The sequence below is a fragment of the Arthrobacter sp. TJ-178 genome (assembly GCF_058269275.1).
The window spans coordinates 227,620-284,599 of the sequence record NZ_JBZCNK010000001.1; the positions used below are offsets into that span (position 1 = coordinate 227,620).

The 56,980-nt window shown below is 66.3% G+C and carries 47 protein-coding genes, 1 tRNA gene and 1 pseudogene (2 of these 49 running past the window's edge); 23 read left to right on the forward strand and 26 right to left on the reverse strand.

What is annotated here, in order from left to right; genetic code table 11:
* The 7 genes from secA to mtrA all read right to left on the reverse strand — a co-directional run.
* Positions 1–851, reverse strand: partial view of a preprotein translocase subunit SecA gene (gene secA / locus AC4D2Q_RS01040; RefSeq protein ID WP_490926617.1) — the beginning only. The gene continues 1,906 nt to the left of window position 1, outside the view; the window shows 851 of its 2,757 coding nt (coding positions 1–851); the start codon lies at positions 849–851; the stop codon falls past the left edge of the window.
* Positions 852–942: 91 nt separating this feature from the next.
* Positions 943–2,151: a winged helix-turn-helix domain-containing protein gene (locus AC4D2Q_RS01045; protein WP_490944314.1), complete on the reverse strand. Its 1,209-nt coding sequence runs from the start codon at positions 2,149–2,151 to the stop codon at positions 943–945.
* Positions 2,152–2,256: 105 nt separating this feature from the next.
* Positions 2,257–2,976, reverse strand: a complete 720-nt coding sequence (hpf, locus tag AC4D2Q_RS01050; RefSeq protein ID WP_490944316.1) for a ribosome hibernation-promoting factor, HPF/YfiA family — start codon at positions 2,974–2,976, stop codon at positions 2,257–2,259.
* Between the two features lie 170 nt (positions 2,977–3,146).
* The gene (locus AC4D2Q_RS01055; RefSeq protein WP_490944318.1) at positions 3,147–4,184 is read right to left on the reverse strand and encodes a ComF family protein; all 1,038 of its coding nucleotides are present in this window, start codon (positions 4,182–4,184) and stop codon (positions 3,147–3,149) included.
* Positions 4,185–4,300: 116 nt separating this feature from the next.
* Positions 4,301–6,061 (reverse strand): LpqB family beta-propeller domain-containing protein, encoded by a 1,761-nt coding sequence (locus AC4D2Q_RS01060; RefSeq protein WP_490944320.1) that lies wholly within the window; start codon positions 6,059–6,061, stop codon positions 4,301–4,303.
* Positions 6,051–7,688 (reverse strand): MtrAB system histidine kinase MtrB, encoded by a 1,638-nt coding sequence (gene mtrB / locus AC4D2Q_RS01065; protein WP_490926612.1) that lies wholly within the window; start codon positions 7,686–7,688, stop codon positions 6,051–6,053. Before mtrB ends, AC4D2Q_RS01060 begins: the two co-directional genes overlap by 11 nt.
* A gap of 109 nt (positions 7,689–7,797) precedes the next feature.
* Entirely contained in the window at positions 7,798–8,475 is a 678-nt protein-coding gene (mtrA, locus tag AC4D2Q_RS01070; RefSeq protein WP_490926611.1) for an MtrAB system response regulator MtrA, read from the reverse strand.
* Positions 8,476–8,741: 266 nt separating this feature from the next.
* Between mtrA and AC4D2Q_RS01075 the strand changes: the two genes are divergently transcribed.
* From AC4D2Q_RS01075 to AC4D2Q_RS01100, 6 genes are read left to right on the forward strand one after another with little or no spacing between them, the layout of a single operon-like run.
* On the forward strand, positions 8,742–10,190 hold the full coding sequence (locus AC4D2Q_RS01075) for a DUF7847 domain-containing protein (RefSeq protein ID WP_490944323.1): 1,449 nt from the start codon (positions 8,742–8,744) through the stop codon (positions 10,188–10,190).
* Positions 10,187–10,858 carry a DUF4129 domain-containing protein gene (locus AC4D2Q_RS01080; RefSeq protein WP_490944326.1) on the forward strand — a complete coding sequence of 224 codons (672 nt, stop codon included), beginning with the start codon at positions 10,187–10,189 and terminating at the stop codon, positions 10,856–10,858. The genes AC4D2Q_RS01075 and AC4D2Q_RS01080 overlap by 4 nt, the downstream gene beginning before the upstream one ends.
* Complete coding sequence (locus AC4D2Q_RS01085; protein ID WP_490944328.1) at positions 10,855–12,111, forward strand: DUF4350 domain-containing protein; 1,257 nt, start codon at positions 10,855–10,857, stop codon at positions 12,109–12,111. The genes AC4D2Q_RS01080 and AC4D2Q_RS01085 overlap by 4 nt, the downstream gene beginning before the upstream one ends.
* Complete coding sequence (locus AC4D2Q_RS01090) at positions 12,108–13,130, forward strand: AAA family ATPase (protein WP_490944330.1); 1,023 nt, start codon at positions 12,108–12,110, stop codon at positions 13,128–13,130. Before AC4D2Q_RS01085 ends, AC4D2Q_RS01090 begins: the two co-directional genes overlap by 4 nt.
* A 14-nt stretch (positions 13,131–13,144) precedes the next feature.
* Positions 13,145–14,437 carry a DUF58 domain-containing protein gene (locus AC4D2Q_RS01095; protein WP_490944331.1) on the forward strand — a complete coding sequence of 431 codons (1,293 nt, stop codon included), beginning with the start codon at positions 13,145–13,147 and terminating at the stop codon, positions 14,435–14,437.
* A gap of 3 nt (positions 14,438–14,440) precedes the next feature.
* On the forward strand, positions 14,441–15,157 hold the full coding sequence (locus AC4D2Q_RS01100; protein WP_490944334.1) for a DUF4166 domain-containing protein: 717 nt from the start codon (positions 14,441–14,443) through the stop codon (positions 15,155–15,157).
* 40 nt (positions 15,158–15,197) lie between these two features.
* On the opposite strand, the gene AC4D2Q_RS01105 is transcribed toward AC4D2Q_RS01100, so the two are convergent.
* Genes AC4D2Q_RS01105 through AC4D2Q_RS01120 form a run of 4 tightly spaced genes read right to left on the reverse strand, consistent with a single transcriptional unit; the run spans position 15,198 to position 19,163 of the window.
* Complete coding sequence (locus AC4D2Q_RS01105) at positions 15,198–16,340, reverse strand: uroporphyrinogen decarboxylase/cobalamine-independent methonine synthase family protein (RefSeq protein WP_490944335.1); 1,143 nt, start codon at positions 16,338–16,340, stop codon at positions 15,198–15,200.
* Positions 16,324–16,710 (reverse strand): chorismate mutase, encoded by a 387-nt coding sequence (locus AC4D2Q_RS01110; protein ID WP_490926603.1) that lies wholly within the window; start codon positions 16,708–16,710, stop codon positions 16,324–16,326. The genes AC4D2Q_RS01105 and AC4D2Q_RS01110 overlap by 17 nt, the downstream gene beginning before the upstream one ends.
* Before the next feature lie 60 nt (positions 16,711–16,770).
* A complete protein-coding gene (gene mnmA / locus AC4D2Q_RS01115; RefSeq protein WP_490944337.1) occupies positions 16,771–17,925 on the reverse strand; it encodes a tRNA 2-thiouridine(34) synthase MnmA in 1,155 nt (384 codons plus the stop codon).
* A complete protein-coding gene (locus AC4D2Q_RS01120; protein WP_490944339.1) occupies positions 17,922–19,163 on the reverse strand; it encodes a cysteine desulfurase family protein in 1,242 nt (413 codons plus the stop codon). Before AC4D2Q_RS01120 ends, mnmA begins: the two co-directional genes overlap by 4 nt.
* A 139-nt stretch (positions 19,164–19,302) precedes the next feature.
* Here AC4D2Q_RS01120 and AC4D2Q_RS01125 point away from each other — a divergent pair, with 139 nt between their 5' ends.
* From AC4D2Q_RS01125 to AC4D2Q_RS01155, 7 genes are all read left to right on the forward strand, one after another.
* Positions 19,303–20,052, forward strand: a complete 750-nt coding sequence (locus tag AC4D2Q_RS01125; RefSeq protein ID WP_490944341.1) for a nucleoside/nucleotide kinase family protein — start codon at positions 19,303–19,305, stop codon at positions 20,050–20,052.
* 136 nt (positions 20,053–20,188) lie between these two features.
* Positions 20,189–21,148, forward strand: a complete 960-nt coding sequence (locus tag AC4D2Q_RS01130) for a J domain-containing protein (RefSeq protein ID WP_490944342.1) — start codon at positions 20,189–20,191, stop codon at positions 21,146–21,148.
* Between the two features lie 22 nt (positions 21,149–21,170).
* Positions 21,171–21,638, forward strand: a complete 468-nt coding sequence (locus AC4D2Q_RS01135; RefSeq protein ID WP_490926598.1) for a tRNA (cytidine(34)-2'-O)-methyltransferase — start codon at positions 21,171–21,173, stop codon at positions 21,636–21,638.
* Between the two features lie 8 nt (positions 21,639–21,646).
* Positions 21,647–22,447 carry a class I SAM-dependent methyltransferase gene (locus tag AC4D2Q_RS01140; protein WP_490944344.1) on the forward strand — a complete coding sequence of 267 codons (801 nt, stop codon included), beginning with the start codon at positions 21,647–21,649 and terminating at the stop codon, positions 22,445–22,447.
* 238 nt (positions 22,448–22,685) lie between these two features.
* Positions 22,686–23,336 carry an ECF RNA polymerase sigma factor SigK gene (gene sigK / locus AC4D2Q_RS01145; protein WP_490944346.1) on the forward strand — a complete coding sequence of 217 codons (651 nt, stop codon included), beginning with the start codon at positions 22,686–22,688 and terminating at the stop codon, positions 23,334–23,336.
* Positions 23,329–24,189, forward strand: a complete 861-nt coding sequence (locus AC4D2Q_RS01150; RefSeq protein WP_490944348.1) for an anti-sigma factor — start codon at positions 23,329–23,331, stop codon at positions 24,187–24,189. The genes sigK and AC4D2Q_RS01150 overlap by 8 nt, the downstream gene beginning before the upstream one ends.
* A 108-nt stretch (positions 24,190–24,297) precedes the next feature.
* Positions 24,298–24,546 (forward strand): TipAS antibiotic-recognition domain-containing protein, encoded by a 249-nt coding sequence (locus AC4D2Q_RS01155; protein ID WP_490945687.1) that lies wholly within the window; start codon positions 24,298–24,300, stop codon positions 24,544–24,546.
* 31 nt (positions 24,547–24,577) lie between these two features.
* Here the strand turns inward: AC4D2Q_RS01155 and AC4D2Q_RS01160 are convergent, their stop codons facing one another.
* The 4 genes from AC4D2Q_RS01160 to AC4D2Q_RS01175 form a co-directional block, all read right to left on the reverse strand.
* Entirely contained in the window at positions 24,578–25,324 is a 747-nt protein-coding gene (locus AC4D2Q_RS01160; protein ID WP_490944350.1) for a PIG-L deacetylase family protein, read from the reverse strand.
* 3 nt (positions 25,325–25,327) lie between these two features.
* Complete coding sequence (locus AC4D2Q_RS01165) at positions 25,328–26,272, reverse strand: electron transfer flavoprotein subunit alpha/FixB family protein (RefSeq protein WP_490944352.1); 945 nt, start codon at positions 26,270–26,272, stop codon at positions 25,328–25,330.
* Between the two features lie 55 nt (positions 26,273–26,327).
* On the reverse strand, positions 26,328–27,176 hold the full coding sequence (locus tag AC4D2Q_RS01170) for an electron transfer flavoprotein subunit beta/FixA family protein (RefSeq protein WP_490926592.1): 849 nt from the start codon (positions 27,174–27,176) through the stop codon (positions 26,328–26,330).
* A 251-nt stretch (positions 27,177–27,427) separates the two neighbouring features.
* Complete coding sequence (locus AC4D2Q_RS01175; RefSeq protein ID WP_490944355.1) at positions 27,428–28,849, reverse strand: S1C family serine protease; 1,422 nt, start codon at positions 28,847–28,849, stop codon at positions 27,428–27,430.
* 396 nt (positions 28,850–29,245) lie between these two features.
* Between AC4D2Q_RS01175 and AC4D2Q_RS01180 the strand changes: the two genes are divergently transcribed.
* Both AC4D2Q_RS01180 and AC4D2Q_RS01185 read left to right on the forward strand, forming a co-directional pair.
* Complete coding sequence (locus tag AC4D2Q_RS01180; RefSeq protein WP_490944357.1) at positions 29,246–31,285, forward strand: TPM domain-containing protein; 2,040 nt, start codon at positions 29,246–29,248, stop codon at positions 31,283–31,285.
* 102 nt (positions 31,286–31,387) lie between these two features.
* On the forward strand, positions 31,388–32,128 hold the full coding sequence (locus AC4D2Q_RS01185; RefSeq protein WP_490945688.1) for a PspA/IM30 family protein: 741 nt from the start codon (positions 31,388–31,390) through the stop codon (positions 32,126–32,128).
* Between the two features lie 72 nt (positions 32,129–32,200).
* On the opposite strand, the gene AC4D2Q_RS01190 is transcribed toward AC4D2Q_RS01185, so the two are convergent.
* From AC4D2Q_RS01190 to AC4D2Q_RS01205, 4 genes are all read right to left on the reverse strand, one after another.
* A complete protein-coding gene (locus AC4D2Q_RS01190; RefSeq protein WP_490944360.1) occupies positions 32,201–32,824 on the reverse strand; it encodes a DUF6328 family protein in 624 nt (207 codons plus the stop codon).
* A 157-nt stretch (positions 32,825–32,981) separates the two neighbouring features.
* Positions 32,982–33,058, reverse strand: a tRNA-Met gene (locus AC4D2Q_RS01195).
* A gap of 66 nt (positions 33,059–33,124) precedes the next feature.
* Complete coding sequence (locus AC4D2Q_RS01200) at positions 33,125–36,127, reverse strand: UPF0182 family membrane protein (protein ID WP_490926589.1); 3,003 nt, start codon at positions 36,125–36,127, stop codon at positions 33,125–33,127.
* A gap of 231 nt (positions 36,128–36,358) precedes the next feature.
* On the reverse strand, positions 36,359–37,501 hold the full coding sequence (locus tag AC4D2Q_RS01205) for a YlbL family protein (protein ID WP_490944362.1): 1,143 nt from the start codon (positions 37,499–37,501) through the stop codon (positions 36,359–36,361).
* Positions 37,502–37,797: 296 nt separating this feature from the next.
* Between AC4D2Q_RS01205 and AC4D2Q_RS01210 the strand changes: the two genes are divergently transcribed.
* A complete protein-coding gene (locus tag AC4D2Q_RS01210) occupies positions 37,798–39,246 on the forward strand; it encodes a zinc-dependent metalloprotease (RefSeq protein WP_490944364.1) in 1,449 nt (482 codons plus the stop codon).
* A 49-nt stretch (positions 39,247–39,295) separates the two neighbouring features.
* Here the strand turns inward: AC4D2Q_RS01210 and AC4D2Q_RS01215 are convergent, their stop codons facing one another.
* A complete protein-coding gene (locus AC4D2Q_RS01215; RefSeq protein WP_490944366.1) occupies positions 39,296–39,982 on the reverse strand; it encodes a M48 metallopeptidase family protein in 687 nt (228 codons plus the stop codon).
* A gap of 136 nt (positions 39,983–40,118) precedes the next feature.
* Here AC4D2Q_RS01215 and AC4D2Q_RS01220 point away from each other — a divergent pair, with 136 nt between their 5' ends.
* Complete coding sequence (locus AC4D2Q_RS01220; RefSeq protein WP_490944368.1) at positions 40,119–41,189, forward strand: ThiF family adenylyltransferase; 1,071 nt, start codon at positions 40,119–40,121, stop codon at positions 41,187–41,189.
* A gap of 45 nt (positions 41,190–41,234) precedes the next feature.
* On the opposite strand, the pseudogene AC4D2Q_RS01225 reads toward AC4D2Q_RS01220, so the two are convergent.
* Positions 41,235–41,411, reverse strand: a pseudogene (locus AC4D2Q_RS01225) (manganese catalase family protein); the annotation flags it as partial.
* A 135-nt stretch (positions 41,412–41,546) separates the two neighbouring features.
* Between AC4D2Q_RS01225 and AC4D2Q_RS01230 the strand changes: the two are divergent.
* The 3 genes from AC4D2Q_RS01230 to AC4D2Q_RS01240 all read left to right on the forward strand — a co-directional run bounded on the left by AC4D2Q_RS01230 (position 41,547) and on the right by AC4D2Q_RS01240 (position 43,605).
* Positions 41,547–42,338 carry an ANTAR domain-containing protein gene (locus tag AC4D2Q_RS01230; RefSeq protein ID WP_490944370.1) on the forward strand — a complete coding sequence of 264 codons (792 nt, stop codon included), beginning with the start codon at positions 41,547–41,549 and terminating at the stop codon, positions 42,336–42,338.
* Positions 42,339–42,435: 97 nt separating this feature from the next.
* Positions 42,436–43,008 carry a hypothetical protein gene (locus AC4D2Q_RS01235; protein WP_490944372.1) on the forward strand — a complete coding sequence of 191 codons (573 nt, stop codon included), beginning with the start codon at positions 42,436–42,438 and terminating at the stop codon, positions 43,006–43,008.
* A 222-nt stretch (positions 43,009–43,230) separates the two neighbouring features.
* Positions 43,231–43,605 carry a hypothetical protein gene (locus AC4D2Q_RS01240; RefSeq protein ID WP_490926580.1) on the forward strand — a complete coding sequence of 125 codons (375 nt, stop codon included), beginning with the start codon at positions 43,231–43,233 and terminating at the stop codon, positions 43,603–43,605.
* Here the strand turns inward: AC4D2Q_RS01240 and AC4D2Q_RS01245 are convergent.
* Positions 43,602–45,719 (reverse strand): ATP-dependent DNA helicase UvrD2, encoded by a 2,118-nt coding sequence (locus AC4D2Q_RS01245; protein ID WP_490944374.1) that lies wholly within the window; start codon positions 45,717–45,719, stop codon positions 43,602–43,604. The two genes, AC4D2Q_RS01240 and AC4D2Q_RS01245, sit on opposite strands and share 4 nt — an antisense overlap.
* The gene (gene nudC / locus AC4D2Q_RS01250) at positions 45,716–46,678 is read right to left on the reverse strand and encodes an NAD(+) diphosphatase (protein WP_490944376.1); all 963 of its coding nucleotides are present in this window, start codon (positions 46,676–46,678) and stop codon (positions 45,716–45,718) included. Before nudC ends, AC4D2Q_RS01245 begins: the two co-directional genes overlap by 4 nt.
* A gap of 141 nt (positions 46,679–46,819) precedes the next feature.
* Between nudC and AC4D2Q_RS01255 the strand changes: the two genes are divergently transcribed.
* Positions 46,820–48,226 (forward strand): macrolide 2'-phosphotransferase, encoded by a 1,407-nt coding sequence (locus tag AC4D2Q_RS01255; protein WP_490944378.1) that lies wholly within the window; start codon positions 46,820–46,822, stop codon positions 48,224–48,226.
* Positions 48,227–48,300: 74 nt separating this feature from the next.
* Here the strand turns inward: AC4D2Q_RS01255 and AC4D2Q_RS01260 are convergent, their stop codons facing one another.
* From AC4D2Q_RS01260 to AC4D2Q_RS01270, 3 genes are read right to left on the reverse strand one after another with little or no spacing between them, the layout of a single operon-like run.
* Positions 48,301–51,822, reverse strand: coding sequence for an ATP-dependent helicase (locus tag AC4D2Q_RS01260; protein ID WP_490944379.1), 3,522 nt, complete (start codon positions 51,820–51,822; stop codon positions 48,301–48,303).
* Positions 51,819–55,145, reverse strand: a complete 3,327-nt coding sequence (locus AC4D2Q_RS01265; RefSeq protein WP_490944381.1) for an ATP-dependent helicase — start codon at positions 55,143–55,145, stop codon at positions 51,819–51,821. Before AC4D2Q_RS01265 ends, AC4D2Q_RS01260 begins: the two co-directional genes overlap by 4 nt.
* Positions 55,142–55,546: an MGMT family protein gene (locus tag AC4D2Q_RS01270; protein WP_490944383.1), complete on the reverse strand. Its 405-nt coding sequence runs from the start codon at positions 55,544–55,546 to the stop codon at positions 55,142–55,144. Before AC4D2Q_RS01270 ends, AC4D2Q_RS01265 begins: the two co-directional genes overlap by 4 nt.
* 73 nt (positions 55,547–55,619) lie before the next feature.
* On the opposite strand from AC4D2Q_RS01270, the gene AC4D2Q_RS01275 reads away from it, so the two are divergent.
* Positions 55,620–56,303 carry a 3'-5' exonuclease gene (locus tag AC4D2Q_RS01275; RefSeq protein WP_490944385.1) on the forward strand — a complete coding sequence of 228 codons (684 nt, stop codon included), beginning with the start codon at positions 55,620–55,622 and terminating at the stop codon, positions 56,301–56,303.
* Between the two features lie 334 nt (positions 56,304–56,637).
* Positions 56,638–56,980: the 5' portion of a methionine ABC transporter ATP-binding protein gene (locus AC4D2Q_RS01280; RefSeq protein ID WP_490944387.1), read on the forward strand. Its footprint extends 647 nt past the window's final position; only the first 343 of its 990 coding nucleotides appear in the window; the start codon lies at positions 56,638–56,640; the stop codon falls past the right edge of the window.

The following is a 56,980-nucleotide window of genomic DNA, read 5'->3' on the forward strand; positions in this document are numbered from 1 at the left end:
GCGGATTCGTAGAGGTTGGAAATCCCGAGGTAGTCCTCGACCTTTTCGATTCCGGCTTCCAGCACGCCCACGGTGCGCTTCTTCTCGTCCACCTCGTAGTCGGTGTCCAGCGTCAGCCGCTGCACCACCTTGGAGAATTCGGTGTACCAGCGGTTGACATCACCGCTGGCCGCCCCGGAGATGATCAGCGGCGTGCGGGCCTCATCAATGAGGATGGAGTCCACTTCATCGACGATGGCGTAGTGGTGGCCGCGCTGAACCAGCTCGGCGGCGCTCCAGGCCATGTTGTCGCGCAGGTAGTCGAAACCGAATTCGTTGTTGGTTCCGTATGTGATGTCCGCGCTGTACTGCTCGCGGCGGGTGGCGGGGTCCTGGTTGGACAAGATGCAGCCGCTGGTCATCCCCAGGAAGCGGAAGACTCGGCCCATCAGCTCCGACTGGTATTCGGCGAGGTAGTCGTTGACGGTCACGATGTGGACGCCGCGCCCGGTCAGGGCGTTCAGGTAGGCCGGGGCGGTGGCAACGAGGGTTTTACCTTCACCGGTCTTCATTTCGGCGATGTTGCCCAGGTGAAGCGCTGCTCCACCCATCAGCTGCACATCGAAGTGGCGCATGCCGAGTGTGCGGCCCGCGGCTTCACGGACGGCGGCGAAGGCTTCCGGCAGCAGGTCGTCCAGGCTCTCGCCGCCGGCATACCGCTCCTTGAAGCGTTCCGTTTCCCCCCGGAGTTCGGCGTCCGACATGCCCCTGTACTCGTCCTCGAGCACGTTGATCGCATCGGCGTAATTGCGCAGTGTCTTCAGCGTCTTCTTATCGCCTGTACGAAGAACCCGTTCGAGTAGTGATGCCACTGATTTGCTCCCAATCTAGTGTTGCCTAATTCTGGCGTCCCCAGTCTACGTGAGAGACGTTTGGCAGAGTGCCGGTGTTCCCGCAGCGGGGCTATTCACGGCATACTGCCAGCTTTAGCGCGGAGGCAAGATTCCCCGACGGTTTTACGATAACGTCATGCAGCCCCAGCCAATCTGCCATCATACGTAGTTCTGCGGCAAGCTCAACGGCTGTATGCGTCGGAGCGTTGTCTTCCCGGTGGGCGGCCTGCACCAGCAGAGCACGGTTGGAGCGGTCCGCTTTGAGGTCCACCCGCGCCGCGAACTGCTCCCCCAGCAGGAAAGGCAGCACGTAATAGCCGTAGCAGCGTTTCAGCGGCGGGGTGTAAATCTCAAGGCGGTACCGGAAGCCAAAGAGCGACTCAAGCCGCTTCCGCTCAAAGACCATGGAATCAAAGGGGCTCAGGAGTGCGCGGGCCGAGGACTTGCGCGGGATGACCGCATCCGCGTGCAGATATGCCGGGGATCTGTGACCTGCGATGTCAACACGCCGAAGCCGGCCTTCCCGGACCAGCTGTTCGACCGCGTCCGCCGTTTCCCGCTGCGGCAGCCGAAAGTAGTCCGCCAGACTGCGGATGGTTCCCACCCCGTGTGCCCGGGCAGCCAGTTCCGTGAGGCGCAGGACCGCCTGCCGGGGATCGGCGGGTTCCAGGGCCGCCGCCCCTGCGGGATGCACGGCGGCCGTGGGGGCGTAGATCCGCTCGAACTGCGGGGTGCGTCCGGCCGAGCTGAGCAGACCGGAAGCAAACATGTCCTCAAGCACCCGTTTGGACGCACTCCAGTTCCAGCCCCAGTTGCTGGAGTCCCTGGCCTGGACCCCTCCGAGCCGGACGGCTATCTCCCGGGCTGTCAGCGGCGGGCCGTCAGCGAGGAGCCCAAGGATTTCCGCGCTGAGCCGTTCCTTCAGCTCCGGCTGCAGGGAATGGGCGGTCATCCAGACCCGGCTTTGGACCGTGCGCAGGTCGGCGAAAAGCTCGGGACGGATATAGCTGGCCTCATGCGCCCAGTACTCCACCATCCTGCGCGGGGCTTTGGAGGCCAACCGGTCCGGGACAGCGGTGTCGTAGGGTCCCAGCCGCGAAAACAGGGGCAGATAGTGGCTTCGGGACAGCACGTTGACGGAATCAATCTGCAGCAGCTGCAGCCGCTGCAGGGTCCGTTCCACGGACCTTGTGCTCGGGCTTCCGGGGCGTCCCTTCACAAGTCCCTGGGCACCCAGTGCAGTGAGCCGCGCCTGCCGGGGCGTGAGGGTCAGGGTCATACCGCCATCCTAGGCGCAGCAAGAAGGCCCCCGGGGGATGAACCGTTCAACACGTTCCATCACAGCCGGAGGCCTTCAGCGGGCCGTCACGTCAAGGGCGCTGCATCATGCAGTCTTGGCTTCTTCCCCTTGACGGTATCCGCGCACCTCTTCCTTGATGTCATCGGTACCTTCGGTGTCCCCGGAATCAAGGGTAATCACACCGTAAGTCCAGCCCCGGCGCCGGTACACCACGGAGGGCGCTCCGGTGGCGGAGTCCATGAACAGGTAGAAATCATGGCCAACCAGCTCCATAGCATCCACGGCGTCGTCAAGGCTCATGGGGGCACCCGGGAAGACCTTGCGCCGAATCAGGACTGGGCAGTTCTCAGCCGGTTCCGCAGACTCTTCATCACTCTGAGCGGTGACGGCATCAGCGTTGGCTGCTTCCTTTTCCAGCTGGGTGTGCAGCGGTTCGCTGGTGCTTACCGTCGCAAGATCTGCGGTGGCAAGCCGGACTGCTACCGGGGTGTGGCGGCCATGGTGGACCTTCCTGCGGTCGCTGGCCCTGCGCAGACGTTCGATGAGTTTGGCGTACGCAAGGTCGAAGGCGGCGAACTTGTCGCCTGAGGTGGCCTCTGCGCGTACCACGGGGCCCCGGCCGACAACCGTCAATTCCACGGTCAGAGAGCTGTCGGCTTCACGGACGTTGGGCTGCTTGGTGACTCGTGCGTCTACCCGCTGGACCTTGTTCGCCAGGTTCTCCACCTTGGCGATTCGTTCTTCGGCATACTCCCGGAACCGGTCGGATACTGCAACGTTGCGTCCGCTAATCATGAATTCCATGGTGCCCTCCAATAGATTTCGGTGACACAGCACCGGCCGCTGTCAAAAATCCTGCGACCGCTGCCGCAGGACAACTCCGCTTCTTGAAGCTGTCCATACCAACACGTTAGATCACTGCCCAGCGTTATTCACCTCCGGACATTCCGATTACCTTAGCCGTGTCCCGTGGACTACGATCCGCCCTCAATGTAATTTGCGTCACTTGCCGGACCTGCAGTGGCTGCGATGACTACGGCACCTTCGACACGTGCCCCTGCAGCCCGCAGCGCACGCGTGGCCTCCGCCAGCGTCGCCCCGGTGGTGAGGACATCGTCGACGACGAGACACCGCCTGCCTGCCAGTGTGCCTGCAGGTCCGGCAGTCATAGTTCCGTAAACATTCCGGCGCCGTCCCTTCCGTCCCAGGCTCTTTTGGCTTGCGCCGGAGATCCCGGACGCAGCGGCAACCAGGGCGCCTGGCCGCAGCACGTCCCGCGGACTGCGTCCCGCCAAGCGGAGCACCGGCGCAACTCCTGTCCCGGCCGGCAGCAGCCCGCCGGTCCGCAGTGCGGCCAGCAGCATCGTCAATGGGTTGTAGCCGCGGCGGCGCAGCGCGCGGCCCGTCCCCGGAACGGGCACCAGCAAAAGCCCGGTACTGCTGCCGATGTCCTGCACGGCATGATGAAGTGCTCCGGCGAGGACCGGACGGAGCACACCGGCGAGGTCGGTGTGGCCGTGGTTCTTATAGGCGAGCAGCACCCGTGCCAGGCCGCCTGCGTAGCGGCCGGCGGCAAGCACCGGCAGCGCCGGCAGTTCCACATCGGTAAGATCCGGCTCCGTCAGATCCGGCTCGGTCAGAGTCTTCGGCCCGCAGGCACCGGCCTCCGGTTCCATCTGCCTCCCGGCCTCGGCGCGCGGAAGCAGTTCTGCCGCAGCCTGGGCGTAGTAGGGGCGGGTGCCGCTGCGCCGGACCCTGCCCCGGCAGCCGGGACACAGGGATGAGTCCGGCGCTCCGCAGACCACGCAGGATGTCGGCAGCAGTACGGCAAGCAGATCAGCCCAAGCGGCCCCGACCGCGGCAGCCCACGGCTTCAGCCGCCACCGGTCCGCGGCGCTGCCTAAAAGGGCCGGGGCGCTGCCCAAAAGGGCCCGGAAACCGGCCCGGAGCGGAAGGCGAGCCCGCCGCGGCGAGTCCGCACCGAAGGGTGGTGAAGGATCCGGTATCTCCATGCCGTCATCCTGGGGCAGGGAACGCCGCGAGTCAGTAAGCGCTCATCCTGAGGTGGGAACCCAGGACCCGGCGGCGGTTTCGCTTCGCCTGTGCAGGACGGGTGCGCGGGGAAAGGCTACCCGGGGAAGGCCGGATCCAGCAGTTCCTTGCCCACCTCGTACCAGCTGTTGCCCATCCGCTTGAACATGGCCTCGTCGGTCTGAACGTAGATGTCCTGTTCACCCTTGCCGGCACTGAGGCTGGTAATACCGGTCAGGCCGGCCAGCGGTTCAGGGCTGGAACCCAAACGCAGAATCACGGGCGTGACCTGGTTGTCCGGGGACGTCTGCAACGCGACGATGGAATCCTGCGAGACCCACTTGGCGCGGTTCACGGGAAGCGTCTGAGGAATTCCGGAGCCCGTGTTGGCGGTGACTGCCAGCTCCAGCGGAGTGGTCAGGGTCTTCGGGGTTCCGTCCGTGTCGCGCACGACACCGGCAACGAACACGTGGCTTTTCCCGCCCTGGCTTGTCACCAGCAGAGCACGCGCCCCGTCCCTGGAAATCCGAAGCTCGGAAACTGCAACTTCATTCAGCCAGGCCACCGGCAGTGACAGGACCTGTTCCGGTCCCCCGCCCGGCGGCAATGCAAGGATTTTGGCTCCGCCCGCGGTGTTCGAGGCCGTCCAGGTCCACTTTTCCACATCAATACTCGGGGCAGTCAGCGCCGTGCCGTCAACGACTTTGCGAACGTCCTGGTTGGGTCCGGTAAGGAACAGGGACGTTCGATCCCTGTTGAGGAAGGCAACCGTGGCCAGGTCCAGGGAGAGAGCCGGATCCCGCGGACCATACTCCGCAACACTGGGAATGCCCTCGATTGCCTGCGGCTCCACTCCCTTGAAGTAGGCCAGCTCATTTTGATGCACAGCAATCTGGGTGCTGCCCGCTTCGGGGTCGGCGACGGCGTCGACCAGCGCACTGCTTTCCTTGCCCAGGTCCACGGCCCGCTGGTTGACCGTCATGCTGACCGAGTTCACGTTGTTGAGGTTGGTCAGGTTTTGCTGCAGCTGCAGGGCCATCTGCTGCCGGTTAAGGTCATTGGAGTCCTGCAGGACCTCAGCGGACAGATCCACCGTCGCCACGCCGGAGACCACCGGTACGGCATCCCGGGCAAGGGCCGTACCCGCCGGGAAGGCGCTGCTGACGGCCCCCTGGAGATAGGGTGCCGGCCCCTCCAGCATTGCCTTGACCACGTTGGCCGCAATGCCTGACTTTTGGACGAACCAGCGGGTGTCGGGAACCCAGAACTCAAAGTTGCTCGAATAGAAGTAAAGGTTGTGGGAGAGGAACAGCAGCGAGAAATTGACCTCGGAGATCATGATTCCGTTGGGAATGGCGTTGATCCGCCACTGGCCGTCTTCCTGTTCCACGGAGGCGGAGACCGTTTCCGTGGTACCCAAGGCCTTGTCGGTGCGGATTCCGCGCGTATCCAGAGCTCCCACCACTTCCAGCTGGATGGCGTAGCTCGTCCCGTCAGCCGCCGGCACGATATCCGGATCCGCGCCGTAAATCAGCACCCGGTCATTCGGGGTCCAGGTTTCAGCCAGGGAGTCGGTCAGGAATTCGCGGGCCACGCTGTAATCATCTGCTGCACCAGTTCCCGCGGTGATGAAACCCTGCAGGATTTCCGCCGGAGAGTCTCCTCCGTTTTGGCTGGGTCCGCGCGGAGCCACGTCAAAGGTGTCCACCAGTGAGCTGCCGTCGCTGTCCGCGGAGGCCGTGCCCACGGGACCGGTAGTGGGAATGGAGGAACATCCGGACAAGACCGCCATCAGCAGAGCCGCCATGAGCACCAGCTTCGCGAACGGCCGGGCGGAAGCGGAGTTTTCAGCGTCCATCGGTCGGCTCCTGGGCTGATGCGTCTGCGGGTGAGGTTACCGGTGTGATGACGGGAGCCGGTGCACGGGCCGTCAGCGCACGGGTTCCGGGGGCGCCGTCGTACGGTGACAACGGCACCGGCGATTCGGCAAACGGCACCCCGTGACGGCGGGGCAGGGTAAGCCGGAAGCAGGCTCCGTCTCCGGGGCGCCCCCAGGCCTGGAGCAGTCCCCCGTGCAGCAAAGCGTCTTCGACGGCGATGGACAGTCCAAGTCCGCTGCCGCCCGTGGTCCGCGCCCGGGCCGGATCGGCGCGCCAGAAGCGGTCGAACACCCGTGAAGCTTCGTCGTCGGTCATGCCGATGCCGTGATCCCGCACTGCCACCGCAACGGCGTCAAGGTTGGAGGCAATGGCAATCTCAATGGGCTTTCCTTCGCCGTGTTCCAGGGCGTTGACCACCAGGTTGCGGATAATGCGTTCGATCCGCCGCGGGTCCGCGTCCACCATGCAGCTGGTTTCCTTGGAGACCACAGTGATTTCCGATCCGATGTTCAGGGCCAGCGGTTCCGTCGCGTCGATGACGTCTCGGACCACGGTGAAAATGTCGGTGGGCTCCAGATCAGGCGATGCCGCACCGGCGTCGAAGCGGGAAATTTCCAGCAGGTCAGCGAGCAGGGCCTGGAAACGTTCCACCTGGTGGTAGAGCAGCTCCGTGGAACGGCGGCTGATGGGGTCGAACCCGTCCCGCGCGTCGTAAAGAACCTCGGCGGCCATCCGCACAGTAGTCAGCGGGGTGCGCAGTTCGTGGGACACGTCCGAGACGAAGACCTGCTGCATCCGGGAAAGCTGGGCCAGCTGGGTGATCTGGTCCTGCAGGGTGGCCGCCATGTGGTTGAAGGACGCGGCCAGGCGGGCGACGTCGTCCTCGCCCTTGACGACCATGCGTTCCTGCAGCTCGCCGGCGGCCAGCTTTTCGGAGACCGCCGCCGCATCACTGATGGCTCCGACTCCGGCCTTGGCGACAATCCAGGCGATCGTCCCGATGATCACCAGAAGCAGCCCGCCGGCGATCCACAGGATGCGGTGGATGTCATCGAGGGTCTGCTGCATGGAGGACAGGTCGTAGATCAGGTAGAGGGCGTATTCGGCCCGGTCCGGCGGGAGGGTGACCTTGGTGCCGAAGGCCAGCCCGGGCTCGCCGTGGGACAGGGCCAGGGCGGACCAGTGGATGGTGTCGCGGTCGTCATCAACATCGATGCTTCGAACGGACTCGCTCAGGGTCAGCGGAATGCTGCCGGCAGTAATGCCCTCCCCCAGAGTCTGGGAGACAAAAAGATCCTGCTCCTGGCCCGGCAGGGGGCTAAGCAGGTAAAGGCGGGGCGCGTCGGCCCCCTGCCCCTCCAGCAGTGAGAGCGTGTTGGAAACCAGCCGTTCGGTTCCTTCACGGTCCGTGGCTGCAGTGGTCCGGAAGTTTTCCTTGGCCGAGACGAGCCCTGCCGTGGCCTCTGACTGGAACTGCTTCAGGCGCTCTTCATAGAGCGCGCCGGCAATCTGATGCGAGAGGAAAGCACCCACGCCGCCACATGCGAGGGTGACCAGGAGCAGCGTAGAGACCACGGTCTTGAACAGCAGGGAACGCCGCCACATGCGGGCGATCCGGTGAAATGTTTCCTTGCGCAGCGCGTCGCGGAACTGCCTGAGCGTCCGCAGCAGTGCCGGGAGGACTTCGGTCTTCAGGACCGAAGTCCCCTGCCGCCTAGCTCTGACCGGCTTTGTAACCGACACCGCGCACCGTCAGGACTATTTCGGGTGCTTCGGGGTCGCGCTCGATCTTGGAACGAAGCCGCTGCACATGGACATTAACCAACCGGGTATCGGCCGCGTGGCGGTAACCCCAGACCTGCTCCAGCAGCATTTCACGGGTGAATACCTGCCAGGGCTTCCGTGCCAGGGCCACCAGCAGGTCGAATTCCAGCGGTGTGAGGGAAATGGTGTCAGCGCCGCGGGTGACCACGTGGCCGGCCACGTCGATGGACACCTCTTTGATGCTGAGGGTTTCCGGGGATTTCGTGTCACCCGGACGCAGCCGTGCCCGAACCCGGGCCACGAGCTCGGCAGGCTTGAAGGGTTTCGGAACGTAGTCGTCCGCCCCTGATTCCAGGCCCCGGACGACGTCGGAGGTGTCCGACTTTGCGGTCAGCATGACGATCGGCACGTCGGATTCACCGCGGATCTGCCGGCACACCTCGATCCCGTCGATCCCGGGGAGCATGAGGTCCAGCAGGACAAGGTCGGGCTTGGTATGGCGGAAAATGTCTAGCGCCTTGGAACCGTCCGCGCAGAAGACAGGGTCGAACCCGTCGTTGCGGAGCACAATGCCGATCATCTCGGCCAATGCTTCGTCGTCGTCCACGACCAATATGCGTGCCTTCATAACTCCCTGTCCCCAGTTGACTGCTCAAGCCGGTTCCTCGTTGCGGTGCTTGCCCGGACCATTTTCTCCGGCTGCCCGGCGGCCTGCGCGGGCTGCTGCCTGCTGTCCGGAATGCGGGGCATCCGGCATGTCCGAGGACAGCACGACAGCTGGCAGTATCCCTCTCATCCTAGAGGACGTAGAATCCGGCGGGTTTTCTCCGCGACGCGGGGACCGCTCTGGAACTATAGTCGGAGCACGGAAAACAACGGTTTGGGGGGCAAGCTTTGGGTCAGGACAATCACAGCGGCGAGGAGCCGAAGGAACCCGTTAGGCCGCCTGCGGCCGGCCCGGAGTACAACGACGACGGCGGGACCGGCGCTGGCGGAAGCGGCGGCACCGGGAGCGGCGGTACTGGGAGCGGCGGTACTGGGAGCGCAGCGCAGCCGCCCTCCCTGTGGGCAGCACCGGGAGCGCAGAACTCCCCCGAACCCCCGTCCGCGTGGGGACCTCCCGCGAGCCAGCCACCCACCACTCCCCCGCTGCCCCGGCAACCGGAACCGCCGCAGGGCTGGGGACAACAATGGGGACAACCCGGCCAGCAGAACCCATGGGGCCAGAATAATCAGCAGTGGTCGGGTCCGGGGGCTCCCGGTGCTCCCGGCGCGTTCCCGCCGGGGACTCCCGGCCAGCCCTGGGGTTCTCCCGGTTACCTCCCCCAGGGCGGATGGACACCTCCGCCCAAGCCCGGCGTTATCCCGCTGCGGCCGCTGGGCCTGGGCGAACTGCTGGACGGCGCCTTCCAGGCCTGCCGGAAAAACGCTGCGGCAACCTTTGGAACGGCCCTGCTGATTCAGGGCGTTATTGCAGTGCTGACCTATCTGGTGGCGGGCAGCTTCTTCTCTTCGGACCTGTTCAGCACCGACGTGGACGGCTCCGAATTCACTGTCGAGGAGTTCGAGTCCAGTCAGGGCTCCTTGGGCTGGTCCCTGACAGCTGTCTCCCTTCTGGGGGTGGTGTCCGTGGTGGGCGTCCTGCTGCTTCAGGGCATCCTGGTGGTGCCCGTCGCGCGCTCCATCCTGAACCTGAAAACGGGTTTTGCCCAAACCTGGCGGCTCTCCCGCTCCCGGCTCCTTCCCCTGGCCGGGCTGGGACTGCTTCTGCTCGCGGCGATCGTCGTCGGGATTGTGGTGTTCTCCCTCCTCCTGGCAGTGATCCTGCAGTTCCTGGGCGCCGCTGGCATTGCCGTCCTGGTACTGGGCATCCTGGCGTTGATTGCTGTCTTCGTCTGGCTGGCAGTCAAGTTTGCGCTGGCACCGGCCGCACTGGTCCTGGAACCTGCCGGGGTTTTTGCCTCGCTGCGCCGGTCCTGGGAACTGACCAAACGAAATTTCTGGCGTTCGTTCGGGATCCTGGCACTAACGGCGATCCTGGTGTCCATCGTTTCGTCCGTCATCAGCACGCCCGTGGTCCTGATTCTGAGTTTCGTCACTGCTTTTGGCAGCGGTTCAGAGCCCGATGCCGGCACGGCAATGGCCCTTGTGGCACTGAACGTGGCCATCAGTACTTTTTTCGGTGCCATCGGATACGCGTTCCAGTCAGCCGTCACCTCGCTGTTGTACGTCGATCTCCGCATCCGCCGGGAAGGCTTTGACCTCACCCTCATGAAGGAGCAGGAACTCGCGGGATCCACCCCCGATCTGGTGCCGGGGCGCCGCAGCGGGTCCGGCGGATGACGGTGCTGCCGCTTGCCGGAGTTCGCTTCGACGTGCCGGTGCTCCCCGACGGCGGCCAAGGACGCGGGTGGGCGGAAAAGGAACTCTCCCGGTCCGTGTACAAGGAGGCTGAGCCAAGCCTGCTCGACCGGTTTTGGCAGTGGGTGGGCGATTTTTTCTCCCGGTTGCTGGAGGGCATCACCGGCGTGGATCCCACTCTCGGTGTCCTCTTTCTTGCGGCGGGAGCAGCCGTTGTTCTGGCGGCTGCGGTTTTCCTGGTCCGGCCCCGGCTGAACGCACGGCGCCGCAAGGCGGTTTTCGATTCACCTGAAATCCGGATTGCAGTAGACCACCGCAGATTGGCCGACGAGGCCGCCTCCCGCGAAGAATGGGACACTGCCCTGACGGAGCGGCTGCGCGCCGTGATCCGCTCGGCGGAGGAACGCGTGATCCTTGAACCGCGTGCCGGCCGCACGGCGGCCGAGGCAGGGCAGGAGCTCAGCGAAGCCTTTCCCTCTGCTCGGGAAGAAATCCGTTGGCTGGCGCGGCGCTTTGACGAAGTCCGATACGGGCATCTGTCCGCCGTTTCTGCTGACGTCATCCGTGCCCGGGACCTGGACGGGCTGCTGGAACGCTCCTCCCCGTCCGCCGGATCGGCTCCGCTTTCAGCCTTGGCGGTGCCGCGGTGAGCACAGTGCACAAGGCCGGCGCGCCCGCGGAAACGCCGGCGGATCCTGCGGCTGCTGAGGCAACGGCTCCTTCTGCCGCAGCATCCGGAGGCAGGGCCCTCCGGGCACGCCTGCGGGCCTGGCGGGTGTGGATCATCCTGGCACTGGTGCTCTGCGCCGTAGTTCTGCTGCGCATCCTGACCGGCTCCGGCAGTGACGGTGCCCCGCTCTCGCCCGCCAATCCCGCCCCGGCCGGTGCCATGGCCGCAGCTCAAATCCTGAACGAGCAGGGAGTAGATGTGCGTTCGCCGGGTTCCTTCGAGGAGGCGCTGGCCCTGCTGAAAGACGACGGGGACCAGTCAACGCTTCTGCTGTTCGATCCCGACGGCTTCCTCAGCCAGGAGCAGCTGGCAGAGCTGAACGGGTTGGCCCGCCGGCAGGTCCTGGTGGAGCCCACCTTTTTCCAGCTTTCCGAACTGGCGCCCGGCATCCGTTCGGCGGGCGTCCTGCCTGCAACAGATGCGCCGCTGAACGCTGACTGTGACGCGGCAGATGCCCAAGCGGCCGAGCGGATTACCGCAGGCGGGTATGCCTATCGTGCTCCCGCTGCCTGTTTCCCTCCGCCGGAAGACAGCCCCGGGGCCGGTGCGGACAGCAGTGCCCCCGCCGGCTCCTATGCAACGGACGACGACGCCGGCGTCGTCGTCCTGGGAAACTCGGCAGTCCTGGCCAATGAGACGCTCGCGGACCACGGCAACGCAGCCCTGGCACTGCGCACACTGGGTTCCACCGGGACGCTGGTCTGGTATCTGCCCACTGTCGCCGACACACCGGCTGCGGCGGTGCCCGAAGATCCGCGGGCGCTGCTGCCCGGCTGGGTGGATCCGCTGCTGCTGTGGCTGTTGGTCGTAGCAGTTTTGGCGATGCTGTGGCGCGGACGCCGCCTGGGGCCGCTCGCGGCGGAACCGCTGCCCGTAGTGGTACGGTCCGCAGAGACGGCTGAAGGACGCGCCCGGCTCTATCAGGACGGCCGGGCGTTGGACCGCGCGGCCGCAACACTGCGCGCCGCCGCGCTGACACGGTTGTCCGCCCGGCTCCGGCTGGGCCCTGCCAGCAGCACCGACACCGTGGTGCGGGCAGTCGCGGCAGCCACCGGACGGCCGGTGCACGAGGTGGACCACCTGCTGAACCGTGCCGCCCCCGCCAGCGACGCCGCACTTGTCCAGTGGTCCCAGGAATTGCAAGCCCTAGAGGAAGAGGTCACCGCATCATGAGCCAGCAGGACCAGCAGGACCAGCAGTATCAGCAGGACGGGCAGGCTCCGGGCCCGGCGGCAACCGCTCCGGATCCCGTCCGCCAGGCGCTGCTGGATGTGCGGCGGGAGGTGGCCAAGGCAGTGGTGGGACAGGACGCGGCGGTGACCGGACTGATCATCGCACTGCTGGCCCGCGGCCATGTGCTGCTCGAAGGCGTGCCCGGTGTTGCCAAGACGCTCCTAGTGCGTTCCCTGGCCGCCGCCCTGGATCTGGACACGAAGCGGGTGCAGTTCACTCCCGACCTCATGCCCGGCGATGTCACCGGATCGCTGATCTATGACGGCCGCAGCTCGGAATTCACGTTCCGGGAAGGCCCCGTCTTCACGAATATCCTGCTGGCCGATGAAATCAACCGCACTCCGCCCAAAACCCAGGCCTCGCTGCTGGAAGCCATGGAGGAGCGCCAGGTTTCCGTGGACGGTGTCAGCCGCCGGCTGCCCGATCCCTTCATCGTGGCCGCCACCCAGAACCCCGTGGAGTATGAAGGAACATATTCACTGCCTGAAGCGCAGCTGGACCGGTTCCTGCTCAAGCTCACCCTGGACCTGCCCGGACGCGACGATGAAATTGAGATCATCCGGCGGCACAGCGGCGGTTTCGATCCCCGGGACCTTGCTGCCGCCGGCGTCCGGCCCGTCGCGGGCGCGGCAGATCTCGAGAAAGCGCGGCAGGCGGCGGCAGCCGTGGCGGTGTCTCCCGAAGTCCTCGGCTACATTGTGGACCTGGTCCGGGCCACCCGGGCGGCGCCGTCGTTCCAGCTTGGCGTTTCCCCCCGCGGCGCAACGGCGCTGCTCAATACCTCCCGCGCCTGGGCCTGGCTTTCAGGACGGACCTTTGTCACGCCCGACGACGTCAAGGCCCTGACCCTGCCGGCGCTGCGCCACCGGGTATCCCTCCGCCCCGAAGCGCAGATGGACGGCGTCAGCGTGGATGATGTCCTGGGCAGCATTTTGGCCACCGTTCCGGTTCCCCGGTAGGACGCCGGTTCGCGATGGCAATCTCCGGCCGGTTTGTCCTCCTCGCCGCGGCAGGCGTTGTTGCCGTCCTGCTTTTTCCCGGCAGCACCGCCCTGTGGCTGTGGACGGCATTCCTGTGCGCGGCGGCCGCAGTTGACCTGCTTGCGGCGGCATCACCCCGTGCTCTGACCCTGCAGCGCACCGAACCCGTCAGTGTGCGCCTCACCGAGCCAGCCGCCGTCGTGCTGACCGTGCGCATTGGGAGCCGGCGCACCCTCAACGGGTGGTTCCGGGATGGCTGGCAACCCTCCGCGGGGGCCGCCAACCCGGTCCAGCGGATCCGCGTTCCGGCAGGTGAGGCCAGAAGATTCGAGGTGCAGCTGCTTCCCGAACGCCGGGGCGAGCTGCACAGCGGAACGGTCACCGTCCGCAGCTTCGGTCCGCTGGGACTGGCCGCCCGCCAGCGCACCCTGCGCAGCCCGGCGGTGCTGCGGGTCCTGCCGCCGTTCCATTCCAAGCGCCATCTGCCGTCCAAGCTGCGGCGGCTGCGGGAACTGGACGGCAATGCCTCGGTCCAGCTGCGCGGAGCAGGCACGGAATTTGATTCGCTGCGTGACTATGTGCGCGGCGACGACGTCCGGTCCATTGACTGGCGTGCCACGGCCCGGCGCCGGGACACCGTGGTGCGGACCTGGCGCCCGGAGCGGGACCGGCGGGTAGTTCTCCTCCTGGATACTTCCCGCACCTCCGCGGCGAGGATCGGGGAGGAGCCGCGGCTGGACACCGGGATCGAGGCCGCCCTGCTGCTGGCGATGCTGGCCTCCGGCGGAGCGGACCGCGTGGATTTTCTGGCCTTTGACCGGCGGATCCGGGCGCGGGTGAGCTCCGGCGGAAAGGGCAATCTCCTGAACCGTCTGGTCACCGCGATGGCGCCGCTTGAGGCGGAGCTGATCGAAGCGGACTTTTCCCTGGTGCCCGGAGCGGTCCAGTCGGTCTCCACCCGGCGGTCCCTGGTGGTGCTGATCACGGCACTGGACTCGGGCGCGCTGGAAGAGGGCCTGCTGCCCGTGCTGCCGCAGCTGCTGGAGAAACACCTGGTGGTGATCGCCTCGGTCCGGGATCCTGAATTGGAGGACCTGCGCCGGCAGCGGTCAACGGCAAGCGAGGTCTTCCGTGCCGCTGCCGCGGAGCGTGCCCTGCTCGACCGGGCTGCCGTGACGGCCTATCTGCGGTCCATGGGGGCCGAGGTGGTTGATGAGACTCCGCACGAGCTGCCGCCCAAACTCGCGGACCTGTATATCCGGCTCAAGGCCTCGGGAAGGCTGTAGATCATGGAAGATTCACCGTCACCCCGCGTATCCGGCCCGGGCGGACCGGAATCGGTCTACCGCAGCGTCCTCGGACCGGATTTTGAGCGGCTGCAGCCCGAGCTGCAGGAGTATTTTTCGGCAGCGCCGGGAGGCGGAGTTTATGGGGAGGGCGCCGGGGTCTTCGAATCCGCCGGCTGCCCCCGGCCGTGGCTGCGGCCGCTGCTGAAACTGATGCCGGTCTCCAATGCGTTCTTCCCCGATTTCGGCACCAATGTGCCCTTCACGATCCGCAACTATCCCCATTGGGATCCGGAGAACCGGCCCTCGCTGACCGCGGTGCGGACCTTCCGGTTTCCGGCCGGGAACCGGGTCTTCGAGGACACCACCACACTGACCGGCCCAGGACAGCTCACGGATTACCTGGGCAGGAACCGGAACCTCGCCACCGATCTGGTGCTGACCGTGACCGGGGACGGGCACCTGCGCATGGATTCACCGGGCAGCCGGCTCTTCCTGGGACCGCTGCGGCTGCCGCTGCCGGCCTTCGCCGCAGCGGATGCCCATGTGGAGCAGTGGTACGACGCCGGTGACGGTCTCTTCCGGATCCGCACCCGCGTGGTGCAGCGGCAGGTGGGAACCATCTTTGTGTATGACGGGAGCTTCAGCTACGAACAGCGCCGGTGGAACGGCCAGCTGCCCCAGGACGCAGTGCCGGCCCGTTGGGAACGGCGCGTTTAAGCAGAGCTTCCGCTGTGCCCTGCCTGCCGGAAACGGCCGGCTAGCTTTCAGCGGCCACCTGGGACAGGGCCCCTGCAGCTTGCGTCAGACGGTTCAGGACTTTGCGGGCGGACGACGGCGACGCTTCCGCGAGCTCTCCGGCCGGTGTCAGGCGCAGTGCGGGCAATGCCTGAGGAGGCAGGCCGATTTTGTTCCACGGCCGCAGCACATCCTCCACCAGGGCTTTCACCTGGCGCGGTTCAGCGTTGTCGGCGGGAGCGGAAAGGATACCCAGCCACAGACTCTTTCCACCTTCCACTGCTTCCGCAATGGCTTCCCAGTCCGCTCCGGTGAGGCCCGCGGCGGGCAGCGCCGCTCCGGCCGCACCGGCACCCAGTGCCAGCGAGAACGGCGTTTGCGCGCCGGGGCGCAGTGCCGCCGAGCGCCGGGATTCCGGGAGCCGCAGCACCGTCTGCGCAGCACCGGCGTCGGCAAGGGCCTCGATGATGGAGTTCCAGGCGGAGGACACCTCGGTGGAGGGAACCGAACGCAGCGTGCGGTAGCCGCTGGCCGTGGGGATGGTTCCACCCAGCACATCGGCAATTTCCGGCTCATCCAGCTGGACAATGATTGAGGCGTCCGGGGCAGCCGTACGGGCGCGGGTTACGAAGTCCGCTGCCCCCGCGGCAAGGGACTGCAGCAGTTCGCGGCGTGCGCCGGCGTCGGAAAGGGCCCGTTCCCCGTTGTGCAGGTACAGTCCAGCCGCCAGCGACAGCGGGCCGCGCAGGGAGATCTTCAGCTGGTGGCCGGGGCTTTCCTCCCCGCCCACCACGTCCGCAAGCGCGTTGAGGTCCTGGCCCAGCAGCGAGAGGGCCCGCCGGTGGTCCTTCCCCGGCCGGGGAACCAGGCGCCAGCCGTGCGGCTGCAGGTCCACGGCCAGATCCACCAGCAGGGCGGCGGTGCGGCCCAGCGCGTCGGCACCGGGGCCGCGGTTCGGCAGTTCCACCAGGAACGGCAAATGTGGTTCCCCCAGCTCTCCGCGGATGATCCGCGTGGCTTCCACCGGGTCTGTGCCCGGCCACTGCCCCAGTGCAGTGGCCGTCACCGTGCTGCCGGCCTCAGGCTGCGCCGTACCCTGCCGGTTGCCTTCCTGCTGGCTGTCTTCGTGCTGCCAGTCTTCGTGCTGGTTAGCGTCCCGCTGCATTGCTGTTGCCGCCGTTGTGATTGTCGGAGATCGCCTGGTGATGCCGGATGACCTCGCTGATGATGAAATTCAGGAATTTTTCGGCGAAGGCCGGGTCCAGGTGGGCGTCCTCGGCGAGGCGGCGGAGCCGGGCGATCTGCGCGGCTTCGCGGCCCGGATCTCCGGGCGGCAGGTTGTGCACCGCTTTGAGCATCCCCACCCGCTGGGTGGCCTTGAACCGTTCGGCGAGCAGATAGACCAGGGTTGCGTCGATGTTGTCGATGCTGCTGCGTACGGCCAGCAGCTCCTGCATGACGTCCTCGGACACGGTTCCGGCGAGGGAACTGGCCGAGGGATCGAACTCGAACTCATCTGCGGGCGTATCAGTCATGGATCCAGTCTAGGGTCCGCCCTGCGGCGGACGCCGCACATTACGTCCCGGAGATGCCGCTTAGGACACCGCGGCGGGATCCCATTCCAGGGAACGCGCCGAATCGATCGTGGCCTGGCCCAGCACGCGGGTGCCCTGGTAGACCACCATGGACTGGCCCGGAGCCACGCCGCGCATCGGCTCGTTCAGGCGGACCACCAGCTCCTCGCGGACACCGCCGTCGGTCTCCTCGGAGGCAACGTCTTCCATCCAGCCGCGGGCCGGAACGGGGTCGCCGTGGGCGCGGACCTGCACCATGCAGTCGAACTCGGTGCGGGCAGCGACCTCGGGGATCGGCAGCCCGGCCCAGGAGATCTTGATGCCGCGCATCTGGTCGATGTTGAGCAGCTTTTCCGGACCCACCACCACCTTGTTTTCCTTGGGCCGGATCTCCAGCACGAAGCGGGGCTTGCCGTCGTCGGCGGGGCGGCCCAGCTTCAGGCCCTTGCGCTGGCCCACGGTGAAGGCGTTGGCGCCGGGGTGCGTGCCGATCTTCTCGCCGGAGGAATCCACAATGTCACCCTCCGTCATGTCGATGCGCTCTTCGAGCCAGCCGCGGGTGTCGCCGTCGGGGATGAAGCAGATGTCGTGGCTGTCCGGCTTGTTGGCCACGGACAGGCCGCGGCGTTCCGCTTCGGCCCGGACTTCGGCCTTGGACGGGGTTTCGGCCAGCGGGAACATGGAGTGCTTGAGCTGTTCGTGGGTGAGCACGCCCAGCACGTAGGACTGGTCCTTCGCCCAGTCCGCGGCGCGGTGCAGCTCGGGATTACCGTCGGCGTCGGTGATCACCTTGGCGTAGTGGCCGGTGCAGACGGCGTCGAAGCCCAGGGCCAGCGCCTTCTCCAGCAGGGCGGCGAACTTGATCCGCTCATTGCAGCGCATGCAGGGGTTCGGTGTGCGGCCGGCGGCGTATTCGGCGATGAAGTCATCCACCACGTCTTCCTTGAACCGCTCGGAGAAGTCCCAGACGTAATAGGGGATGCCGAGGATGTCGCACGCCCGCCAGGCGTCCCGCGAGTCCTCGATGGTGCAGCAGCCCCTGCTGCCGGTGCGGAGCGTTCCGGGCATGCGGGACAGCGCCAGGTGGACGCCGACGACGTCATGCCCCGCTTCCACTGCCCGTGCTGCGGCTACTGCGGAGTCCACTCCGCCGCTCATTGCTGCCAAAACCTTCATGAAGAAAAACCTGTTCCTGCTGTTTGGATGCTGCTGACGTGGGAGGCCATTCCGGCTTTCTTGGCCCGTTCGTATGCTTCGGGAAGTGCCATCAACAAGGAGTCAACGTCCGCGGCGGTGGTTGTATGCCCGAGGCTGAAACGCTGGGCGCCGCGGGCTTCCGTTTCACTGAGTCCCATGGCCAGCAGGACGTGCGAGGGGCGGGGTACTCCCGCGGTGCAGGCCGACCCGGTGGAGGATTCCACTCCGGCCAGATCCAGCAGGAACAGCAGTGAATCGCCTTCGCAGCCGGGGAACGTGAAGTGGGCGTTGCCCGGCAGCCGGGCCGGCATTGCGCCGTCGGCCGTTCCGGCACTGTCGCGCGCACCGCGAAGCACTGCGTCGGGGACTGCCCGTTCCACACCGGCGATGAGGACGTCCCGCAACTCCCGCAGGCGGGCGGACTCGGCCGGAAGGTTCTCCGTGGCTTCGCGCGCTGCGGCGGCAAAGGCGGCAATGCCGGGGGTATCCAGGGTGCCCGAGCGGATGTCGCGCTCCTGGCCGCCGCCGTGCATCACCGGCGTAAGCTTCACGGCCCGGCCGACGACGAGCGCACCGATGCCCACGGGCCCGCCGATCTTATGTCCGCTGATGGCCATGGTGTCCACGCCGGAGGCGCGGAAGTCCACCGGCAGCGCACCGAAAGCCTGGACGGCGTCGGTATGCACCGGCACTCCGTACTCATGGGCAAGCGCGGTTAGGGCCGGAATGTCCTGCACGGTGCCCACTTCATTGTTGGCCCACATGACGGTCAGCAGGGCAGTGGTGTCCGCATGGGCAGCAAGTTCGGCGCGGACGGCTTCCTCGGAAACCACCCCGTTGTGATCCACCGGCAGCCATACCGCGGTGGCACCCTCGTGCTTTTCCAGCCACTGCACGGTGTCCAGGACGGCATGGTGCTCAATCGGGGAACACAGGATGCGGGTGCGGCGGGGATCGGCGTCCCGGCGGGACCAGTACAGCCCTTTGACTGCCAAGTTGTCCGCTTCCGTTCCGCCGGACGTGAAGATGATTTCCGACGGGTGGCAGCCGGCGGCAGCGGCGAGCGCTTCGCGGGACTCCTCCACCACCATCCGGGCGCGGCGGCCGGAGCCGTGCAGCGACGAGGGGTTGCCGCTGCGGCTGAGTTCTGACGTGAGTGCGGCGAGGGCCGAGGCCGAAATAGGCGTGGTCGCCGCGTGATCTAGGTACACGGGCACGTCCTTATTCTAACGGCCGCCGCAACCGGCGCGGGTTCCGTGCCGGAGACCGGATCTGCAGTTCAGGCCGATTTCCTCTCTCCCCGGGACTTTTCCCGGGACTTTCCCGGTCCCGGGCGGAAGGTGGCAGACTGCCCCTGTGACTGCGCTGCCCCCGAAAGCCGCGATACCCGGTGAAGAAGTGCCAGTCAGCCGCGCTGCTCTGCTGCAGGCGCTGGCCGGGCAGCTGTGCGATATGTCTCCCCGACGCCGCCTGCTGGCGGCAGTGGACGGCGTGGACGGCTCCGGCAAAACGACTTTTGCCGATGCCCTGGCGCTTGAGCTGGGCAGGACTGCGGTCCGTCCGGTCATCCGGGTGTCCCTTGATGACTTTCATCACCGGCGTCAGGTGCGCTACCGCAGGGGCCGGACTTCGGCCTTGGGGTTCTATTCCGATTCCTACAACCTGGAGCAGTTCCGCAGCTACGCCCTGGATCCGCTGGGACGGGGCGGCAGCGGACGGTACCGGCCGGCCGGGCACAGTCTGGAGACCGACGCCGTGCTGTCCCCGCCGGAGCTGCCCGCCGCTTTCAACGCCGTCGTCCTGGTGGACGGGCTCTTCCTGCACCGGGACGAGCTGGCGGCTTACTGGGATTTTTCGATCTTCCTCGACGTTCCGTTCACCGTGACCGCCGCCCGCATGGCCGTCCGGGACGGAACACCCGCGGATCCGGAACATCCGGACATGCGCCGGTACGTGGGCGGCCAGCGGCTCTATTGTGCCGGCTGTGATCCTGCGGCACGGGCCGCAGTGGTGGTGGAGAATTCCCGTCCGGACCGTCCCCGGCTCATTTCCGCGGCCGAAGCCAGCTACCGTGTGCGGCCCCCGGCGGCGGGGCCGGAAACATAGTTCGCTGCCGCAACGTTGTAGCTGCTGTGATGTTGCCTGCGGCAAACCTGCAAGAATGCAAACCGCTGCCTAATATCTGCTGCGCCAATCCGGTGCTGCGCCTGCCGGGCCTGCCGGCCCAACGAGAGGAACTGCTGTGAGCCCGTCCCCCAAGACGCTTTATGAGGTTTTGGGTCTTGCCCCCTCGGCCACAGCTGACGAAATCAAAGCGGCCTACCGCAGGGCTGCGCGCACCAGCCACCCGGACCGCGGCGGCAGCGCCGAAACCTTCCACGTTATTGCCGAGGCATACGAGGTGCTGTCCAACCCGCAGCAGAAGGCCGCCTATGACCTGTCCCTGGGCAGGGGAGGTGCCCGGTCCGGCGGTCCTGCCGCACCGCCGTCGGCCTCCCGCACCGCGTCCGCCCGCGCAGGTTCGGCATCCGCCGAGGAGAACCTGGGCAGCACCCCCCGCTTTGTTCCCGACTTCTCCCCCGGCTCCCCGCCGGTGCTGCCGCTGGCCCTGGCCGGGCAGCAGATCCACGGCGCTCCCCGCCGTCCCGGCTTTTTCGCCCGGCTGGGCTCCGCGGCCGCCGCCCGGTACGACGGCGAAAACCTCACCATAAACCTGCTGCAGCGAACCCTCCTGCCGGACTATCCCGCAGGCCGGCTGGTCAACGGACTGCATGTGCCGGACCGCTCTCCCCGCGGCGGAAACCTGGAGGTGGGCCATGTCCTGCTGGGCGGGTACCGGATGGCCGTGCTGGAATCGCAGGTGGCCTCGCCGGGCAACTACAACTGGGACGGCCGGCACCTGCGCTACCGCGGCCGGGAAGTGAACATCGGCCGCCTGCCGGATGCGGTGCGCACCCTCCAGGACCGCTTCCCGGAATGCAACGTCAGCGGCTGGGTGGTCCTGCACTCTCCCAACGGCAACCCGTTTGAACCGGTGATCGATTATCCGCCCTCGCTGAGCCGCAGCGCCCCGGCCACGGTGCACGTGGTGAACGCCGGAACGCTGCAGCGCGAACTCCGCCGCTTCTTCAACGACGGCCCGCAGCCCCAGGTGGTCCAGCTGCAGGTTCTTGGCGGCCTGCTCGATGCGCTGGCACAGTAGCCGCCGGGCTTAGGATGGGGTTGTGTTCCGCATTCTCTTCCACACCCCTGAAATCCCCGGCAATACCGGCAACGCCATCCGCCTTGCCGCCATTACGGGAGCCGAGCTCCATCTCGTCGAGCCGCTGGGCTTTGACCTGGAGGATTCCAAGCTGCGCCGAGCAGGCCTGGACTATCATGACCTCGCGGTCCTGCACGTGCACCCCACGCTCGAAGCTGCCTGGAAGGCGCTGGCTCCGGAACGGGTCTACGCCTTCACCTCCGGCGGTGACACGTCCTACACGGATATCGCCTATCAGCCCGGCGACGTGCTGATGTTCGGCCGCGAATCCGTGGGCCTGCCCGAGGACGTCATGCAGGATCCGCACGTCACCGCACGCGTCCGGCTGCCCATGCTGCCCTCACTGCGGTCCCTTAACTTAGCCAATTCCGCCTCAATTGCCGTCTACGAAGCCTGGCGCCAGCACGGCTTCGCAGGTGCCCAGCTCTAAGGATTTCCATGCCCGACACCAACATTGGAACCGCGTTTAACGACGGCGCCGCCGACTTTGAGCGCCTGGCGCCTTCGCTGTGGAATCCGATGGGCAATGCCCTGGTGGCGGCTGCTGAAATCACCATGGGTGAGAGCATCCTCGACGCGGGCTGCGGCACCGGTGCCACCACCATTCCCGCCGCACAGTACGCCGGACCGGAGGGCCGCGTGGACGGCATCGACCTGTCTGCGGAAATGCTGGCGCTGGCCCAGTCAAAGGCCAGCACCCTGTCCCTGGAGAACGTTGCCCTGCACGTGGGAGACATTTCCGACTGGTCCGGCGAGGAACCTTACGACGTCGTTCTCTCCGCCTACTCAATGTTCTTCCTTCCGGACATGGATGCCGGAGCTGCGCACCTGGTGTCCAACCTGCGCCCGGGCGGACGCCTGGCCCTGAGCACCTGGGCCGAGGGTGCTTTGAATCCCTTCACCGATCTGTTCATCGAGGAATGCCGCCGGGAACGTCCTGATGTTGCCGAAGGCCTCGCCGGGTCGCGGAGCAACGCCGAACGCCTCAACACCCCCGAGAAACTGACCTCGTGGCTGGAATCCCTGGGCTTCCAGGACATCAAGGTCCTCTCCACTCCGGGGCAGGTCCAGCTCACACCGCCCCTCGCCTGGGCCTTGGTGATGGGCAGCAGCCTGCGCTTCCTTCTTCCCGAGGACCCGGAAGCGGCGGGACGGGTCAAAACATCCTTCCTGGCCCAGCTGGGCGAAGAACACAACCTCAACGCCGACACCCTGATCGCCTCCGCCCGACGGTCCTGACGGTCCTGACGGTCGGGCGCCCGCTCCTGAGCGGAACCGCCGTTTCAGCCTCCTGAGCCGAACCTGCACCCATCCGGCGCTGTCCCCGCACCGAATAGGGAGTATGGGACTGGTTCGGGAGCAACATGGAGTTACGGCGGTCGCTGACCGCCCGGCGGGCGGTCAGGCACCGGCTGCGGCCGACTTGCGCCGCAGTGCTGCATCCCCGGGAGGAGCTTTCCCCGTATGCTGGACTCCTATGGACACGTCCAACAAAGGACGGCCCTCCGCCGCGCAAGACTCCTCACCGGAGGGCGCCGCCGACGCCGCAAAGACCCAAGCGCAGCAGCCCGGCTCCGCAGCCTCGCTGGAGAAGCTTCTGGCAGGAATTGCCGGCGGCAGCCGTGATGACTTCGCAGAGTTTTACGCCCTGACCTCCCGGCGCGTCTACGGCTTGGCCCGGCGCGTGCTGATCGATGCCGAACTCAGCGAGGACACCACCCAGGAGGTCTACCTCCAGGTGTGGACCAGCGCCTCCCGGTTTGATCCCGCCGTCGGCTCGCCGCTGGCCTGGCTGCTGACGCTGGCTCACCGGCGCGCCGTGGACCGGGTCCGTTCCGAACAAAGCTCCGCGAACCGCGAGGCGCGTTTCGGTGCGGCCATGCAGGAACCGGACCATGACAACGTGGTGGATACCGTGACGCAGCGCCTGGACGCCGAAGCCGTGGTGCAGTGCCTGGACTCACTGACCGACACCCAGCGGGAATCGGTCCGGCTCGCCTACTACGGCGGACTAACGTACCGGGAGGTTGCCGAAAAGCTCGGAGCCGCAGTACCCACCATCAAATCGCGGATCCGTGACGGATTGATTCGACTCAAGAAGTGCCTGGGGGTGAACGCAGATGCCTGAGAACAGCTTTGATGCCTCCTCGGACGCTCTGGAATCGGACCTTGCACAGGGCCGAGTGCTGGAGTGGGCTGAGGTGTATGCCCTGAACGCCCTGCCCGAAAAAGACCGGCAGGCTGTTGATGCGGCCGTGGAACAGGCGGATCCGGATCTCCGCCGGACTTTCCTCCAGCGCGTCTGGGCCACCCGGGAAGCACTGGCCGGAGGATACCGGGCCGAAGCCGCTCCCCCGGCTGATCTGCTGGACCGGATCATGGCCCGGATCCCGCAGGAGGAGAAGGCACCCAAGGATCCCCCTGCCGATCTGCCCAGCTCTGCAGTGCCCAACTCCGATCTGTCCGGCGTCCGGCCGGACGTTCAGCCCGGTGATGAACTTGCGGCCCGCCGCAACCGCCGTTCCCCGCGGTCCGCCGCCGGCCGCTGGATCCTCGCCGGCGCAGCAGCTGCCGCAATCATTGTGGGCGGAGTAACCGTCAGCAACCTCGGGCCCGACAGCGTCAGGGAGGAAGTGTTCTCCGCCTCGGACGTGCAGCAGCGGACCATCGATCTGCCCACAGGCGGTACCGCGGAGGTGGCCACCTCCTCAGCGGAGAATGCCGCCGTCGTGACGCTCAAGGGGGTCCCGGCGCCGCCGGAGGGCTCGGTGTACCAAATGTGGCGGGTTCCGGCCGACGGTTCCGATCCGGTATCCGTGGGCACTATGACGGGCGAAGAAGTTTCCGGGACCAAAGCCACGGAACTGACCGACATTGATCCGTACAAGGCCGTGGCGGTCACGGTGGAGCCCGACGGCGGTTCGGCGACGCCCACGCTGCCCATCGTCCTGGTCATCCCCTTCTCTGCCGAAGCCGCCTGAGCTCTCTCTGTCACTGCGGGTGGGGCCTTGACCTTGACGCTGCGGAAACCCCTACCGTAAGGAGAAGCAGCCGAACACCGGCTGCCTGTCCCGGAGGGAGCCCGCGCCATCAACACCGAGCTCGCTGCCTGCCTGCGGACGCGTTTGGCGCCGTCGGATCCCGGGGTTTCCGCCGCCGTCGCACGCCACTACCGGTGGGTCTGCGCGGGCTGGACTCCGGACCGGGACGCGTACAAGGCCCTGGGGAGCATGTACGTGCAGGACGGGCGCTTCACCGCCTTCTACGACCGCGAGGCTCCGGGGCTGGCGGTCTACCTGTCAACAGCCATCGATGCGTGGGCGGACGCCAACCTGTAACGCTTGCGGCCGGGCGGATCACCGTCCGGGGTCAGAACCCGGCGATGGTCTGCTCCGTGTTGACCCCCACCGCGTGGAAGACTTCGGCACTGGCGCCGTCCGGCAGTCCGAACCGGCGGGCGTTGTCCTGCAGCATGGACTGCACTGCAGCCTCCATGCGGGCGACGTCGGGATGCTGGCTGGCGTGGACCCGGATGGCGGCCAGCTTGGTGTCCACGAAGGCGCTGACATCCACGGCATGGTTTTCGCGTTCCCGCGGCGCTCCGTAGAACCACAGCCACGGAACCTTGTACGCTTCCAGGCCCTGCTCGGCCAGCCGGGGAAAGGCGAACGGGTTTTCAGCCGCCGGGTAGACCGCACGCGTGACGATCTCGCCGCAGGCCAGATGGTCCGGATGGCTGGCCTGGATCCGCTCCCAGTTGCGCTCGGGATGCATTGAAAGCACGACGTCGGGACGCACCTGGCGGATCAGCGCCACCACCTTTTCCGTCACCTCGGGGGTCACGGCCAGGAAGCCGTCCCGTTCGCCCAGGAAGTGGATGTTCCGCACACCGGCCAGTTCCGCGGCGGCCTGCTGTTCGCTGCTGCGCAGTTCGGACACGTTGCTCCGGTCCCCCGGCTCAAAGCCGCCGGCATCACCGGCGGTCATGATGCAGTACGTGACGTCGACGCCGGCGGCGGTCCAGGCGGCCACGGTTCCGGCGGCACCAAAATCAATGTCGTCCGGGTGTGCGGCGAAGGCGAGCACCCGCTTGATGCGCGGGGCGGTGGGTTCCATCGGTCAGGACCTGCGCTTCTTGATTTCCTCGGTGGCCTGCGGCAGCACCGAAAACACGTCCCCCACAATTCCGAAGTCCGCTATCTCAAACACCGGTGCATCGGGGTCCTTGTTCACCGCAACAATCACCTTGGCGGTCTGCATGCCGGCTTTCTGCTGGATGGCGCCGGAAATGCCTGCTGAGATGTACAGCTGGGGGGACACCGTTTTGCCGGTCTGGCCCACCTGCGCGGAGTGCTCAATCCAGCCCGCGTCCGTAGCGGCGCGCGAAGCGCCGACGGCACCTCCCAGGGCGTCCGCCAAATTCTCCACCGGAGTGAAGTCTCCGTCCATGCCTCGTCCGCCGGCCACAATGACCCGGGCGTCGGCGAGCTCGGGACGGCCGCTCACACGCTTTTCGGTGCGGGCGGTGACCCGTGCGGCGGGACCGGCGTCGGTCACCGCAAGCCGGCGGCGCTCGGGTGCTGCGGGCGTTCCGGCAGCAGCGGGCTCAACACTGTTGGCCTTGACGGTAATCACCGGAACTCCGGTCTGCACCCGGCAGGTTGAGGTGTAGGAGCCGGCAAGGACGGACTTGGTGACCGACAGGTCCGGAGCAATAGCCACGGCATCGGTAATCACGCCGGAGCCCAGCTTCACGCCCACGCGCGCCGCCACCTCGCGGTCCTCGAAGGAATTGCCCAGCAGCACGGCGGCCGGCTCCGCTGCCCGCACCGCATCCGCCAGGAAAGCGGCTTTGGCCGCGATCAGGACATCGGGCAGGTCGCTCTCGGGTTCATATACGGCGTTGACACCGTATTCGCCCAGTGCCTGCAGGACATCATCGCCGACGGCGCGGGGGCTGGCCACGGCCGGCTCCCCCAGCCCGCGGGCAATGGTCAGCAGTTCTCGGCTCGCGCGCGGCAGCGGCAGGCCCGGCACATCGATAAAGACCAGGACAGAGGCCATGGCGGCTCTCCTTAATACTTCGGGCGCTGCCGGAGCAGCACCGGTGAAAAGATTCTCAGATCAGTTTGGAGGCGGCCAGGAAGTCCACCAGGGCAATGCCGGCATTGCCGTCATCGGTGATGACGGTTCCCGCGGTCCGCGGCGGACGCGGCGCGGAAGCAGCCACCGTGGTCCAGGAGCCGTCCAGGCCAACCTGCGCGGGCTCCAAGCCCAGGTCCTGCAGGGAAAGGACAGTGACGGTCTTTTTCTTGGCCGCCATGATGCCCTTGAAATTGGGGTACCGAGGCTCATTGGCCTGGTCCGTGACGGACACCAGCGCGGGAAGTTCCGCTTCGAGGGTTTCCGAGAAGGAGTCTCCGTCCCGGCGGGCACGGACGACGGCGGCGTCCCCGGTGCCGGTCACCTCAACCTCGGAGGCGAAGGTTATCTGAGCCAGCCCCAGGCGCTCGGCCAGCTGGGCCGGGACCAGCGATGTTTCGCCGTCTGTGGAGGCCATTCCCGTCAGCACCAGGTCCGGCAGGGCGGGAGCGCCCGGCTCCCCGGCGGCATGCTTCACAGCCTCAGCCAGCACCAGGGACGTTGCCGCGGCATCGGAGCCGGCCAAAGCGGCGTCGTTCACATGGAAGCCCTGATAGGCGCCCATCTGCAGCGCTTTCTTGACAGCGTTGACTGCCGCGTCCGGACCCATGGACAGGGCCGTCACCATATTCCCCGCTGCCTGGCCGCCGCGTTCCTCAGCCAGCTGCAGGGCCGCCTCCAGCGCGTACTCGTCCAGTTCGGAAAGAATGCTGTCGGAGCGGTCCAGAGTGTGGCTGGGGCCGGAAAGATGCCGGTCAAACTGGGCATCGGGGACGTGCTTCACCAAAACAACAATGTTCAGCGGCCTGTCGGCTGAGTCCTGCATGCGGGGCCTTTCTGCGTTGGAGATCCTCCCGGGCACGGATTCACCGACGGCGGGATGAGCCGCCCGGGGCGACAAACTTAAGCTAATCACACTGTGAAGCCGCCTGTGTGTCCTCGCCAAGCTCCATTCCGTCAGCAGCGGACCGCCTCCCCCATGCACAGCAGGGACTGTCCCTCCCGCTGGAGGAACAGTCCCTGCTGCTTTTGCCGGTTACCGCCGCGGCGCCCGCGGCACCGGGTGAACGGCCCCGCCTACTGGTCGGCTGAGTTGCCCAGCGTCACGTCAGCGCTCTTGGTGCTTCCGCCGCTGGTGTAATCGATGGTCACCTTGCTGTTGGCTGCCTGCATCCGGATGGCGGCCGTCAGCGACTGCGCGTCGGTCACCGGGATGTCATTGACCGCAGTAATGACATCGCCCTCCTTCAGGCCTGCCTTGGCGGCCGGGGTTCCGCTGGCCGGGTTTTCAGCAACTTCGGCGCCGACGGTGAAGGTTGAGCTGCCGGAGGCTGCGGCCGGTGTAACTGAAACGCCAAGGAATCCGTGGGTTGCCGAACCGGAGCTGATGATCTCGTTCGCCACCCGCTCGGCGTAGCTCATCGGTACGGCAAAACCGACACCAATGCTTCCGCTGTCCTCGCTCGCCGAGGCAATGGCCACGTTGACGCCCACGATGTCGCCGTCGGTGTTCACCAGGGCACCGCCGGAGTTTCCGTGGTTGATGGCAGCATCGGTCTGGATCACGTCCAGGTAAATGGAGCTTTCAGCCGTGCTCTGGCTCTGGCTGGAACCGTCCGGCGGAGCAAAGCGGAAGCCGTTGCCGTTGTCATCCTGGCCTGTTCCGCCGTCCGAGTTTGACTCGGGTGCTGCGGAGGACTGCACGCTGATCGTGCGGTTCAGGGTGGAAACGATGCCGTCGGTGACTGTTCCCGCCAAGCCCAGCGGAGCTCCGATGGCGATGACAGTGTCCCCAACGTTGAGGTCATCCGAATTCCCCAGCGTGGCCGGCGTCAGGTTGGAGGCATCCACCTTGATGACAGCCAGGTCGGAGACCGGGTCGGTTCCCACCACGGTTGCCGAGAAGACGCGCCCGTCATTGGCCTGCACCTCGATGGACGGATCGGAGACCGTGCCGCCCAGAGTGACCACGTGCGTGTTGGTCAGGATATGTCCGCTGTCATCCAGGACAATTCCGGAGCCCGTGCCGGAGCTGCCGCCGCCCGATACATCAATGGTGACCACGCTCGGCGAAGCCTTTACCGCGGCGGCTGTCACGGCGTTGACGCTGTCTTCTTTATTCACCACCACGGTGTTCGCCTGGCCGGTGCCCTGCGGCGCTGATCCGCTGTCCGTCCAGGAATCGGCGGCGACTGCCACGCCGCCGCCCAGCAATCCTGCCAGCAGCATCCCGGTAATCAGGGTGCCGCTCCCGAACCTGCGTGCCGGAGCGGCCGGGGCCGGACGATGTCCCGAACCGTACGGGTCCTGGCCGTAGCCGGAGTAGCCGCTGCCGGAAGTGGAGGGTGCGTACGCCGGCGGAGCAGAAGCCCCCGCAGGATGGGCGCCGCCGGTCGTGTGGGAGGTTTGTTCTGGGTTCGGTGCGGATTCCGGGGCCTGTGCCGCGGGATACGGCGGCAGCGGCTGGGTCGGCTCCTGCCGGCCCGAACTCTCAGGCATGCGGCTGTCAGGCATGCGCTGCGTCTGGCCCCCGCGTGCCTCGCCCCCAGCTCCGCCGTCGGACGATGCAGGCGGGGCAGGTGGAGTGGGAGGCAGTGGACGCCGTGGTTCCTCGGTGCCTCCGTATTGCTCAGACATGTGCTGTCCTTTCCAAATCTGTGTACCCGCGTATCTGGTGCTTCCTCAACTATGACAGCTCTTTCTGTGACCGGTGCTGGAGGTTCCTGAACGGTTCCTGAGAGTTAGCCGAAAGCTGATCTGCCCCGGACGTGGTGGACTGGCTATGCGGCGAACCATAGAATCGATCCAAGTGCCGGTCCGTCCCGCAAGGGAAAGAACGGACCCGGCGGAACGCAGCGGAACAGCCATAGGCCACTACGAACCTGAGGACAATTTATGCGGTTGAAGACCAAGCGGCTAGCTGCCGTGCTCGGTTTGAGTGTCACGGCGCTGCTGGTTCCGGCCACGGCCGCCTCAGCAGTTCCGCCGGTGACCATTCCGCCCGGGCAGTTCCTGGTGGACCAGGCCGGTGTACTCGGGTCGGATTCCAGCGAGGTCACCCAGGCCATCTCCGAGGTGCGCAGTGAAAGCCGCTACACCCTTTACGTCGTCTACGTGGATGAGTTCACGAATCCCTCGGACCCCACGGCCTGGGGTGACCAGGTTGTGGCCCAGAAGGGAATGGATTCCCAGGAAGTGCTGCTGAGTTTCTCCACGGACGGCCGCAGGCTCAACGTATCGGTCCCCGACAACAGCCCCCTGACCCCGGCACAGGGCGACGCCGTTATCGCGGCAGCCACTGACTCCCTGTTCGGCAAGCAGACCATTACCTCGGCTGACTGGGCTGATGCAGCCGTCAGCGCGGCGGACGCGCTGGTGTCCGGACGCAGCGGAAGTTCAAGCGGTTCCTCGTCCTCCGGTGCAAGCCTCGCTCCGATCGTGCTCATCGGCGGGATCATCCTGCTCGGCGGCGGCGCAATGTTCCTGTTCGTCCGCAGCCGCCGCAAGGGAGCCGTGACCGCAGGACCGGCCCGCAGCGAAGTGAGCGAGCCCGTGGACCCGCTGGATTCAATGAGTGTGGAGGACCTGCGCAAGCGGGCCGGCAGCCTCTTGGTGGCCGCCGACGACGCCATCAAATCCAGCGAGCAGGAGCTCGCGTTCGCCATGGCCTCCTACGGCGACGACGCCGTCAAAACCTTTACCGATGACCTTGCTGCGGCGAAGAACCATATGAGTGAGTCCTTCAAGATGCAGCAGCAGCTGGATGACCACATCCCGGACACCGAGGAACAGCAGCGCACCTGGCTCAAGGACATCATCCGCCGTTGCGAAGCGGTGAATTCCTCGCTCCAGGCACACAAGGAAGACTTCGACTCCCTGCGGGAACTCGAGAAGAACGCACCCGCAGCCCTGGCTGCGGCACGGAGCAACGCCCAGCAGGCAGCCGGCCGGCTGGATGCGGCCGAAGCTTCGCTGGCCGGGCTGCGGCAGCGTTACGCAGATTCCGCCCTGGCCCAGGTTGCCGACAACATCGAGCAGGCACGCCAGCGGCTCGAGTTTGTCGACAACGCCGAAGAAACAGCCCAGGCGAAACTCGACGAGGGCGACACCGCCTCCGCCGTCGTCGCCGTGCGCGCAGCCGAGGAAAGCGTCCACCAGACCAACGTTCTGCTGGACGCCATCGAAAAGACGGGCCGTGAGCTCGACTCAGCCCGCGGTGAACTGCAGCGTGCCGTGGCGGACGCCAGGCAGGACCTCGCGCAGGCCCGTGCCTTTGCCTCCGGCGGCGCCAATTCCGGACTGGCGGGCCCCATGGCCGGTGTGGAAGCCGCGCTTACGGCTGTTGAACGCGAAACATCGGTCAAGAACAACCCGGTGGACCTGCTGCGCCGCCTGGAGACGGCCAACGCGCAGCTCGATACCGCTCTGGAGGGAATCCGTGACCGGCAGGAACAGGAACGCCGCGCGCGGGATTCCCTGCAGCACGCAATGATGTCCGCACAGGCCCAAATCTCCGGAACTTCCGACTACATCCGCGCCAGGCGCGGCGGTGTCGGCGCTGAGGCGCGCACCCGGCTCGCCGAGGCAGAGCGCAACCTCCAGCAGGCTGTTGCCCTGCAGTCCTCGGATCCGGTCAGCGCCCTGGCCTATGCCCAGCAGGCCAACGCACTGGCAGCGCAGGCTGCGGACATGGCCCAGCAGGATGTCGACGGGTTCGGCGGCGGCTTCGGGGGCGGCGGCGGAGGCATGTACGGCGGCAGGGGCGGCGGGTCCGGCCTCGGCGGCGCCATTCTGGGCGGTATCCTCATCGACTCCATCCTTCGCGGCGGCGGTGGAGGCTTTGGCGGAGGAGGCGGCTGGGGCGGCGGCGGCTTCGGCGGCTTTGGCGGCGGAGGTGGAGGCGGCGGCTTCGACGGAGGCGGAAGCAGCTTCTAATCCCTGCCCCGGGGATCTTCAAAATCGCGGAACAATTTCAGTGAAGGAATGACAAAAGTTTTTCTCAGCAGGCTCATCACCAAAAACCGAAAGGCAGACACCGTGGTAAAGCAGTCAATCTTTGGACGTATCACCCAGCTGGCCAAGGCCAACATCAACGCCATCCTGGATCAGGCCGAGGATCCGCAGAAGATGCTGGACCAGATGGTCCGGGACTACAGCAACAACATTGCCGAGGCTGAGAGCGCTGTGGCCCAGACCATCGGCAACCTGCGCATGCTTCAGGATGACTACAACGAAGACATCCAGAATGCCCGCAACTGGGGCAACAAGGCGCTGGCTGCCTCCCGGAAAGCCGATGAGTTCCGTGCAGCCGGCAATGCCGCTGATGCGGAGAAGTTCGACAATCTGGCCAAGGTGGCAATCCAGCGGCAGATGGCCTCCGAGAACGAGGCCAAGGGCGCCGAGCCCACGATCGCTTCCCAGGAAGAGATTGTGGAGCGTCTCAAGACCGGTCTGGATCAGATGAAGGGCAAGCTGAACCAGCTGCAGAGCAAGCGTGACGAGCTGATCGCCCGCGCCCGCAACGCCCACGCCCAGACCCAGATGCACGAGGCCATGAAGAGCATCGACGTCATGGACTCCACTTCCGAGGTGGGACGCTTCGAAGAGAAGATCCGCCGCGAAGAAGCACGGGTCCGCGGTGCCAATGAGTTGGCTGCCTCCAGCCTGGACGCACAGTTCGAAAGCCTGGAGGACCTGGGCGAGCAGACCGAGGTTGAAGCACGCCTGGCCGCACTGAAGGGCTCCGACTCGGGCCAGTCGGCCATCGGACAGAACTAGGATCACCCGCGCCGCTCGCCGGCGCCGGGAATTGCGGGCGGTACTCCCCTGGGAGTACCGCCCTTTTTCTTGTCACGGCAGGATTTGCGCGGATGAGGACGGGCGGCGGCGAAGGGCACGGCGGCGGCGAAGGGCACGGCGGCGGATCCCCAGCGGCAGCACGGTCCACAGAAGAATCAGTACGACGGCCAGCACGACGGCGGCAACGGCTCCGCTCCCCGACCCCAGAACCAGGTCAAAGACGAGGCCGAGGGTACCGATGAGAACCAGGCCCACCAAGACGACGGTGATGCGCAGCAGGATGTCGCTGTAGCGGACCAGTTCCGGCTTGATCCGGCGCTGGAAGAAAGTCCGGTGCATAACCACCGTGGACATCAACAGCGCCGTAATCAGCACCGACAAGACCACCAGGGACAAATACACGCCCACCTGCAGTGGGGATAGATCGGCGAAGCGCTGCTGGAATGGGAGGGTGAGCAGGAAGCCCGTCAGGATCTGAATCCCGGTTTGGAGTACGCGCAGCTCCTGCAGGAGATCCGTCCAGTTCCGATCGATCCGCTCCAGTGCCGTTTCCCGGCGGCCTGTAGCCGCGGCGTGCCGCACGAGGTCATGCGCCTGCTGCCCGGCACGGTCAGGCACCGCAGCGGCGGGCTCCCGATCATCGCCGGGGCCGGGTGGCAGTGGCCGCTTTCCCATTCCGTGAGTCTAGCGACAGGCTTGGCCTCTGGCATGGCTCCGCGCTAACCGGGGGGCCGCAACTGCAGCAGGCAGCGTGCCGGCACACAAAAAGTCCCGGCCGGCATTTCTGCCGACCGGGATTTTTTTCTTATTACTATTTGGTTGATTCAACCTTTGGTTGCGGGGGCAAGATTTGAACTTGCGACCTCTGGGTTATGAGCCCAGCGAGCTACCGAACTGCTCCACCCCGCGGCGTGTTAGTTAACTCTAACCCGCCGCGGGCTCCAGCTGCAAATTCACAGCCGGAGAGCAGTTGTCCTAGCTTCCCTCGGTGGGAGCCGGTGTTGCGCCCTCAGTGGGAGCCGGTGTTGCGCCATCGGTGGCTCCGGTGGCTCCGTCCATGGCTTCCTGAGCCGAGATCGCACGCTGGATGGCGGCGTTGAGCTTGTCCTGCGCGGCACCGTACGCTGCGAAGTCGCCTGCTGCCAGCGCCGTCTGGCCTTCCTGGATGGCTGCTCCGGCGTCTGCCAGTGCGGCTGCCAGATCAGCTTCGGCCGTGGTGTCGCCCGGAGCCGGGGTTTCGGCGTCCGGTGTCTGTCCCACGTTCTGGGAGTCTCCGGTGATGGCACCGGAGTCTCCGCCGAAGACCTGGTTCAGGGCTTCGTCCAGTGTGGGGGCGAAACCGACCTTCTCGCCGAAGTTGACCAGCACACGCTGGAGTGTCGGGTAGGAGGCGTCACCGGAGGACTGCACGTAGACCGGCTGCACGTAGAGCATGCCGCCGCCCACGGGCAGGGAGAGCAGGTTGCCGTTGATGACCTCGGAGGCACCCTGGCGGAGCAGGTTCAACGCATTGGAGACCGTCGGGTCCGAGTTGAACCGGTTCTGGGCCTGGCCGGGGCCGGGAACCACGGTGTCAGTCGGCAGGGAGAGCAGCCGCAGCTTGCCGTAGTCCTCACTCTTGACCCCTGCCTCGCCCGTTCCCGCGTCAGCCTCGGCCGACAGGAAGCCGTACAGCACGTTGCGTGCTTCCCCGTTGGGAGAAACGAAGGGAATGAACGGCGTGGTCAGGGAGAAGGTTGCCTTGTCCTGGCCCGGCATCTGCAGGGACAGGTAATACGGCGGTTGCTTCACCGAGGAGTTCGCGACCGTGGGGTCGTTCGGAACGCTCCAGGCGTCGTCGTTCTTGAAGAATGAGTCAGCGTTGGTGACGTGGTACTTGCCCAAAAGTTCGCGCTGAACCTTGAACTGGTCCTCCGGGTAGCGCACGTGCGCCATCAGGTCCGCGGACATTTCGCTGTACGGCTTCAGCGTGGACGGGAAGATGTCCTGCCAGGACTGCAGCAGCGGGTCCTGATCATCCCAGGCGTACAGGGTGACGGAGCCGTCATAGGCGTCCACCGTGGCCTTCACCGCGTTGCGGATGTAGTTCACCTTGTCCGCCGGCAGCGCTGCTGCTCCCGTGGTCAGGGAGTCCGTGGTGGCGGCCTGCAGTTCCTGCTGGGTGGAGTACGGGAAGTACTTGCTGGTGGTGTAGCCGTCCACGATCCACTTCACCCGGCCGTCAACGATCGCCGGGTAGGCATTGCCGTCCACGGTCAGGTACGGGGCAACCTTTTCCACGCGTTCGCGCGGATCCCGGTCATAGAGGATCTGGGACTCGGGGTTGATGGCGTCCGAAAGCAGAAGCTCGGTGGACTGGAACTTCAGCGCGTAGACCAGCTGGTTGAAGAGATTACCGATGCTGGGTCCGCCGTTACCGCTGAACGTGGTCTGGGACTCGGTATCCGAGTCGCCGGTCTGCGGGCGGTCAATTTCCTGCGGATCGGCCCCTTCGGGTGCTCCGACCACCGAGTAGTCGGGGGACGTTTCGCCAAAGTAGATCCGCGGTTCGTAGTCGCCCAATACACCGGTGGAGGGGATGCCCGATTCGGTGAAGCTGGGCTTGCCGTCGGCCTGGACCGTTGATCCGCGGGCCGCGACAACGCCGTAGCCGTGCGTGTAGAGGATGTGCTCGTTGACCCAGCCGGAGGGGACGCCGTCCGTGTTCAGCTCACGGACTGCAATCACCGTGTCCTGGACTTCGCCGTCAACGTCATAGCGGTCCACGTTCAGCGTTTCGGGGAACTGGTAGTACTGGCGGAACTGCTGCAGCTGGGAGAACGCAGGAGAGACGACGTTCGGATCCAGCAGGCGGATGTTGGAGGTGGTGCCCGAATCGGCGGCGAGCGCGCCGGCATTGGCGTCCACGGTGGCTTTGTAGTCGATGACCTCGGTCTGGTCCAAACCGTATGCCTCGCGCGTGAGCTCAATGTTGCGCTGGATGTACGGGGATTCCTTGCTCAGCTCGGACGGCTTCACCTGGTACTGCTGCACGATCCACGGGTAAATGCCGCCGGCCACGATTGCCGTAATGATGAGCATGGCGGTACCGATGATCGGCAGGCGCCAGCGGCCGATGAAGGCAGAAACGATGAACAGCAGCGCCACGATTGCGGAGGCCACGGTGAGGATGGTCTTGGTGGGAATGACTGCTTCGACATCCGTGTACAGGGCTCCGGTCCAGGTCCCGGAGGTGCTCAGCAGGGTGTCATAGCGGTCCAGCCAGAAGTTCGCTGCCTGCAGCAGCAGGAAGCTGGCCGCGATGACGGCAATATGGATCCGCGCCTGGCGGGAGGTGAAAATGCCCTTTTCCTCCAAGCGGATGCCGCCGTAGAGGTAATGGGTCAGCAGGCCGGCGATGCCGGAAATGACCACAACGCTGATGAGGAAGCCCACGATGAAGCCGAGGAACGGCAGCTGGGTGAGGTAGAAGCTGAAGTCCAGGCCGAATTCGGGATCCTGCTGGCCAAAGTTGCGGCTGTTGAAGAACAGGAGCGCCTGCTGCCACATGGACATGGCAGCGGTGCCGGCGAACCCGCCGACGACGACGGGGATGCCGATCATCAGAAGCTTGCGGACCGGTTCAAGCTGGGCCTGGTAGCGGTTCAGGTTGTCCTGGAGCGCGCTGTCCGGCGCGTAAACCGGACGTGAGACGTAGGCGGCCCTGATGCTCAGGAACACACACCCGGCCATGACCACGAAGGCACTGAGGAACATGACAATGCGGGTCAGGTTCTCCTTGACGAAGACACTGAGGTAGCCCAGCTGGTTGTACCAGAGGACATTTGCATATACCTGCGAAAAGTAGACAAATCCAATCACAAGGACTGCCACCACAATCAGCGTGGCGATCAGCGGACTGGGTCCGCGCCGCCTGCTTGGGCGGGCGCCCGCGCCGGGGCTGGGTCGGGAGAATGGGCCGTTTGGTCCGGAAGTCACTGTATCCTCATCGTTCGGTGCGTCGGTCCACGGCCCCTGCAAGGAATGCCAAGGACATTTTTCCGTCCTCTTTGCAAGTTGCCGTGCTCTCTCATTCTGCCTTGTCTTCCCTGCGCCGGGCACCTCGCCGTGCCCTTGGGGAAGAACCTTTTCACGATCGTGATGGGCGGCGCGGCGCGGCGACAGCCTTTCGGTGCCTCGGCCGCGCGCGCAGCAAGCGGTCTGCTGAGGCTAGCTTGTGCACTGGGCCAGCCCCGCCGGGTCGGATCCCGAAGCCAACGCTTCAACGGCGGTGCGCGCTTCGTCAAGGGTAGCCACCCTGATGACGTCCAGCCCGTCCGGGATATGCCCCACGACTTCACCGCAGTTGTCCGCCGGTGCGAGGAAGAAGTCGGCACCGGCGTCGGACGCGCCCACCATCTTCTGCGCTATGCCGCCGATGGCGCCAACGTTTCCGGCGGAATCGATGGTGCCGGTGCCCGCAAAGTGCTTTCCGCCGGTCAGGTCTCCGGGAGTCATCCGATCAATGATGCCCAGAGCAAACATCATGCCTGCGGACGGACCGCCCACGTTGTCCAGGGCAATGGTGACGTCGAAGGGAAAATCGAAAGTCGTCGCGAGGAAGATTCCGAGCTGGTAGGAACCGGTGTCCCCCAGCACGGGGGTGATCTCCCCCGTTGCTTCCGCGCCGTCCCGGCGGTACGTGACCTGGACCGGTTCGCCGCCGTTGTCCTGCAGTTCCGCGCGGAGGGTGTCAATCCCGTCAATGTCCGTGTTTCCGATTCGCACCAGGGTGTCTCCGGCCTGCAGCACTCCGGCGGCCGGCGAGCCTTCCACCAGGTCCGCCACGGCGAGCTCCTCCGTGAAGGGAACATCCAGTTCACGCAGAGCTGCAGCGACGGCTGCCTCCTGCGATGAAGTCATGGCCGCTGCATTTTGCTGGTCCACATCTTCGCCCGTTGTGCCGCGCGGGTACAGGAATTCCTCGGGAACGACGGCGTCTTCCGGATCCAGCCAGGCGCCGACGGCCTGAAGGAAACTCATGGCACTGCCCGGGCCTCCTGAAACATAGACGGTGGTCAGGTCAAGCTCACCGTCGGTGGGATAGGTGGTGGCCCCTTCAATATTGATAAGGGGGGAGTCTTCACCGTCTCCCGTTTGCACCGTTCCCACCGTGTTGAAGGTGGGTCCGGGTGCCTCCACTACATACGGTGCGGGCAGGAACACGGCGACGGCGCCCAGCGCCAGGGTCAGTGCCCCCGAAACCACCAGCGCACGCGACCGCGGACTGGACCTACGGCGGGCGGGACGGGGCTGCAGCGGAGCAGGGGCGCCCGCGGCAGAGGGATCATGCGGATTATTTGAGGGGCGCAAGCGGCCTACCCTTTTCTGAGGCGGGATCCGCGGCAGCCTGCAGGGGGCCGACACGGCGAACACTGGCACCAGCCTACCGTCCGCGATGCCCGGACGGGCGGGCCAGGGCGCTCCCTGAGCGCTTTGCCAACAGCGAACGTAACCGGGAATGCAGGACAGGCATCCCGGCGGGCCGGTAACGTAAGGAAACCAAGGCCGCCTTCCAGCGGTCCATGATCCGGAGCAGCTGCCCCGCCCGACGGCGGGTTTCTGCACCGCGCAATGCACGTCAATCTTCCACAGGACCGGTGGTATCCATGAGCTCCAACCCTTCCGACTCCGGGGACACACCCCAGGATCCGCTTTCTGAGATGCTTGCCCGGCTCTTCGGCGGAGCGGGTGCCGGCGGCATGGATCCGCAGGACCTGGCCAAGGCCGCTGGCCTGCCCTCCGACCCCAACGCAATGGCGATGATCTTCCAGCAGGTGCAGGCCATGTTCAGCGCACCGTCGGAAGGCCCCGTCAACTGGCAGCTCGCCAAGGACAACGCGCGCCGCGTCGCGGCAAGCGACAGCGACCCCTCGGTGCTGCCGGCGCAGCGCCGCGAAGTGGATGAAGCCCTGCACATCGCGCAGCTCTGGCTGGATCCGGTCACCGACTTCGCGTCGACTTCCGCGCTGGGCCAGGCGTGGAGCCGGGCCGAGTGGGTGGAAGCCACCATGGATTCCTGGAAGAGGCTGACGGAACCGGTTGCGGTGAGCATCTCGCAGGCCCTCTCCAATGCGATCAGCACCCAGATGCCCGAAGAAATGAAGACCATGATGGGCGGAGCATCCTCGATGCTCGCCAACATGGGCGGCGCCATGTTCGGTATCCAGCTGGGCCAGGCCGTGGGCGCCCTCTCCAAAGAGGTTGTCAGCTCAACCGACATCGGCCTTCCGCTGGCGGGCGGAACCATGGCGCTGCTGCCTGCCAACGTCGCCAAGTTCGGCGAAGGCCTGGACATCCCCGAGACTGAAATCCGGCTGTACCTTGCCGTTCGGGAAGCCGCCCATGCCAGGCTCTTCACCCACGCCCCCTGGCTGGCGGCGCATCTTTTCGGTGCCATTGAAAGCTACGCCCGCGGAATCCACATCGACATTTCCAAGATTGAAGAAGTGGCCCGGGATCTCGACCCGTCCAATCCGGAATCCATTCAGGAAGCCCTGTCCGGCGGAGTGTTCCAGCCGGAGCGCACCCCGGCCCAGGATGCGGCGCTGGAGCGCCTTGAAACAGCGCTGGCCCTGGTGGAGGGCTGGGTGGACGAGGTCACCGCCGCCGCCACCGTGAATCTGCCCTCCGCCGGCGCCCTGCGGGAGATGATCCGCCGCCGCCGTGCCAGCGGCGGACCCGCCGAGCACACCTTCTCCTCCCTGGTGGGCCTTGAGCTTCGCCCGCGCCGGCTCCGGGATGCCGCAGCTCTGTGGTCGCAGCTGCGTGAGGAACGGGGCATCGAAGGACGCGACGCCGTCTGGGAGCACCCGGACCTGATGCCCACGTCCAAGGACCTGGATGATCCCCAGGGCTTCAGCAAGCGGCGCGAGCTGTTGGAGGCATCGGATTCCGACGTCGATGCGGCACTGCAGCGCCTGCTTGAGGGCGGTTTCGACACCCCCGCCGAAGATCCGGCCGCTGCCGGGGAAACACCGGAAGAGGGCTCGAACGAGGACCCGGATAACGGCGAAGACGGAAACCCGTCCGGCGAGGGCGAGACACCCAAGCCCTAACCGCTCCCGGACGGGCGCGCTGTGTGAGGAGCCGGGCGGCGAGCGAAAGCTAGTCGCCCGGCTCTTCTGCACCCGGCTCTTCTGCGCCCGCCTCTTCTGCTCCAGCCTCTTCGGCGCCCTGGTCCTCCTGCATGGTGCCTTCCAGCCCGCGTGCGGAGGCAAAGGCCGCCCCCTGGAGATAGGCCTTCGCGGTTTCGGTCTGCGGATAGGCCTCCAGCAACCGCCAAAACGCGGCTGAATGGGACGCTTCGATCAGGTGTGCCAGTTCGTGCAGCAGCACATAGTCCACCACCCAGCCGGGCATTCCCTGCAGCTTGTCCGACAACCGGATGGTGCCGCGGGCCGGTGTGGCGGAACCCCAGCGCGAATTCTGGTTGCTCACCCAACGCACCGATACCGGCCGGGCAGCCCCGCCCAGATACTGCCGGGATAATTCAGCCGCGCGCTCGGCAAGTTCGCCGGCACGGTCCTTCGGATCGGGCAGCCGTGCCGGAGCCGTGCGCTGCTCCAGGCGCATCACCATGCGAGAGACCCATTCCGCTTCCTGGGCCTTCGTGAAGTGGCCCGGAATCGAAATGATTGCCTTCCCATCCCGGAAGGCGGCGTTCACCGTACGCCGGCGCTTGGCCGACCGGCGCACTTCGATGGGGATGCCGGTGCTGGTAACCGACGGCACCGCACTCCCTCCGGGGTGGAGCCTGCGTTGTGCCGAGCGGGGTGCATCTTGCGAAGACATGACTTAACCCTAGGCGAGGCGACGGCGGACCCGGGCACCTGTGGATAACCACACGCCCGCTCCGGAACGCGTGCCAAGATGGCTCAGCAGGCCCCTCCCGCCTGCTGCAGAGCGGATTTCCACTTTGGAGGTTTCCATGCGGATCAATCCCGGACTTCATGTGCTGGAGGTTTCAGACTCAATCCGGCAATACGGACTGGGGCCCAACGCCCTGATCCTGCGCGGACTGCAGGAAACCGATCTTGCGTTCCTTGCCGCCCTGCGCACCGGACTTAACGACGGAACGGAGGCCGCCGAAGCCCGCCGGTGCGCCGTTCCTCCGCAGCGGGCGCACGCCCTGACACAGGCCCTCTCCCCGGTCCTGCTGCCCTTTCCGGACACACCGGAAACGGGCGAAGCACCGGTGCCGGCGCTGCGGGCCGAACGCCTCGCCGCGGACGCTGACCGGCTCTCGGCAGCGTACTCAGTGAACGGTTCCGCGCTGATCCGGCGCCGCGCCCGCGCCGCCGTTGAAGTCAGCGGGCTCGGCCGCACCGGGGCGCTGCTCGCCCGCACCCTTGCCTCAGGAGGGGTGGGCACGCTGATGCTCTCGGACCCCGGGATAGTCCTTCCCTCAGACCTCGGACCCGCTTATTCCCTCACCGATCTGGGCATGGGCAGGGCCGAGGCCGTCAAACGGCACATTTACCGGGTGGATCCCACGGTCCAGGTCCTGACCAATCCAGTCCGGCGCCCCGGCGTGCAGACCATGCACCTGGATCTGGCCATTTGCGTGGGAAACCCGCCTCTGGCCGGACGGAGGGAAGGCGTGCCGGCACGGGAGCATCCGCAGCTGACCGTCACCGTCCAGGAAACCGGGGTGGACGTGGGTCCGCTTGTTGTCCCGGGGCTGACCCCCTGCCTGGAGTGCCTGGAACGGCAACTGGCCGACGGCGACACCACCTGGTACTCCGCCGCCGACGCCCTCAACCGGCAATCGGCCGAGGCGGCACCTGAGGGAGAGGAAACCTCCGGGTCGCTTGTGGCCGCCGGTACCGCAGCCGCCCAGGCCCTGGCCTATTTGGACGGCGTCGTCCAGCCCGCCGTGTGGTCGGCCGTACTTGTGCTGCGGTCGGCGGACGGGTACATCGGGTTCAAGAAGCTCTCATTCCACCCCGGCTGCGGCTGCCGGCTGCAGCAGAAGGGTTCCCCGGCCCGGGCCTCCTAGCGCGAGCATCTCCGCATGCTCCGTCTCCCCAGCCGCAATCCCTTAAAATAGATCTTGGTACTTGCCGGGCAGGTGCGAATTCCAGCAGTGGAAGCCGTACTGCATTGCTGCGGTAATTTCACCGTGCTGTCCGCCGAGCACTTCCTGAAGCTTGCGTGCGCAGACGGCATCCGGCTCATCCGGCGTTGCCTTGAACTGAAGTTCCTGCTTATGAAAAAACACTGTTCACTTCCGCAGATCAGGCCCGGTCATTGGCCGGGACGTCACTGGCGGCTGCACCGGACCAGTGCTGGAATCCAACCCGGATAAGCAATAAGCAAACTTGGCAATAGCATCGAGGGTGGGGAGGACCACCAAATGAATCACCTGCAGGGGACCCCTACAGAGGTCAGGCATTCGACGGAGAGCCATACCGGATCATCCGAGACCCTGGACAGCTTCTTGCTGGACCGTTTGGAAGACGTCATTCTCTCGAGCTGCACCGTTCCGGAGTTCCTGCATCGGCTCGCCGTCCTCACATCAGAGATTTTTTCGACGGACACCGACCCGATACTCACCGCCATAGCCCTGCTCCGCGACCGTAAGCCCGTCTGCATGGGGTTCAGCAGCGAGCCGCCCCCGTCCGTCGAAAAGCTGGAGTATGCCTTTCGACGGGGACCGGCGAAAGCAGCCGTGAGCCAAGAGTCCACTGTGCACATATCCGACCTTTGGAACGACCCCGCCGGCGGTGCCTACACCGACGTCGCGCACCGGCTTGGCGTGCGCTCCCTGATCTTCGTTCCCCTGAATCTCGATACCGAAGGATGTGCCGGGCTCACGCTGTACTCGGCCCGGCCAAACCGGTTCGATGCCGGCACCGTTTCCCGCGCCGAGGCGTACGCCCGCCGGATCCTCAAGCCGCTCCGCATCGCCGCACGCCTGGCATCAAGGGAGGAACAGTCCTCAGACTTGAGGGCGGCCATGGAGTCCCGCACCACCATCGATCTGGCCATGGGAATTGTGATGGGACAGAACCGCTGCGGCCAGGACGAAGCCTTCACCATCCTGCGGTCCGCCTGCAGCCGCCGCAACATGAAACTCCGGGACCTGGCGGCGCTTTTGGTGGCCTCAGTGGGCGAACGAGCACCACGGACACACTTCGATTTCTGACGCACCCGTCCTTCCGATTTGTTCCCGCCAAGCTCGGGCCTTTACCCTAGGAGCAGAGGCTCAGCAGTGTGCCCAGGAACTCTTCTTTTGGAGACCCGTGGAACACAAACTGCATGTCCTCGTCCAGCTTGATGCCGACCTCGCAGCGGCGGTCCTGCAAGTATCGGGCTGCCTGACGGCCGAAAGCTGCCAGGCCCTGCCGAACATCATTCAAAAAGCCGCTGCCCTTCTCCACCGGGACCGGATCACGGTTGACCTGACACGGGCACGGCACATCGAACGGGAAGCTGTTGCTTTTCTGCGCAGCGGCACCGGCTTCGGCAAGTCCGAACTCTTCGTGAAATGTCCGGATCTTCTACCCCAATGCCCAGCACCGAAGACGGCCCCGCGGAGTCACCAGGTGAACCAGGAGCTTTTCCCCGCCCACCGCCCCTCTGCGCTGTCGTGGATGGACCTGCCGTCGGATCCGCTGGACACCGAGGCCCTGGAAGCCCTTCCTCAGCACACCCTGCAGGCCCTGACGGACCGGGTTTTTCACCAGTTGGATTCAGATCATCCATCTGCCTTCGCGCTCGAGTGGTACAGCGCGCTGTGCGGGGAATGGGCCCGTCGCACGGGACCCGGTGCAGGCCAAAGCACCACGAAGATCTACGACCATGAGTATCCGTAAGCTGGCCCGGCACCCGGGACCGGGTTAAGATTTGTGCTGAGCGCCTCGTTGATCCGGTCCCCATGATCCATCCGGAGGACATCACCGGAGCGCTCAAAGGTTACTCCTTTGGGGGAAGGAGTCTTTGATGTTCGGTGACGCAGCAGCGGATATTCCCTGCACAGCGTCTCAGAGCACGTCATCAAGAGCGTTGGGAAACGACAGCGCGGCTAGGGGCAGAAGATGGGTTTCGAGGCAGTTGAGCCGGAGCAGCGGCAGTTGCTCAAGAAAGCGCTCGACGACGCCCGGCTGTGCGTGCCCGATGTGTGGATGCAGTACGTCAGTCTCGGCGGCATTGTGGGCGAGTACGAAGTCGATGCCTACATCAACGGCTCTTTGTCGCTTCCTCCGCTGCAGCGGGACATCCTCGCCCATGCCGCGAACGAGCTCATCGACGAGCTCCCGCCGCGTCCGCGCGCGCCGTACGGTGCCGACGTCGCCCGCACGCAGGCGGGCGGGCATCCGCTGGAAGACCGCAGGCACCCGGAATCCGCAGAGGACCAGGGCTACGGACGCGGCCGCGGCTCGAACCCGGGCGAGGACCAGCGTCCCGGCTAATTGTCCGCCAGCACCCGCAGCACGGCCTCGCCGTAGCGCTCCAGCTTTGAGGGTCCAACACCGGGAAGAGTGGCCAGCCGGTTCAGGGACGGCGGGCGGTCCTCGGCAATCGCCACCAGGGTGGCGTCCGTGAACACCACGAATGCGGGAATACCTGCTTCCGACGCCGCCTCCCTGCGCCACTCCCGCAGCGCTTCAAACGTGCTCTCTTCGTAGGTCACGGGACATTCCCCGCACCGGCCCACCTTGCGCTCGGCACCGGTGGTGAGCAGGGTTCCGCAAACGCGGCACTTGGCCGGACCGCTGGATTTGCGCCGTGCCGGTGTCTTGGGAGCGGCGCTGCGCTGCAGGTCGCGGGTGGTCTGCGGGCGCAGGCCGTCCAGGAACCGGGACGGTTTGCGGTTGGCCCGCCCGCCCGGGGTGCGTGCAGTGGACCAGGAAAGGCACAAATGTTCCCGGGCACGGGTAATGCCCACATACAGCAGGCGCCGCTCTTCATCCACGGCCTCGGGGGTGTCGGCAAAGGAAATCGGCATGAGCCCCTCGCTCAGCCCCACCAGGAACACCGCATCCCATTCCAGGCCCTTGGCGGAGTGCAGGGATGCCAGCGTAACGCCCTGGACCGTGGGAGCATGCTGGGCGGCGGCACGTTCGTCGAGCTCGGCGACAAAGTCCATCAGGGTGAAGATCGCGTCGGGGTCCTGCGTGCGGTTGGTCGTGAGTTCGTCGGCCAGGGACACCAGTGCCGCCAGCGATTCCCACTTTTCGCGCACCGCCCCGCCGCCGGCCGGAGCCTCGGGGGTGTAGCCCAGGGAGGCCAGGATGTCGCGGACCAGCTGGGGCACCGGGTCGTTGCCCACGGAGCGTGATGCAGCGCGCAGCTGCAGCATGGCGTCGCGCACTTCGCGCCGCGCAAAGAACCGCTCTCCCCCGCGAAGCTGGTAGCCGATCCCGGCCGTGGCCAACGCCTGTTCATAGGCCTGGGACTGTCCGTTGGTGCGGAACAGGATGGCGATCTCCGCGGGCTGCACGCCGTCCTTGATCAGCACCTTGATGCGTTCGGCCACCGAGGCGGCCTCGGCGTCGTCGTCGGCGCATTCCGTAAACGTGGGCTCGGGACCTGCGGGGCGCTGGGCAATGAGTTCCAGCGGTTTGGGCCACGGCGGGGCAAAGCGCGAGCGCTCGCCCTCGGCGGTGCGGGCGGCCAGGATGCGGTTGGCCAGCCCCACCACCTGGGGCGTGGAGCGGTAGTCCCGCACCAGTTTGACGATGGGGGCGTTGGGGAACCGCGACGGGAAACCCAAAAGGTGCTTGGACGTTGCGCCGGTGAAGGAGTAAATGGTCTGGCTGGAGTCGCCCACCACGCACAGTTCGTCGCGTCCGCCCAGCCACAGGTCCAGGAGCCGCTGCTGGAGCGGGGACACGTCCTGGTACTCGTCCACCACGAAGTGGCGGTACTGGTCCCGCACCGTGGCGGCGACCCGTTCATCTTCCTGGAGGATGCCCACGGTGATCAGCAGGACGTCCTCGAAGTCGATGACGTTGCGGTCCACCTTCACGTCTTCATAGGCCTGGAAGATGCGGGAGATGGTGATGAGGTCAAAGCCGGCCGGGGCATCGCGTCCCTTGGCAGCGGACACATAGCTCTCCGGGGTCAGCATGGACACCTTCGCCCACTCGATCTCGGCTGCGACGTCGCGGATGGCGGCGCGGTCCGTGGACAGCCGCAGGCGCCGGGCTGCTTCGGCAATGAACTGGGCCTTGTGGCTGAGCAGGTCCGGAAGCTGCCCGCCCACGGTCTGCGGCCAGAAATACTGCAACTGCTTCAGCGCGGCAGCGTGGAACGTCTTGGCCTGGACGCCTCCAGCACCCAGGTCGCGCAGGCGGGTACGCATTTCCGCGGCGGCACGCGCAGTGAACGTCACTGCCAGCACGCGCTGGGGCTTGTAGACCCCGGTGTGCACGCCGTACGCCATGCGGTGCGTGATGGCCCGGGTCTTGCCTGTTCCGGCACCGGCAAGGACACACAGCGGCCCGGTCAGGGAAGTGGCTACTTCACGCTGTTCATCATCCAGTCCCGCGAGGATGCGGGCTTCAACGGAGTCTGGGCTCATGCCTGCGCCTCGAGCTCCGGTTCCCTGATCGGTCCTCCGTACCAGCGTTCGATCAGGTTCCGGGCGATGGAAATCCCGCCTGCGATGGTGATCTCGCCGCTGGCCACGGCAGTTCCCAGTTCCTCACGGGTAAACCAGCGCACATCGGAGATTTCGACGCCGTCCGGGGTGGCTTCTGCGTCCTCGGTGCGGGCGGTGAAGCCCAGCATCAGGGAGCAGGGGAAGGGCCAGGGCTGGGATCCCAGATACTGCGGCGAGTGGACGGTCAGCCCGGATTCTTCGGCGACCTCGCGGATGACGGCCGCTTCGAGGGATTCCCCGGGCTCGACGAAGCCCGCCAGAGTCGAGTAGCGGTTGCCCTTCCAAGCCGCCGCGGAGCCCAGCAGGATGCGGTCCTGCGGGTCGGTGATGGCAACAATGATGGCCGGGTCGGTGCGGGGGAAGTGCTGGCTGTTGTCCTCGGGGCAGCGGCGGACCCAGCCGCCCTGCTCCGGAACGGTGGCGGCACCGCAGCGCGGGCAGTGGGTGTGGGCTGCGTGCCAGTTGGAAATGGCGGCGGCCTCGACAAACAAGGCCGCATCCAGTTCGCCCAGCAGGACGGCGACTTCGCGCAGCGACGCCCACCGGGCGCCGTCGGTCTCCAGCAGCGGATCTTCCTCGTCCAGGGTAACCAGAACGACGTCGGTGCCGGCCGGTTCCTGCGCGTCAGCCAGGGTGCGGCCCAGATAGACGGGCACCTCCCCGAAGCCGCTGTGCGCCACGGAACCGAGCACCACCTCGGTGTTGCTGATCAGGGCCTTGCCTCCGGCCATGTACATAACGCGTGTGGAGGGGTTCGCACGGATCTGCTCGAACAGGTCCGCTGCCACGCGGCGGTCCGAACCGCGGTCCACCGCTGTGCGGGCCAGCGGCAAAATTCCAAGAGGGGGTACAACTGCTACCGGTGCTGGGCTGCTCATATCTCTACCGTACTGACTTGCGGCCAACAACCTGTAGTCGGACTTCCGCTACCTGCCCAGCCTGAGTTATTGCTCACGCATCCGGCGACTCGCCGCCAGCCTATGGTTATTCGCACCACATGTACCTCTACGGTTGAAGATGTGAAACGCACCCCCATGGAATTGGCCGCACTGGCCAGCGCCGCCGTCTCCGGGCTGGCCCCCACCGGCGTCGCCGGCTCCCCCGACGATGCCGCGGACTTTGACTCCGCTGTCCTGGTTGACGACGCCGGAAAGCAATGGCGGGTACGTTCCCCCAAGCACATTGACGCCAGCATGAGGCTGGAAACCGAGCTGCTGGTGCTCCGGGCCTTTGTGCCTGCGGTGCGCGCAGAGCTGCCGTTTGCCCTCCCGCATGTGGCCGGGACAGTCCGGCAGGGTGATCTGTGCACCTTTGTGTACTCGCACCTGCCCGGCTCCACCCGCGACATTGATTCGCTGGTGGCGGAGAGCGGAACGCTGCCCCGGGAAGTGGGCCGGGCGATGGCTGCCATCCACAGCCTGCCGCATGATCTGGTGCACGACGCCGACCTGCCCAGCTACTCCGCGAACGAATTCCGGCAGCGCAAACTCAACGAGCTGGACCAGGCCGCCACCACGGGCAAGATCCCGGCTGTGCTGCTGCGGCGCTGGGAACATGCCCTGGAAGATGTCACCCTGTGGCGCTTCAAGTGCTCCGTGGTTCACGGCGACCTTCATGAGGACAACCTGCTCGTCTCCCACGGTCGGATCAGCGCCGTTACCGGCTGGACGGATCTGCGCATCGGAGACCCCGCAGACGACTTCGCCTGGCTGATTGCCGCCAATGACCCGGCCTTTACCGACGCGGTCCATGCCGCCTACAACGAGGCCCGCCCGGAAGCGCCGGACCCGCACCTGATGCGCCGTGCCGCCCTGTCCGCGGAGTTTGCCCTGGCTCAGTGGCTGGTGCGCGGCGTGGCTGCTGAAAACTCCACCATGATTGCCGAGGCCGAGGAAATGCTCGCCACCCTCGAGGCGGACATCCTGGAGCAGGAAGCTGCAGAGAAGATCGAGGCGGAGGAAGCAGCGGCAGCCGCCGCTGAGGCCGCCGCCGAAGCCGCCGAAGCCGCCGAAGCAGAAAGGGTGGCGGCCGAGGAGGCCATTCGTGCCGCTGCTGCTCTTTCCGCGTCCGCCGCCGCTCCTTCGGTTGTGCTGCCGGTGACCCATCCCGCCCCGACCAAGAGGCCTTCCGTAAGCGCGGGGGTGTGCGCGGTGTCCACCCGGGTGAGCGTCATGCCCATTGATGACGCCCCGGCAGGCTCCGCTGAGTCCGGCGGCAAAGATCCGGCCGGTGCTGAAGCCGCGCCTGCCTCGGAATCCCCGGATGCCGCAGACACCGGCGCGATCGCCGTCGTCGCCGTTTCATCCGAGGGCTCAAGCGCCGCAGCAGGTACCCAGGAGCTGGACCCGAACGGGAAGTCCGGCACGGCCAAGGCGCAGAAATCCGGTTTCTCGAAGAAATCAGGGCGGCTGAAGAAGAGGAAGTAGGAGCGGCCTGCCCCCTGTGCAGGCCTCCCCCGAACAGGCCGCCCTCCACCAGGCCGGGCCGCCCCGGCAGCTCCCTAGGAGTCCGCGGAGTTGGCCCTGCGGATGATGTCCTCCAGGTCCTTTTCGCCCAGCAGGTTGAACGGACGGATCAGTTTGTCCGCCGCCACGTAGTAGAACGCCGCATTGACCTTCTCCAGCGGCACCTGCTTCAGCCTGGCCCAGGCCAGCCGGTAGACGGCCAGCTGCACGGAGCGGACCTCAAGCTTGTCCCGCGTGGGAGGTGCTCCGGTTTTCCAGTCGATCAGGTCCCAGGTGCCGTCCTCGTCCTGGAAGACTGCGTCGATGCGTCCGCGCACCACCACGGTATCCACCCGTGTCTCCACCGGAACTTCGATATAGGCCGGAGTCCGCCGGGCCCACGCAGAGGCCTCGAATGTGGCAATCATGTCATCGAGCTCGTAGGCCTCATCCACGTAGGCGTCGGCAGCTCCCGGGTGCTCATCGATGTCCAGCATTCCGCTGGTGCCGAAGAACTCCTCCACCCAGGCGTGGAATGCCGTTCCTTTGCGTGCTGCCATGCCCGGCTCCCGCGGCACGGGCCGCCGCAGCTGCCTGGTGACCTCCTGCGGATCATCTTTCAGGTCCACCAGCAGGGAAGCGGAAATGTGGGCGGGCAATTCGACCTCAACCACTTCGTCCGAGGGGCGGTGCCGGGCCAGGACCAGCTCTACTTCCTTGGCCCAGCGCGTAGGTTCAAACACACTCCCGGAGGACTCATGCTGCGCCTGGCCGGCGCTGCCGTCCACGTCAGTGAGGATGTCGATTTCCGACTGGCCCACGCGGGCCGTCTGCCGGGCTGCAGCTTCAAGTACGGCAACCCCGGCTGCCTCCATGCCGGGGCGCCGCTTCCCCAGGGGATCGATGGGCCAGCTTTTGCGCTGGACATCGGCGTTGGCCGGGTTGGTGTCCCCTTCGTCGCCCTCCTTCACCCAGGACATCAGGCGGAAGCCGGGTGCTCCGGCTTCCCCCAGGTCGTAGAGGTCCTGCAGATAGCGCGAAACCGCAGTTGGTTTGGACCGTCCCCCTCCCCACACGCTCGAGGTGCAGATCAGCACGTACTTGGCCCGGGTGAAGGCCACGTACGCCAGACGGCGTTCCTCGCGCTCGGCATGCCCGCGCGCGTCTTCGCTGAAGGCCTTCTCGCTGTCCACCCAGCTTTTCTGATCCTCCTGTTCCCAGTCCCACTGGGGAAGATCGGGGGCGTCTCCGCGCAGCGGCCAGGGAATGGCCCCTTCTCCGCTGCTCCAGCGCGAATCACGGTCATTGGGGAACTGGCCCTCATTCAGGCCTGGAATGACCACTACGTCCCATTCCAGCCCCTTGGAGGCATGAACAGTCAGCAGCTGTACGGCTTCACGGCTGGCCTCAAGCTGCGTCACCGGAAGGCCGTTTTCTTCCTCATTGGCCGCCTCCAGCCATGCCAGGAAGGCCATCAGGTCCACCCGCTCGCTCGAGGAGCTGAAAGTCGCGGCGGCGTCTATGAAGGCATCCAGGTTCCGCCGAGACTCATGAATGGTGACCCCGGGCTTGGCCGCCACTTCAATGTCCAGCAGGATCCGCCGTTCAACTTCGCCGATCAGCGTGGTGAGATCTTCTCCGACATAGCTGCGCAGGTCCCGCAGCTCATCGCGCAGCAGCGCCAGCCGGCGCAGCCCTTCTGCGGAGATGGACCTGCCCGCGTTGGACACCCAGTCCGGCCGCGGCAGGGAGTCCACAGCCTCCACCAGGGAGCCTGCTTCGGCCATGTCTGCCTCCACCACGGTTTCAGTGCCGTCCGGCGCCTCGTCGGGACGGTGGACATCCGCAGCGTCCGCCACGGACATGGCCCGCTCCCGGACCCGGACCAGGTGCCGGGACCAGTCAGCCAAAGCCATCAGATCAGCGGGGCCGATCCTCCAGCGGGCTCCGGCCAGAATCCGCAGCATGGAATCGGACCGCCCCGGATCGCCGAGGACCCGCAGGACTGCCAGAACATCCACCACTTCCGGGGTGGACAGCAGCCCGCCCAACCCAACAATCTGCACCGGGATGCCCCGCGCCTCGAGGGCTTCCCGGATGGGGCCGAACTGTTTGCGGCCGCGGCAGAGGACCGCCACGGTGGGCTGCAGATCCTTGCCCGCGTCATCGGTTTCGAACCGCCGTTTCCGGTGCTGCAGCACCTGCTCTGCCACGGCGTCGGCTTCGCCGAGGATCGCCTCGGATTCCCCGTGTGCAGGCACGGAAACGTCAGCCAGGTAGCGGCCGAGGTACACCTCGCCAACCGGAGCCTTGGGCCGGGCCTGCAGCTCCGGAACCTGCGGGAGCCGCTGCTGCTTCAGCCAGGGCGCAATGGTATTCAGCGGCGTCGAGACGGCGTTCGCCGTGGCCAGGATGGAGGTGGCATTGCGCCAGGCCACCGACAGGTTGGCCACCGGAGCCAGTGCCCGCGAACCGTCGGGCAGGAACAGGGGGAACTGGTTCCGGAAGGTGCCCAGCTGGCCCGCTGATGCGCCCCGGAAACCGTAGATCGACTGATGCGGATCACCCACAGCGGTCACGGCACGGCCGTCGCCGAACAGCTGGGAGAACAGCACCATCTGGGCGTGGGAGGTGTCCTGGAATTCATCCAGCAGCACTACCTTGTACTTTGCCCGTTCCATCTCCACGGCCTCGGGGATGGTGGCGGCGATCCGGGCGGCAAGTTCCACCAGGTCACCGAAGTCCAGCTGCCGGCGCTCCGACTTGGCCCTCCGGTAATTCTCCACCAGCTCGGTAACGGAAATCCGGGTGCGCAGCCGGTCCATCAGCTTCTGCACTGCAGCGGTTGCGGCTTTGGTTTTGCCGGCCTGGTACGGCAGGGCGGACACTGCTGCCAGGTGCGAGACCAGGTGCTCCCGGACGTCTGCGGGGTTCTGCAAATGTTCTGCGCATTCGCCGGCCATTTGGAGGACGCCGTTGACCAGGGTGGATTTGGCGGCGGTGAAGTGTTCAAAGTCCCCGGCATACCCCTCGACCACCTCGGTGGCCAGCTGCCAGGACTGGGCTCCGCCGAGCATCACGGAATCCCGTTCCACACCCAGCCGCAGGCCGTAGTCGTTGACGATTCCGTTCGCATAGGAGTGATACGTGGACACGGTGGGATCCAGGCGGGCGTCGGCGCTTTCATCCGGATCGGTTCCCGGCGGAATCAGGCCCGGATCCGCGGTGCCAACCGCAAGAACCCGGTGCAGCAGGTCAAGGCGCTGCCGGATTCGGGTCTCCAGCTCTCCTGCTGCCTTGCGCGTAAAGGTCACGCCCAGGATCTGTTCCGGGCGCACGAGCTGGTTCGCCACCAGCCACACCACCCGGTCGGCCATGGTTTTGGTTTTCCCCGAGCCGGCACCGGCAATGACAAGCAGCGGTTCCAGGGGTGCTTCGATGATGCCGACCTGGTCATCCGTGGGGTACTGCACCGAGCTTTTCGGATCGGTGTGCAGCATTTCAGCCAACTCACGGGCCGAATACCGGGGGGAACCCGGGACCTCGGGGGGCAGGGTCTCACTCAGGGGGGCACTCATTCAGTGACCTGCTTTCCTTCGGGGCAGAGCGGGCAGATTTCAGGAAGACGGCAGCCGTGGCCGCCGAAACCGCTGCGGGTGGGGTCGTGCACGGTGTCGAAGGTGGAATCGGACATCAGCGCCGCCGCCGTCCGGATCATGTCCTGCGCCCGGGTGTCTGCGGGATCCAGCGGTTCCTGCTCCTGCACGGACACGCCTTTGCTGGTGGTGCCCAGCTGGACAAGTGCCGCTCCGCCCGGCAGGGCCGACGGCGCGGGCGGCTCCGATGCGGGGCCCTCCCCTTCCGCTGCAGGCTTGTCCCGGTTTACGGCACCCTCCCGCACGGCCTCCTGATAGGCGGCCAGCTGCGGGTGCTCTTTGAGATCATCTTTCTTGGGTGCCGATTTACCGGTCTTGAGGTCAACAATGAACAACCGGCCCTCGCCGTCCATCTCCAGCCGGTCGATCTGCCCGCGCAGCAGGGCGGTCCGTTCCTGTCCGCGGATTTCCACCGGCAGCTCAGCGGCGAAGTCCCGTTCCACATCCACCAGGGAACGGCCCTCCTGCCGCATCTTGATGACGTATTCGGCGAGTTTCCGCACCATGGTTTCGGCACGCCTGAAATCCACTTTGCCTTCCCAGTTGTCCTTCATGCCCAGGGCCGGCCAGCGCCGCTGCAGCTCCGCGACGTATTCGCTGCCGGAAGCGTCCGGCAGGTCCTGCGCAATCTGATGCACCAAGGTACCCAGGGAACGGGCGAAGTCGGTGGCCTGCTCCCCGCCTGCAGCTGAAACAAACCAGCTGAGGGGAGACTTCAGTACGGCGTCAACCTTGGACGGCGATACGGGAATGGGCGTCTGTGCCGGAACCACCGGGGCGTCCGTGGAGAGCGGTGCCAGCCCCCACCATTCGGACGGTGCCGCGCCGGGCACACGGACGGGGTGGTTGAGCATGGTGCCCAGATGATGCACGGCCTCACGGGCGAGATCGGGTTTCTCCTGAGGCTGCTGCGCATAGGCACGCAGCTCGGCCACCAGCGAGCGCAGCGTGAGCGGACGCAGCACCTCCGTGCGTTCGCGTTTCATAGCTTCCGGCGGAAGGGGTTCCACCAGATCCAGGAACGGGGAAGGTTGTTCATCATCGGAGGACACCGCCGTGCAGATCAGCAGCTCCCGGGCGCGCGAGACGGCGGTGGAAAAGCTCCGCAGTTCATCGTGCCGGGTGGCGTGCATCAGGGTTTGCGGGCTGCGGTGCTTGGCGAAGCCGTCGCCGTGCTCGATGGCGGCCACCAGGTCCCCGCTGCCCAGCAGTTCTCCGCGCAGCCGGAGGTTGGGCCAGACCCCGTCCTGGACGCCGGCAACAATGACCATGGGCCATTCGCGTCCGGCAGCACTGGCAGGAGTCAGCAGCTCCACTGCATCACGGCGCTGGGCACGGGCAGCCAGGGTGTCCATGGGTAGCTCTGAGCTGGTCAGATACTCAAGGAACTGGGCCGGGGTGGAACCGGGCAGCTGGTCCACATAGCGTTCGGCAGTCTGGAACAGCGCCATGATGGCGTCCAGGTCCCGGTCCGCCCGTGCGCCGCCAGGCCCGCCGGACAGTGCGGCGTCGGCCCATTTCTTGGACCAGCCGGAGACCGACCACAGCGCCCAGAGCACGGTTTCGGCCGTGGCGCCGGGCTGGTCCGCGGCAGCACGCCCCGCGCGGAGCATGGCGGCCAGCCGCTGGGCGGCCCGTGCTTCCCATGACAGACCGGCGAGCGCGAGTCCGCTGGGTGAGAGCGGGTCCGTCAGGGCTTCCACCAGCAGTGCGTCGCTGGTGCGTCCGCCTCCGCCGCGCATTTCTTCCCGGCGCAGGGACTGGCGCAGGCGGCGCAGTTCAATGGAGCTGGCACCGCCGATTCGTGAGGTGAGCAGCGAGACCGCAGTTTCCGGTGTCAGCAGGTCCGGGTTCAGGACGACGGCGAAGGCCTCCAGCAGCGGCCGGACGGCGGCTTCATCGCGCACTGCCTTCTCCGCCACGGGAACCTTCACGTCAATGCCCTGGCCGCTGAGGTAGCGCTGAATGCGTGCCAGCTGGCCGCCCGTGCGCACGATGACGGCCATGTCCTCCAGCCTCCGCCCGTCCAGCAGCTGGGCTTGAAGAATTCGCTGCGCAATGTACCGCAGTTCGTGCATGGGCGAATCGACGACGTGGGCCTCGGCCCGGCCCGCAGCCAACGCGTCAGCGGGTACCTCACCCTGGACTGCGCCCTCGGCCGGTTCCTCCGGCCCGGTAACGGGAAGATCAGCGGCGGGAAGAACAGCAGCCCGGTACCGGGGAAGCTGCCCGACCACTGAAATGCGGGAGGCGGTGCGCAGCCAGGCGGAGGCTATCGATCCCGTGAGCCGGTGCGGACCGGACAGGACGAAGGTCTGCAGTCCTTCGCCCAGAGTGGATGCAAGCTTGCCCAGCAGATCCGGGCGGGCTCCGCGGAAACCCTGCACCACGGTATCCGGGCAGGCGGTCACCACGGCGTCCCTGTCCTTGGCGAGCAGGCCCAGCAGAGCATGGATGGCAGGGTTGGCCTCCTGCAGGTCGTCCACGAGGATGAGCTGCAGCCGGGCGCGTTCCGCCGCCAGGAACTCCGGATCAGCTTCCAGGATTTCCAGTGCGGTGGTGATGATCCCGGCCGGGTCAAAGGCCTCCGGCATGCGGATGTCCAGGACATCCCGGTATTCCGCGTACAGGGCGGCGGCAGCCACCCAGTCCGGCCGGTTGTGCCGTCGTCCCAGATCGGCAACCTCTTCCGAGGAGATCCCGTACTCGATGATGCGGTCAAACAGCTGCCGGATTTCCTGCCGGAAGCCCCGCGTCGGCAGGGCCAGGTCCAGCGACTCCGGCCAGGGCAGGGCAGGAATGCCCTCCTGGCCGTGTCCTTCCAGAAGTTCCTTGATGATGACGTCCTGCTCCGCACCCGACAGCAGCTTGGGGGCCCGTGTCAGGTAGGGCAGGCGGCCCTCCGCCTTGGCGCGCCGGATCAGGTCAAAAGCGTAGGAAGCCCAGGTGCGGGCGGGAGACGTGCTCAGCGTGCCCTGCAGCCGGGCCGAGAGCGCATCGCGCAGGGCCGCCGCGGCCAGACGCGTGGGGGCCAGCAGCAGCAGTCCCGCCGGATCGAGCCCGCGGTTGATTCGGGCTGCGGCGGCTTCGACCAGCACAGTGGATTTGCCGGTGCCGGGGGCGCCCAGCACCAGGACCGGCCCGCTGCCGGCGGGCAGATCCACCACCGCCTGCTGGTCCGGGGTCAGCTCCGGGGTTTGTGCAGTTGCCGCCGAGGGCCCCACCAGGTGCAGTTTTACGCTCATGCCTCTACTTCATCACGTCCTGCCGACACTTTCGGACCGGCTTCAGCCAGCCCGGCACGCAAGACCTCGAGTGCTGCCCAGTCCGCTTCCGAAGGGAACCACCGGGCCGCGCCCATCCGCACCCGGTAGCCGCCGCCGTCGTCGTCCGGGGTCCCCTTCACCGGGGTGCCTTCGGCAGCGTAATGCTCCCAGGCCCGCAGGCCGTGGCACCGCGGAGGTTCACCGCCGGCGCGGATCACGCGCCACCAGGGCAGCCCCGCTCCGTGCCGGGACAAAACTGCGCCCACTTGCCGCGGACCGCCCTGGCTGAGGATCTCCGCCACATCCCCGTAGGAAAGGACATGTGCGGGCGGGATCAGCCCAACCACCGAACGCACGGCATCGACGTAGTTCCTGCGCATGTGTCCAGCGTAGACCGGACGGCAGGGACGCCCCGAATCTTCGAATGTCAGTGCCCAAAGGTACGTTTATTTGATGAACAGCTGGCATGAACTTCCCCACGCGGCCTTTGATCTTGAGACCACCGGCCGCGACCCGCAGACGGCACGCATCGTGACCGCGTCCATCATCCTCGTGAACGGCCGGGGGGAAGTTCTGCAGCACCATGAGTGGCTCGCCGCCGTGGAAGAAGACATCCCCGCCGAGGCGGCGGCCATTCACGGCATCAGCACGGAACACGCCCGTGCACAGGGCCGTCCCGCGGCCGAAGTAACCGCCGAAATCGCCGGCGTGCTGGGCAGCATGTTCTCCGCCGGCATTCCCGTCCTGGCGTTCAACGCCTCCTACGACTTCACCGTCCTGAACCGCGAGTGCAGCCGCTTCGGCCTGGCTGCTCCGGTTCCCGCACCCGTGATCGACCCCTACATCCTGGACAAGCAGGTGGACCGTTACCGGCGGGGAAAACGCACCCTGACAGCGCTGACCGAGCATTACGGCATCGGCTTCGAAAACGCCCACACCTCCGCTGCCGATGTCATGGCCACGATCGGGGTGGCCCGGGCGCTGGCCGGCAAGTTCCCCGTACTGCACGGTGACGCCTCACAGCTCCACCAGGACCAGGTCCGATGGGCCAGCGAACAGGCTGCCAGTTTCCAGGACTATCTGCGGCGCAAGGATCCGGGCGCCGTGGTGGACGGGACCTGGCCCGCCCGCGGCTAAGGGACCCGCTGCACACGCAGCCGCCGCCGGCATGACGCTCCGCCAGGTTCACGGCGTAACACTAAGCCGCAGCCCGGAGCACTGCTTCACACAGGACGAACGAATCATGCCTTGGAGCGTCTGCATGAGATACTTGCAGCTGTGTTAGGCGCTGATGGCGCCCCAGGCGTGCCCTGGAGAACCCTGTGGCGGGGTTCCTCCCGAGGTCCCGCGTCTCGTGCCACGTGATTGGCAGACACCTCCAGTTGGCCCCGGCACCCGGACGGCCCCGGCACCGTTGCGTGCCCTGGCAGCTGTCCGATGACCAGCCCCCATATACAGACCACGAGGATCAATGATCACAGTTACGGACCTGCGCAAGGTATACCGCCAGGGCGACCGAGACGTCACTGCGCTCGACGGCGTGAGCCTGAGCGTGCCCAGGGGATCCATTCACGGGATTATCGGACATTCCGGCGCCGGCAAGTCAACCCTGGTGCGGTGCCTGACGCTGCTGGACCGGCCGACGTCGGGCTCGGTCACCATCGACGGGCGGGAGTTGACCGCGGTTCGGGATTCCGAAATCCGCACCGCCCGGCGCCGCATCGGCATGGTCTTCCAGCATGCCAACCTGATGGATTCACGCACAGCGGCCGCCAACATTGCGCATCCGCTGGAACTCGCCGGAGCCAAAAAAC

Bases quoted from the DNA above. Each gene is read 5' to 3' on its own strand.
- AC4D2Q_RS01045 (WP_490944314.1), bottom strand. From the start codon at position 2,151: ATGACCCTGACCCTCACGCCCCGGCAGGCGCGGCTCACTGCACTGGGT.
- hpf (WP_490944316.1), bottom strand. From the start codon at position 2,976: ATGGAATTCATGATTAGCGGACGCAACGTTGCAGTATCCGACCGGTTC.
- AC4D2Q_RS01055 (WP_490944318.1), bottom strand. From the start codon at position 4,184: ATGGAGATACCGGATCCTTCACCACCCTTCGGTGCGGACTCGCCGCGG.
- AC4D2Q_RS01060 (WP_490944320.1), bottom strand. From the start codon at position 6,061: ATGGACGCTGAAAACTCCGCTTCCGCCCGGCCGTTCGCGAAGCTGGTG.
- mtrB (WP_490926612.1), bottom strand. From the start codon at position 7,688: ATGTGGCGGCGTTCCCTGCTGTTCAAGACCGTGGTCTCTACGCTGCTC.
- mtrA (WP_490926611.1), bottom strand. From the start codon at position 8,475: ATGAAGGCACGCATATTGGTCGTGGACGACGACGAAGCATTGGCCGAG.
- AC4D2Q_RS01080 (WP_490944326.1), top strand. From the start codon at position 10,187: ATGACGGTGCTGCCGCTTGCCGGAGTTCGCTTCGACGTGCCGGTGCTC.
- AC4D2Q_RS01090 (WP_490944330.1), top strand. From the start codon at position 12,108: ATGAGCCAGCAGGACCAGCAGGACCAGCAGTATCAGCAGGACGGGCAG.
- AC4D2Q_RS01095 (WP_490944331.1), top strand. From the start codon at position 13,145: ATGGCAATCTCCGGCCGGTTTGTCCTCCTCGCCGCGGCAGGCGTTGTT.
- AC4D2Q_RS01100 (WP_490944334.1), top strand. From the start codon at position 14,441: ATGGAAGATTCACCGTCACCCCGCGTATCCGGCCCGGGCGGACCGGAA.
- AC4D2Q_RS01105 (WP_490944335.1), bottom strand. From the start codon at position 16,340: ATGCAGCGGGACGCTAACCAGCACGAAGACTGGCAGCACGAAGACAGC.
- AC4D2Q_RS01110 (WP_490926603.1), bottom strand. From the start codon at position 16,710: ATGACTGATACGCCCGCAGATGAGTTCGAGTTCGATCCCTCGGCCAGT.
- mnmA (WP_490944337.1), bottom strand. From the start codon at position 17,925: ATGAAGGTTTTGGCAGCAATGAGCGGCGGAGTGGACTCCGCAGTAGCC.
- AC4D2Q_RS01140 (WP_490944344.1), top strand. From the start codon at position 21,647: ATGCCCGACACCAACATTGGAACCGCGTTTAACGACGGCGCCGCCGAC.
- sigK (WP_490944346.1), top strand. From the start codon at position 22,686: ATGGACACGTCCAACAAAGGACGGCCCTCCGCCGCGCAAGACTCCTCA.
- AC4D2Q_RS01150 (WP_490944348.1), top strand. From the start codon at position 23,329: ATGCCTGAGAACAGCTTTGATGCCTCCTCGGACGCTCTGGAATCGGAC.
- AC4D2Q_RS01160 (WP_490944350.1), bottom strand. From the start codon at position 25,324: ATGGAACCCACCGCCCCGCGCATCAAGCGGGTGCTCGCCTTCGCCGCA.
- AC4D2Q_RS01165 (WP_490944352.1), bottom strand. From the start codon at position 26,272: ATGGCCTCTGTCCTGGTCTTTATCGATGTGCCGGGCCTGCCGCTGCCG.
- AC4D2Q_RS01170 (WP_490926592.1), bottom strand. From the start codon at position 27,176: ATGCAGGACTCAGCCGACAGGCCGCTGAACATTGTTGTTTTGGTGAAG.
- AC4D2Q_RS01175 (WP_490944355.1), bottom strand. From the start codon at position 28,849: ATGCCTGAGAGTTCGGGCCGGCAGGAGCCGACCCAGCCGCTGCCGCCG.
- AC4D2Q_RS01180 (WP_490944357.1), top strand. From the start codon at position 29,246: ATGCGGTTGAAGACCAAGCGGCTAGCTGCCGTGCTCGGTTTGAGTGTC.
- AC4D2Q_RS01190 (WP_490944360.1), bottom strand. From the start codon at position 32,824: ATGGGAAAGCGGCCACTGCCACCCGGCCCCGGCGATGATCGGGAGCCC.
- AC4D2Q_RS01210 (WP_490944364.1), top strand. From the start codon at position 37,798: ATGAGCTCCAACCCTTCCGACTCCGGGGACACACCCCAGGATCCGCTT.
- AC4D2Q_RS01215 (WP_490944366.1), bottom strand. From the start codon at position 39,982: ATGTCTTCGCAAGATGCACCCCGCTCGGCACAACGCAGGCTCCACCCC.
- AC4D2Q_RS01220 (WP_490944368.1), top strand. From the start codon at position 40,119: ATGCGGATCAATCCCGGACTTCATGTGCTGGAGGTTTCAGACTCAATC.
- AC4D2Q_RS01230 (WP_490944370.1), top strand. From the start codon at position 41,547: ATGAATCACCTGCAGGGGACCCCTACAGAGGTCAGGCATTCGACGGAG.
- AC4D2Q_RS01240 (WP_490926580.1), top strand. From the start codon at position 43,231: ATGGGTTTCGAGGCAGTTGAGCCGGAGCAGCGGCAGTTGCTCAAGAAA.
- AC4D2Q_RS01245 (WP_490944374.1), bottom strand. From the start codon at position 45,719: ATGAGCCCAGACTCCGTTGAAGCCCGCATCCTCGCGGGACTGGATGAT.
- nudC (WP_490944376.1), bottom strand. From the start codon at position 46,678: ATGAGCAGCCCAGCACCGGTAGCAGTTGTACCCCCTCTTGGAATTTTG.
- AC4D2Q_RS01260 (WP_490944379.1), bottom strand. From the start codon at position 51,822: ATGAGTGCCCCCCTGAGTGAGACCCTGCCCCCCGAGGTCCCGGGTTCC.
- AC4D2Q_RS01265 (WP_490944381.1), bottom strand. From the start codon at position 55,145: ATGAGCGTAAAACTGCACCTGGTGGGGCCCTCGGCGGCAACTGCACAA.
- AC4D2Q_RS01270 (WP_490944383.1), bottom strand. From the start codon at position 55,546: ATGCGCAGGAACTACGTCGATGCCGTGCGTTCGGTGGTTGGGCTGATC.
- AC4D2Q_RS01275 (WP_490944385.1), top strand. From the start codon at position 55,620: ATGAACAGCTGGCATGAACTTCCCCACGCGGCCTTTGATCTTGAGACC.